General features: G+C 47.2%; 46 protein-coding genes (1 of these 46 only partly in view). 16 read left to right on the top strand and 30 right to left on the bottom strand.

The features are described from left to right. The 3 genes from ACFW2W_RS17215 to ACFW2W_RS17205 all read right to left on the bottom strand — a co-directional run. Positions 1-1,578, bottom strand: the 5' portion of a protein-coding gene (locus ACFW2W_RS17215; RefSeq protein WP_378180628.1) for a xanthine dehydrogenase family protein molybdopterin-binding subunit. It extends 648 nt beyond the left edge of the window; 1,578 of the gene's 2,226 nt are visible here — the first part of the coding sequence; its start codon is at positions 1,576-1,578; its stop codon lies beyond the left edge, outside the window. After that, the gene (locus ACFW2W_RS17210) at positions 1,575-2,561 is read right to left on the bottom strand and encodes an FAD binding domain-containing protein (RefSeq protein ID WP_378180625.1); all 987 of its coding nucleotides are present in this window, start codon (positions 2,559-2,561) and stop codon (positions 1,575-1,577) included. The genes ACFW2W_RS17215 and ACFW2W_RS17210 overlap by 4 nt, the downstream gene beginning before the upstream one ends. A gap of 67 nt (positions 2,562-2,628) precedes the next feature. After that, on the bottom strand, positions 2,629-3,276 hold the full coding sequence (locus ACFW2W_RS17205; protein ID WP_378180622.1) for a (2Fe-2S)-binding protein: 648 nt from the start codon (positions 3,274-3,276) through the stop codon (positions 2,629-2,631). A 641-nt stretch (positions 3,277-3,917) separates the two neighbouring features. On the opposite strand from ACFW2W_RS17205, the gene ACFW2W_RS17200 reads away from it, so the two are divergent. Beyond that, positions 3,918-4,427 (top strand): GNAT family N-acetyltransferase, encoded by a 510-nt coding sequence (locus ACFW2W_RS17200; RefSeq protein ID WP_378180619.1) that lies wholly within the window; start codon positions 3,918-3,920, stop codon positions 4,425-4,427. 60 nt (positions 4,428-4,487) lie between these two features. Then, positions 4,488-4,943 carry a low molecular weight protein arginine phosphatase gene (locus tag ACFW2W_RS17195; RefSeq protein ID WP_378180616.1) on the top strand — a complete coding sequence of 152 codons (456 nt, stop codon included), beginning with the start codon at positions 4,488-4,490 and terminating at the stop codon, positions 4,941-4,943. Between the two features lie 95 nt (positions 4,944-5,038). Here the strand turns inward: ACFW2W_RS17195 and ACFW2W_RS17190 are convergent, their stop codons facing one another. From ACFW2W_RS17190 to murF, 8 genes are all read right to left on the bottom strand, one after another. Next, positions 5,039-6,250, bottom strand: coding sequence for a DUF3747 domain-containing protein (locus ACFW2W_RS17190; RefSeq protein ID WP_378180613.1), 1,212 nt, complete (start codon positions 6,248-6,250; stop codon positions 5,039-5,041). Between the two features lie 108 nt (positions 6,251-6,358). Beyond that, a complete protein-coding gene (locus ACFW2W_RS17185) occupies positions 6,359-7,945 on the bottom strand; it encodes a mucoidy inhibitor MuiA family protein (RefSeq protein ID WP_378180610.1) in 1,587 nt (528 codons plus the stop codon). A 91-nt stretch (positions 7,946-8,036) separates the two neighbouring features. Further along, on the bottom strand, positions 8,037-10,286 hold the full coding sequence (locus ACFW2W_RS17180; RefSeq protein WP_378180606.1) for a DUF4139 domain-containing protein: 2,250 nt from the start codon (positions 10,284-10,286) through the stop codon (positions 8,037-8,039). A 122-nt stretch (positions 10,287-10,408) separates the two neighbouring features. Next, positions 10,409-12,670, bottom strand: a complete 2,262-nt coding sequence (locus tag ACFW2W_RS17175) for a PAS domain S-box protein (RefSeq protein WP_378180603.1) — start codon at positions 12,668-12,670, stop codon at positions 10,409-10,411. A 281-nt stretch (positions 12,671-12,951) separates the two neighbouring features. Beyond that, complete coding sequence (locus ACFW2W_RS17170; protein WP_378180600.1) at positions 12,952-16,539, bottom strand: PAS domain S-box protein; 3,588 nt, start codon at positions 16,537-16,539, stop codon at positions 12,952-12,954. A gap of 78 nt (positions 16,540-16,617) precedes the next feature. After that, positions 16,618-17,619, bottom strand: a complete 1,002-nt coding sequence (locus ACFW2W_RS17165; protein WP_378180598.1) for a BMP family protein — start codon at positions 17,617-17,619, stop codon at positions 16,618-16,620. Between the two features lie 334 nt (positions 17,620-17,953). Further along, complete coding sequence (locus ACFW2W_RS17160; protein WP_378180596.1) at positions 17,954-18,550, bottom strand: exonuclease domain-containing protein; 597 nt, start codon at positions 18,548-18,550, stop codon at positions 17,954-17,956. Between the two features lie 73 nt (positions 18,551-18,623). Further along, positions 18,624-19,976: a UDP-N-acetylmuramoyl-tripeptide--D-alanyl-D-alanine ligase gene (murF, locus tag ACFW2W_RS17155; RefSeq protein ID WP_378180593.1), complete on the bottom strand. Its 1,353-nt coding sequence runs from the start codon at positions 19,974-19,976 to the stop codon at positions 18,624-18,626. A gap of 427 nt (positions 19,977-20,403) precedes the next feature. Here murF and ACFW2W_RS17150 point away from each other — a divergent pair, with 427 nt between their 5' ends. Then, positions 20,404-21,684 (top strand): hypothetical protein, encoded by a 1,281-nt coding sequence (locus ACFW2W_RS17150; protein WP_378180590.1) that lies wholly within the window; start codon positions 20,404-20,406, stop codon positions 21,682-21,684. A 718-nt stretch (positions 21,685-22,402) separates the two neighbouring features. Next, positions 22,403-22,585, top strand: a complete 183-nt coding sequence (rpsU, locus tag ACFW2W_RS17145) for a 30S ribosomal protein S21 (protein WP_378180711.1) — start codon at positions 22,403-22,405, stop codon at positions 22,583-22,585. 41 nt (positions 22,586-22,626) lie between these two features. On the opposite strand, the gene pth is transcribed toward rpsU, so the two are convergent. From pth to rsmA, 7 genes are all read right to left on the bottom strand, one after another. Continuing rightward, the gene (gene pth / locus ACFW2W_RS17140) at positions 22,627-23,265 is read right to left on the bottom strand and encodes an aminoacyl-tRNA hydrolase (RefSeq protein WP_378180587.1); all 639 of its coding nucleotides are present in this window, start codon (positions 23,263-23,265) and stop codon (positions 22,627-22,629) included. Between the two features lie 83 nt (positions 23,266-23,348). Beyond that, a complete protein-coding gene (gene hemJ, locus ACFW2W_RS17135) occupies positions 23,349-23,936 on the bottom strand; it encodes a protoporphyrinogen oxidase HemJ (protein WP_378180585.1) in 588 nt (195 codons plus the stop codon). A 68-nt stretch (positions 23,937-24,004) separates the two neighbouring features. After that, positions 24,005-24,229 (bottom strand): DUF2811 domain-containing protein, encoded by a 225-nt coding sequence (locus tag ACFW2W_RS17130; protein WP_378180582.1) that lies wholly within the window; start codon positions 24,227-24,229, stop codon positions 24,005-24,007. A 522-nt stretch (positions 24,230-24,751) separates the two neighbouring features. Then, the gene (locus ACFW2W_RS17125) at positions 24,752-26,419 is read right to left on the bottom strand and encodes an HD domain-containing phosphohydrolase (protein ID WP_378180579.1); all 1,668 of its coding nucleotides are present in this window, start codon (positions 26,417-26,419) and stop codon (positions 24,752-24,754) included. 806 nt (positions 26,420-27,225) lie between these two features. After that, positions 27,226-27,561, bottom strand: coding sequence for a DUF3082 domain-containing protein (locus ACFW2W_RS17120; protein ID WP_378180576.1), 336 nt, complete (start codon positions 27,559-27,561; stop codon positions 27,226-27,228). A gap of 45 nt (positions 27,562-27,606) precedes the next feature. Continuing rightward, positions 27,607-28,554 carry a 4-(cytidine 5'-diphospho)-2-C-methyl-D-erythritol kinase gene (gene ispE / locus ACFW2W_RS17115; protein ID WP_378180573.1) on the bottom strand — a complete coding sequence of 316 codons (948 nt, stop codon included), beginning with the start codon at positions 28,552-28,554 and terminating at the stop codon, positions 27,607-27,609. A gap of 150 nt (positions 28,555-28,704) precedes the next feature. Beyond that, on the bottom strand, positions 28,705-29,556 hold the full coding sequence (gene rsmA, locus ACFW2W_RS17110; protein WP_378180708.1) for a 16S rRNA (adenine(1518)-N(6)/adenine(1519)-N(6))-dimethyltransferase RsmA: 852 nt from the start codon (positions 29,554-29,556) through the stop codon (positions 28,705-28,707). A gap of 212 nt (positions 29,557-29,768) precedes the next feature. Here rsmA and ACFW2W_RS17105 point away from each other — a divergent pair, with 212 nt between their 5' ends. From ACFW2W_RS17105 to ACFW2W_RS17085, 5 genes are all read left to right on the top strand, one after another. Continuing rightward, positions 29,769-30,434: a TIGR00266 family protein gene (locus ACFW2W_RS17105; RefSeq protein ID WP_378180570.1), complete on the top strand. Its 666-nt coding sequence runs from the start codon at positions 29,769-29,771 to the stop codon at positions 30,432-30,434. A 68-nt stretch (positions 30,435-30,502) separates the two neighbouring features. After that, a complete protein-coding gene (locus tag ACFW2W_RS17100) occupies positions 30,503-31,180 on the top strand; it encodes a TIGR00266 family protein (RefSeq protein ID WP_378180567.1) in 678 nt (225 codons plus the stop codon). Positions 31,181-31,273: 93 nt separating this feature from the next. Next, positions 31,274-31,969, top strand: coding sequence for a TIGR00266 family protein (locus tag ACFW2W_RS17095; RefSeq protein ID WP_190674864.1), 696 nt, complete (start codon positions 31,274-31,276; stop codon positions 31,967-31,969). 61 nt (positions 31,970-32,030) lie between these two features. Beyond that, positions 32,031-32,174, top strand: coding sequence for a hypothetical protein (locus tag ACFW2W_RS17090; RefSeq protein ID WP_378180563.1), 144 nt, complete (start codon positions 32,031-32,033; stop codon positions 32,172-32,174). Position 32,175: 1 nt separating this feature from the next. Continuing rightward, positions 32,176-32,997, top strand: a complete 822-nt coding sequence (locus tag ACFW2W_RS17085) for a M48 family metallopeptidase (protein ID WP_378180560.1) — start codon at positions 32,176-32,178, stop codon at positions 32,995-32,997. Between the two features lie 152 nt (positions 32,998-33,149). Here ACFW2W_RS17085 and ACFW2W_RS17080 read toward each other — a convergent pair whose 3' ends face one another. Then, entirely contained in the window at positions 33,150-33,662 is a 513-nt protein-coding gene (locus tag ACFW2W_RS17080; RefSeq protein ID WP_378180558.1) for a hypothetical protein, read from the bottom strand. A gap of 112 nt (positions 33,663-33,774) precedes the next feature. Between ACFW2W_RS17080 and ACFW2W_RS17075 the strand changes: the two genes are divergently transcribed. Beyond that, positions 33,775-34,200: a hypothetical protein gene (locus ACFW2W_RS17075; protein ID WP_378180555.1), complete on the top strand. Its 426-nt coding sequence runs from the start codon at positions 33,775-33,777 to the stop codon at positions 34,198-34,200. Here ACFW2W_RS17075 and thrB read toward each other — a convergent pair. The 3 genes from thrB to ACFW2W_RS17060 all read right to left on the bottom strand — a co-directional run bounded on the left by thrB (position 34,187) and on the right by ACFW2W_RS17060 (position 38,695). Then, a complete protein-coding gene (gene thrB, locus ACFW2W_RS17070) occupies positions 34,187-35,152 on the bottom strand; it encodes a homoserine kinase (protein WP_378180552.1) in 966 nt (321 codons plus the stop codon). The genes ACFW2W_RS17075 and thrB overlap by 14 nt on opposite strands. Positions 35,153-35,242: 90 nt before the next feature. After that, complete coding sequence (locus tag ACFW2W_RS17065; RefSeq protein WP_378180549.1) at positions 35,243-36,352, bottom strand: ATP-binding protein; 1,110 nt, start codon at positions 36,350-36,352, stop codon at positions 35,243-35,245. Positions 36,353-36,358: 6 nt separating this feature from the next. Next, a complete protein-coding gene (locus ACFW2W_RS17060) occupies positions 36,359-38,695 on the bottom strand; it encodes a CBS domain-containing protein (RefSeq protein WP_378180545.1) in 2,337 nt (778 codons plus the stop codon). A gap of 622 nt (positions 38,696-39,317) precedes the next feature. Here ACFW2W_RS17060 and ACFW2W_RS17055 point away from each other — a divergent pair. Next, positions 39,318-39,902: a Yip1 family protein gene (locus ACFW2W_RS17055; protein WP_378180542.1), complete on the top strand. Its 585-nt coding sequence runs from the start codon at positions 39,318-39,320 to the stop codon at positions 39,900-39,902. 219 nt (positions 39,903-40,121) lie between these two features. Here ACFW2W_RS17055 and thrS read toward each other — a convergent pair whose 3' ends face one another. Continuing rightward, complete coding sequence (gene thrS, locus ACFW2W_RS17050) at positions 40,122-41,948, bottom strand: threonine--tRNA ligase (protein ID WP_378180539.1); 1,827 nt, start codon at positions 41,946-41,948, stop codon at positions 40,122-40,124. A 171-nt stretch (positions 41,949-42,119) separates the two neighbouring features. On the opposite strand from thrS, the gene ACFW2W_RS17045 reads away from it, so the two are divergent. After that, positions 42,120-42,449, top strand: coding sequence for a DUF2605 domain-containing protein (locus ACFW2W_RS17045; RefSeq protein WP_378180536.1), 330 nt, complete (start codon positions 42,120-42,122; stop codon positions 42,447-42,449). Positions 42,450-42,568: 119 nt separating this feature from the next. Then, positions 42,569-42,886 (top strand): DUF2973 domain-containing protein, encoded by a 318-nt coding sequence (locus ACFW2W_RS17040; protein WP_378180533.1) that lies wholly within the window; start codon positions 42,569-42,571, stop codon positions 42,884-42,886. A gap of 509 nt (positions 42,887-43,395) precedes the next feature. On the opposite strand, the gene ACFW2W_RS17035 is transcribed toward ACFW2W_RS17040, so the two are convergent. Next, positions 43,396-45,693 (bottom strand): glycogen debranching N-terminal domain-containing protein, encoded by a 2,298-nt coding sequence (locus ACFW2W_RS17035; RefSeq protein WP_378180530.1) that lies wholly within the window; start codon positions 45,691-45,693, stop codon positions 43,396-43,398. Positions 45,694-46,117: 424 nt separating this feature from the next. Between ACFW2W_RS17035 and ACFW2W_RS17030 the strand changes: the two genes are divergently transcribed. Continuing rightward, positions 46,118-47,617 (top strand): glycoside hydrolase 100 family protein, encoded by a 1,500-nt coding sequence (locus ACFW2W_RS17030; RefSeq protein WP_378180525.1) that lies wholly within the window; start codon positions 46,118-46,120, stop codon positions 47,615-47,617. Between the two features lie 19 nt (positions 47,618-47,636). Here ACFW2W_RS17030 and ACFW2W_RS17025 read toward each other — a convergent pair whose 3' ends face one another. The 3 genes from ACFW2W_RS17025 to ACFW2W_RS17015 form a co-directional block, all read right to left on the bottom strand. Beyond that, complete coding sequence (locus ACFW2W_RS17025; protein WP_378180523.1) at positions 47,637-48,674, bottom strand: glycosyltransferase family 4 protein; 1,038 nt, start codon at positions 48,672-48,674, stop codon at positions 47,637-47,639. Positions 48,675-48,749: 75 nt separating this feature from the next. Then, complete coding sequence (locus ACFW2W_RS17020; protein ID WP_378180520.1) at positions 48,750-49,112, bottom strand: hypothetical protein; 363 nt, start codon at positions 49,110-49,112, stop codon at positions 48,750-48,752. A 312-nt stretch (positions 49,113-49,424) separates the two neighbouring features. Beyond that, positions 49,425-50,807: a cytochrome P450 gene (locus tag ACFW2W_RS17015; RefSeq protein ID WP_378180517.1), complete on the bottom strand. Its 1,383-nt coding sequence runs from the start codon at positions 50,805-50,807 to the stop codon at positions 49,425-49,427. Between the two features lie 265 nt (positions 50,808-51,072). Here ACFW2W_RS17015 and ACFW2W_RS17010 point away from each other — a divergent pair, with 265 nt between their 5' ends. Then, complete coding sequence (locus ACFW2W_RS17010) at positions 51,073-52,353, top strand: cation:proton antiporter (RefSeq protein ID WP_378180514.1); 1,281 nt, start codon at positions 51,073-51,075, stop codon at positions 52,351-52,353. Between the two features lie 351 nt (positions 52,354-52,704). Here the strand turns inward: ACFW2W_RS17010 and ACFW2W_RS17005 are convergent, their stop codons facing one another. Together ACFW2W_RS17005 and mutL are read right to left on the bottom strand one after the other, a co-directional pair. Next, on the bottom strand, positions 52,705-53,007 hold the full coding sequence (locus tag ACFW2W_RS17005; protein WP_378180511.1) for an antibiotic biosynthesis monooxygenase family protein: 303 nt from the start codon (positions 53,005-53,007) through the stop codon (positions 52,705-52,707). Positions 53,008-53,301: 294 nt separating this feature from the next. After that, positions 53,302-55,041 carry a DNA mismatch repair endonuclease MutL gene (gene mutL, locus ACFW2W_RS17000; RefSeq protein ID WP_378180508.1) on the bottom strand — a complete coding sequence of 580 codons (1,740 nt, stop codon included), beginning with the start codon at positions 55,039-55,041 and terminating at the stop codon, positions 53,302-53,304. A 197-nt stretch (positions 55,042-55,238) separates the two neighbouring features. On the opposite strand from mutL, the gene ACFW2W_RS16995 reads away from it, so the two are divergent. Then, a complete protein-coding gene (locus ACFW2W_RS16995) occupies positions 55,239-55,772 on the top strand; it encodes a rhodanese-like domain-containing protein (protein ID WP_378180505.1) in 534 nt (177 codons plus the stop codon). A 2-nt stretch (positions 55,773-55,774) separates the two neighbouring features. Here ACFW2W_RS16995 and ACFW2W_RS16990 read toward each other — a convergent pair whose 3' ends face one another. Next, positions 55,775-57,154, bottom strand: a complete 1,380-nt coding sequence (locus ACFW2W_RS16990; RefSeq protein ID WP_378180501.1) for a DNA cytosine methyltransferase — start codon at positions 57,152-57,154, stop codon at positions 55,775-55,777. Positions 57,155-57,671: the final 517 nt, after the last annotated feature.

Raw genomic sequence — 57,671 nt, 5'->3', positions numbered from 1 at the left:
TGCTTGTGCCGCTTCATGCACGGCAGTCCCCACGCTTCCCATCGTTGCCGAACCGCCCGATACCGGCGCACGGGGCAACTCGGTGTCCCCCAGTTCAAATCGTACTCGCTCAACCGGCAACCCAAGGGCGTCGGCGGCGACTTGCGCCATCACTGTCGCTGTACCCGTGCCCATCTCTTGGGAACCACTCTGCGCCAAGGCGGTGCCGTCTTGCAAAATGCGGACTCTAGCGCTAGCGGGAAAATGGTTCACGGGATACGTGGCGCTTGCCATGCCCATCCCAATCAAGTAACGACCATCCCGCATCGAACGCGGTTCGGGAGTGCGCCGCGACCAGCCAAATTTTTCTGCGCCGAGTTGGTAACATTCTTTGAGCGACTTGCTCGACCAAGGTAGGTTATTGCTGGGGTCTGTGTCTGCGTGATTGCGGAGGCGCAACTCAATCGGGTCGAGTTTCAAGGCATAAGCGAGTTCGTCCATCGCCGATTCCAGGGCAAACATCCCCGGAGTTTCGCCAGGGGCACGCATAAATGTCGGCGTCCCTTTGTTGAGACGGACGAGACTTTGCTTGGCTTGCAAGTTCGGAGTGGCGTACATCATGTGTGTCCCCACGGTGTACGGTTCGACGAATTCCTCGAAGGTTGAAGTATGGGAAATGCCCCGATGAGCGATCGCGGTCAATCGACCGTCGCGCGTTGCACCGAGTGCTACTTGTTGCTCAGTTTCCGCCCGGTGCCCGACGGTGGTAAACATCTGTTCGCGGGTTAAAACTAATTTCACAGGACGACGAACCTGACGGGCAGCGATCGCAGCTAGGGTTACGTGGGGCCAAACCGAACCTTTGCAGCCAAACGCACCACCGATGAATTGACACACGACGCGCACGTTTTCTTCGGGGATACCCAGCGTCGTCGCCATCGCCTGACGCACCCCGAAGTTGTACTGCGTCGCGTCGTAAACGGTGAGCCGATCTCCCTCCCACACGGCAGTTGTCGCGTGCGTTTCCATCGGGTTGTGGTGTTCGGTGGGAGTCCGGTAAGTTTCTTCAATCCGCACCTCCGCAGCGGCTAAGGCTTGCATCGGATTGCCGCGTATCGTCTCTGGCGGTCTGCCAAACACTGACTTCGGTGCGTATGCCTGCGCCTTTTCCATCTCCACCACCGGCGTTTCTGCTTCGTAATCGACGCGGACGAGGGATGCCGCGTAGGTGGCGTTTTCTAGGGTGTCGGCAATGACAACGCCGATGTGCTGACCGATGTGATGTACAACCGCTTCTTGCAGCACCAGGCGGTTTTCAGCGGCAGCGCCACCCCCTAACAAGGTGGCAACTGGGCGGAGTTTAGGCGCGTTGAGGTGCGTCAAGATGCCCAGTACACCCCCGCACTTTTCCGCCGCACTGGTGTCGATGCTTTTAATGCGTCCACAGGCGATCGCGCTGCCGATAGTGACGGCATAGGCGAGATTTTCTAGGGGGATTTCTGCCGAGTAGCGGGCACCGCCCGTCACCTTCAGGCGTCCATCCACCCGATCCATCGGCTTGCCCACAGCTTGGTTTGTTGCATTATCAGATTGACTCATACCGTGCCTCCTGCTGCCTTTGTGAGTGCCCGCGCGATCGCTCGTTTCGCCATTTCAACTTTGAATCGGTTGTATTTTTGGGGTTTGGCTTCGCGTATCGTTGCCTCTGCCGCTGCTGCAAAGGTTTGCTCGTTTGCTTTGGCACCAACTAGAATTTTCTGGGCCTCTACCGCCCGCCACGGCTTATGTGCCACGCCCCCCATCGCCACTCGCGCCGCTTTAATGATGCCATTATCAATATCGAGGGCGGCGGCAACAGAAACCAGGGCAAATGCATAACTCGCGCGATCGCGTACTTTTAAATAATGCGATCGCTCGGCAAAGGGTGAATTGGGCAAGTCAACCGCCACAATTAACTCGTCATGTTGAAGCACCGTATCGATTTGGGGCGTATCTTCCGGTAAGCGGTGAAAGTCACTTATCGGAATTTGTCGCTCTCCGTTCGATCCCTCAACGCGCACCACGGCATCCAGCGCTGCCAGCGCCACGCACATATCCGAAGGATGCGTTGCAATGCACTGTTCGCTGGCACCGAAAATCGCGTGAATGCGGTTATACCCTTCAATCGCCGAACAACCGGAACCGGGTTCGCGCTTGTTGCACGGCATCGCCGGATCGTTGAAGTAGTAGCAGCGCGTTCTTTGCATCAAGTTTCCGCCGACGGTTGCCATATTCCGCAGTTGCGGCGACGCGCCAGCGAGTAATGCTTGAGAAAGTAACGGATAGCGATCGCGCACCAGCCGATTATTTGCTACGTCGCTGTTACGTGCCATCGCCCCGATGCGTAAGCCATTCGGTATTGCCGTAACATCTGCCAATGGTAGCCTGGTAATATCTACAAGTTGGTCAGGCTGCGCCACCCCTCCTTTCATCAAGTCAATTAAATTAGTGCCACCGGCGATGAATTTCGCTGCCCGATCCCCGGCAACTGTCTGGATGGCTGTGCCTTTTTCAGTAGCACGCACATAACTAAAAGGTTTCATTAAAACTCCTGTGCAGTTTTCTCCTCTCACGGGTAATGGATGATTGGTATTTCTTCCCCATTACCGACTACCCATTGCTACTCTGCATCTGATGAACTTCGCGCACGGCGGCAACAATACCAGGATAAGCACCGCAGCGACAGAGATTACCGCTCATGCACTCCCGAACTCCCTCATCGGATGTCGGGCACCCTTCTGCCAATAGACCCACCGCAGACACGATCTGACCGGGTGTACAATATCCACACTGAAAGCCGTCATGCTTAATGAAAGCCGCCTGCATGGGATGAAGTTCATCGCCGCGAGCTAAACCTTCAATCGTTGTAATTTCTGCGCCTTCCTGCATCACCGCCAACGTCAGGCACGAGTTGATGCGCCGTCCATCCACCAACACAGTACACGCACCGCATTGTCCGCGATCGCAACCTTTCTTGGTGCCTGTCAGACCGATGCGTTCGCGCAGTGCGTCCAGTAGCGTCACGCGCGGTTCTATTTGCAAAGTGTGCGCTTTACCATTGATCCGCAGCGTCACGTCAATACTACCAGGCTCCAGCGTTTTCGCTACTGCGGTGGAAGTCTTAGGGCTTGTTTGCATAAAAATATTTTTTGTAAGGTTTGCATTTGCGAAGCGAGATGCGATCGCGTCCTTGGCAACGACTAAGGTACTTGCGATCGTTAGCTGACCGAACCGTCGCCGTGTTATCCTCAGCTTCATTTTTGCACCGTCAAAATTGGTCTAATAATAAAGATAGTGCGTTTTACAATACTTGGCATGAAAACGGAGTTTATTGAGAATTCAGCTAGATCTAAAATTCCTCACCGTCGCCAATAACGTATTGCACCTCATATCTTGCACCAAAGTCATCACCCGCCAGGAAATCAATTTCTTTGCTGATAGCTTGCATTCCGTTAAAACGGACTAAAATTCAGAAATATCAAGGCTTTTAGTCCATTTCAATGGAATGCAAACTATAAGCTGTGGAATTCAAATTCCGAGCGGGTTATCGGTTTGGTGCAAGATATTAGCCAGGGGTTCAAACCCAACAAAGCTCCGGTAGGAATCTGGATTGGGCTTGTTGCAATAACCAGCCCGCCAGCCCGGGGTTCAAACCCAACAAAGTTCCGGTAGGAATCTGGATTGGGCTTGTTGCAATAACCCGCCAGCCCGCCAGGGGTTCAAACCCCTGGCTAATAGCTCAAGTCCACTAAAGTGGACTGGGGAAGAACTTCAGTCCACTTTAGTGGACTTGAGCTATTAGCCCGGAACTTGAGTTCCGGGCGGGATTGGCGGCTTGTTAAGAATGGTGCAAGATATCAGTTACACCCGGCTTTGTAGAACAGCCACCCAAAAATCAGATGATTGTAGCTGAAACACCTCGCTTAATTCTCCGACATCTCACCTGGGATGATGTAGACGACTTGGCACCCATTTTTGCAGATCCAGTCGTGATGAAGTTCTTCCCCAACACGCGGACATCCGAAGAAACCAAGCGCCACATCGAGTGGATATTCAGCTGCTACGAGAAACACGGCTTCGGTTTGTGGGCGACAATTCACAAAGCTGACAACAAGTTTATTGGTCGGTGTGGATTAATACCGCAGCTAGTGGATGGGCAAAAAGAAGTCGAGATTGGTTATATGCTTGCTAAGGAATACTGGGGAAAGGGTTTGGCAACCGAAGCTGCTAGTGCAATTCGGGATTATGGTTTTAAGATTGGTTGTAACCGCCTCATTTCCTTAATTGCTCCGGGAAACATCGCGTCTGTGAAGGTCGCAATGAAAGTCGGCTTGACTTACGAAAAAGACACAATTATTCAGGAAAAGACTGTTCGCGTTTATGCAATAAACAGACCCGATCTTCCGTAGAATTAACTACAGCAGTTTGATCGGCTGAGCAACAGCGAGATAGAAAAGGGAGGGTTACAAATGCGGATTTTATTTGTGTGTACTGGCAATACCTGCCGTAGCCCAATAGCAGAAGCGCTATTCCGACAAAAAGCCAAAGGAATGGAAGTCGAGGTGCGGTCGGCAGGCGTCGTGGCGTTTGCGGGAGATTCTGCATCCCCACAGACCCAGCGCGTCCTGAAGGAGTATGGTATCCATCACTACCATGAAGCGAAGCGACTGGATCGCCAGCTGATCGATTGGGCGGATTTGGTGCTGACCATGACGGGCGGGCAAAAGAAAGCGATCGCTGATGCATTCTCTGCTGCTGCCGACAAAGTATATACCTTAAAAAAATACGTTGGCTATCACGAGCGAGCTGAAATCGCCGATCCCTATGGTGGAGACTTGACAACATATCGACAGTGTGCTGGAGAAATTGAGCAAAAACTGGATCTGTTGTTAGAGAAGCTAGCAGATTTTCGTAGGTTGGGTTGACGGAGGAAACCCAACACGTGCATGGGTTACGCGATCGCTAACCCATCTTACAAATAATTAATCCCGCCTACTTAGGGGCGAGAAAATAATCGGGATTACTCAGTTTTGACGCAGTTGAGCATCCGCAAAGTGGCGGCGGCAGCATAGTTGCGGCGAGTCGGAGAATTTGGCTCAAACTTGCTACCGACTTCATTGACTGGGGAGGCAACGTTGCAATAAGAAGACATTTGGCTAATCAGCGAGGCAGCCCAGTGTTTTTCGGTGTCTGAGAAGGTTTTTGCTGAGTTTTTGATCGCTAATTCTGGGGCAAGTCCACGCATCGTTTTACCAAATTCAGCAGCACGTCGCAGCACTGCCATCAATTCAGCTCTGGTGACGGGTTGAGTGGGTTTAAAGGTGCCGTCTTGGTAGCCACTGACAATTTTGTTATCCCGCGCCCATTGAATTTTAGCGGCACTCCAGCGCGAAGCATCGACATCGGGATAGGGTCGAGATGCAGCTTGAGTAGGGATTGTGACATTAGCTCCTGGTAGCTTCGTTAAAGATTCCAACACCATAGACACCAGTTGCTCTCTGGTTAAGGCAACTTGAGGGCGGAAGGTGTTGTCTTCTTTGAAGCCAGCGACGAACCCCAGCGCCACAGCTTGTTCAATTTCTTTAGCGTAGACATCTGAGGCGATATCTCCGAAGGCGGAGCTTCCGGGAGTCGTTGCGATATCGCCAGGGTCGATTCCCGGCGCGGCTTGGTCGCTGGCAAGATAGACGTGACCGAGGGTTTTACCGTTGTAGGTTCTTTTGGCGAACCGCCATGCCGGATCGAGATTGATTTTTATAAAGCCATCGCTGATGCCGTTGGTTCTGCCAATTTCAATGGTTGGGACAGTGCGATCGCTAAAGTTGGTGCCGACGAGGACGAGTTCGCCGTTGCGCTGAACCAGGTTGAAGCTGTACTTCAGTCCCAAATCCGTCCCCGCCATACGGATAGAATAGCCGTTGCTGTCGGTACTGCGTCCGCAAATGCCGCTGAAGTCAAAGTTGAGTAGCAGCGGATCGACTGCCACCGGGCGATCGCCACTTTCACTCCAACACGCCCGTTTATCTGATATCTGTTCCAGAATTAGCAGTTGATGACTATTCGTGCCGTAAGGGGCAGCTACGGCGATAAATTTACCTTGTTCAACTTCTTTTTGAGTAAAAATAGCTGCGGGGCTGGGGTTGACGGCATTGAGGGTGGAGAGGACGACGGTGGCTAGGGCGGCAATCGACCGTCCAAATAGACGCTTGGAGGAGCTTGAAGGCAAAGACATGGTGAGGAGGTTATGGAGCTGGGTAGATTTCTTTTCTTTAGTTATGTGATATTATGCTTTACCCAAAAGTTCCCCGCTCATGTCGCCCAAATCAATATGAGCAAGGCGCTAGATGCCTTGTACTTCCGGTGCGGCTGAAACTTGGTAGACGAGGGATGCCTGGAGTTGAGAATAAGGTTCTAGGGTAAAATTCCAGGTGCAAAAGCCGTTTTCATCGGGTTGCAGGCGATTTGTAGTTTTATCGGAGATTACCTCAACTTTCACTTGCTCTAGCTCAGAAATTGGCACCCGCTCGGTAGTTTTAATTGCTCTCGGTTCTGCGCCAATATTGGAAAGGAACAATGTTGTTGTAGTTGTGATAATGTTCCATTTAGTAAGATGATCCTGTTTTCTTTTTTGGGTTTGGGTGCGCTGCACGCGCATTGCATTATCCGATCCCCATCCCAAAGCAAATTTCTCTCCAGGCGCGATAAATAGAACTGCGGTGCGACCGACAAAGCCAGAAGTCCGCACTAAATCCACTGGTCCGGCTAGAATCGGGAATTTAGAAGTGTTTGTCTGTTCGCTCTTGAGGATGACTTGATAAGACAACTCTGGCATCAAGACATACTCTACAGAGGCGGGAGAGTCGAAGGAGAAGATGGAAACGCGGTAAGGGCGACCATCTGAGGGAATGGTTGCTTTGGTCTGGCTGCGTAGGTTGCGGACTTCGCCGCCGTCATCAACGCCGGGTAAATCGACGGTAGCGGGGGCGGTGTCGGTTCCCAAACCTGTTGTCTGAACTTGTTGATCTCTAGCTTGAATGATGATCTGCTGAGATTTTTCTTGAACATTTAAAGGGTCATCTGTCAATAGTGGTGGTTCAGTTCCCAAGGAGGCGCGGGCGGTGGAAAAGACTAAATCTACGTCTTTCCAATCTTCTCCAGTGCGTTGCCAGACGCAGCCATCGAAGCGGAAAGAGAGACTCGGTTTTTCGGCGAGGAGAAGGCGTGCTTGGTGCCAGGGTCGCCATATAGCACCGGGAACCACGTAGTCGAAAGCGATCGCATACTCTCCTGCTTGGGGAATCATTAAGTCGGCTTCGATGTTGGCAGTGTAGACCCTATCCGGGCGGGATAAGGCTTCTGCTTGGGTAATTAAGTCGTTAATTTGTTGGTGCAGTTGTTCTTGAGTGTGATAGCTGCTGAAGATTTCCGATCGGAAATCTCGCAATTGTTTAAATAAACTGGAAATTTGCTCTCGCCAGGATTTGGGGTCGATTTGTCCCCAAATTGCATCCACGGGGAGTTCCTGCAAACCTTTAGCAAGTATGGTGTTTACTCGCTCGAAGCACGATTCGAGGTGCTGGCGGTCTTCGCTGATATTGTTGAAGGAGTTGAGTAGCGATCGCAGTTCTGCTTGTAGAGATGCGAAATTTCCCGTCTCTACATTGGCTAGTCGATCTGTTTCCTTAACCAACATCTGGCGGCGAACGCGAACATCGTCAATTCTTGCCTCTGGATATTCTTCACAAAACTCTGCCCGGAGAGATTTATCGGAGAGGACTGGGGCAACTTTCTGGACTTGGATTCTCCACAGTCCTTGGGTTAAATTAATTTTGCCAATTCGTCGCACCTGGGCGCGGTCTTCTAAGAGTGTGACAATTGAAACGGGTGCATCTAGGGTTAGTTCATTGATGACCTGATTTGCTTGCATGAGATGAAAGTGATGAGGGTTTGAACCACAGAGGCAAGAGAGAACACAGAGGAAGAGAGGGAAAGAGGAGAATTTCTCAATTAGCAATTTATTACTCTTCGCGTCGATTTCCGCCGATTAGTTGGCTATCGACAAAAGTTTTAATGGTGTAATCAACTGATAGGGTAGTTTCCTCCTTGGCGGGTACTTCGACTTGCCAGAAATAACCGCCTTTGATGGGTAAGTTGCGTTCTTGTTGTTCGTATTTTTCCCAAGGTGGCGAGACGCGATCGCACTGGATATCTACTTTGGCTCCTTCTTGGGCAATGGGGAGTCTTTCCCGTACTTCAATCTTGGCAACTCTTGGTAGATAGTTGTTAATATCGATTTTAATTTTGTGGCGCAGTTCGTTGAAGGAGACGATGGTTTCGCCGGAACGAACTTCTTCATAAACTGTGTTTCGAGCAACTTTGATGGCTTGTTCTACTCCTAGCCCTAATTCCATCTGTGCTTTTGGTGGAACTGTGGCAATATTTGTAGATAAGATGTACTCGCCATCGACGTAGATATCCGCAGGACCAGCTAGTAGCGGTGCTTGTAGGGGGTTGCGGAGTTGGGCAATTCTGAAGACGTTGGTATCTTCGCGGGGAACGACAATGTAGCGCAAATCTACATCTGTACTGTTGCTAGTTAGGGCGACGGAGTGAAATTGAGCGTCTGAGGGGACATCAATTCGTCCATCGGCGCTGTAGGCATAGTCGAAGGAACCCGCAACGCTTCGCACGTTAATACCACCGGGAGGAAGTGCAACTGAGAGACAGTTTTGGGCGTTAGATACAGCCTGTTTCACTACCTGCATGACATTAAACGTAACCGTAACTTTCTGACGTTGAAGGATTTCTAAATATATTTCCTGCTGTTGTTCTATCGACAATTTACCGCGCTTTGCTCGGTCATCTGCTGTTCCCATTCGCATAAGACCGTATGCAAGTAAATCAGTTACAGCATTCTCATCTGTAGTATCCTCCAGTTTCTGCCTCCTTCGACGCTGGAGAAATTCCGGTGCTTCTGGTGGGGCAGATGCCGACCTTTTCAGTGCTTTGTGGGTCGCTAGTCGGTCTCCTAGGGAAAGGGATTCCACTTCCGGTGCCAGTGATTGCTCCACATCCTCATATTCTGCACAAGGCGCTGCTGCTGGCATAGCCATTGCCATACCATAACTAACGTGCATTTCGGAGTGATACACCATCAGATCGGGTAAGGGTGGGACTGGAGGAGAGTTGTATAAGAAATTCGCCGCCCTTTGTGGCGACGCCCTTTGTGGCGACACAGCAGCTAAAGCGGTCTGTTTCTGGCTATCGTAGTCCTCAAATAGTATCTCTGCACCAATTGGCGGTTTGCGCCAGCCTGATTTTCCGATCGTTGGTTGCACTCGTCCTAGCCGCAATGAGGGCAATTCTGGCAACTCACACCAACTTATCGGTTCAGCTGTAGAAAGTTCCAATCTTACCCCTGACCAATCTTCACCTGTACGCTGACAAATTAAGGCTCTGACGGCAATACTGGCACTAGATTCCGCACTATTTAGGCGGCAAACATAGGTGGGTGTCCAACGCGCACCAGGGACGAAATACTCGATAACTAAGCGTGAAAAACCTAACCTCCCTTCCCCCTTTCCTACAAGGGAAGGAGGGGAATTTTGACTCGACTCTCCTACAAGGAGAGGGGTAGGGGGAGTTAACTCTTCGTAACTCAAACGGACAATTACCGTCTTGCGAAGCTCATTTGGTCTAGCATTTCTGGCGGTGGAAGCAATAGCCTGCTTTTGTTGCAAATCGGCAAGATATTCTTGAGCTAGACGCAATTTTTCCAAGTTTTCCCGCTTTTCCTGCATTCGGGCGCGGATTTGTTCGTCGCTGAAGTTTGCCAAAGCAAGCCTAGCGTTCATTGGCGAAGGCGGCGGTGCTGTCCCTGGTTTAGTTTCGGGGCGATCGGGTACTTTTAGATTATTGAGGACGACGATCTCATTTTCGATGAGGGCGATCGCGTCCTCAATGCGTTGTACCTCAGCCGTCGCTGCACGCAATTCCTCATCAGGTGGTGGGTTCTGTGTCTCTTGCGGCGGGGGAACGGCTAAACCAATGCGAACATCTGAGGCAATGGGGGACGGGATTTGCGTCTGTAGAGATTCAACCCTCACCCGGACGCTACTATCGTCTAGCGCTAGAGGCAGTCCGGCTATCTCAACGTATTCTGGCATTTCCCCAGCGTTCAGCGGTAACTCAGCAATCCGAGTCACAGTGGCACCGGCAGCGTAAACTTTAACTGTGTCAATCCGAGAAGCCAGTTCTTGCATCGCCATGATGTTCGCGCTCTCGTTACTGCCTATAGATCCAGTAAGGCACAGGTGAAGAAGCGATCGCAAGTAACTCAATTAAAAATTTAAAAATAAAAATAGACTTTAAACTTTTTAATTTGGCATTTTTAATTCTCCGCTGTCGCCAAAGGGAATGTAAACCAGAAAGTAGAGCCGCGATTCGGGCGACTTGTCACTCCAATTTCTCCACCGTGAGCGGTAATAATTTGCCGACAGAGATACAACTTTAAGCCGATGTTGGTCGAGCAGCGAGCTTGAGGAGCGCGGACGAAGAGATTGAATAAGCGATCGCACTCAAGCTGACTCATTCCTATACCATTATCCTCGATAGTAAAGCGAATCATCTGCCGTTCAATTTTAGCTTTTAGGGTCAACTTCAATCCAGGCGGATTTTGTTTCAAGGCATAGGTAAATAGATTTTCAAAAACCCGCTGACTCTGATACGGATCGACCATAACTAACGGTAAATTTGCCGTTATCATATTTTTGATAGTTGCTTGATTTTCCATTAACATAGGTTGCAAGTCTCGGAGAATCGCCGGAACCAGTGTATTTAATTGAACCAACTCCCGCTGAAGGACAATTCCTCTATTTTCGGTGGTATTTGTTTCGATTAATGACTTAATCATGCTTAGTTGGCGTTCGTTGCCTTGAATCATTCGCTCTACAAGAGAACGAGAAATTGTCACTTTTTCTTCTGGCGAACCGAGCAGATTATTTAACACCATGATAGTGCCCAGAACCGAGGTGCGGAGATCGTGAGAAACTGTATGTAAAACAACGTCTTTAATCCGATTCAGCTCTTGCAGTTCCTGCATTTTCTGCTGTAGCTGAGCGGTACGTTCTTCTACTTGGCGTTCCAGATTGGCATTCAGCGTTTGTACTTGTTGGAAGAGAGAAGATTGCTGAATTGCGATCGCTACCTGTACTCCCAGTTGATCGAGCAAGTCAATTTCACACTGCTGCCACTCCCTTGGTGCAGAGCATTGATTGGCAATTAAGATGCCATAAAGTTTGTCTCCCAGCATAATCGGGACACCAATGCCAGCTTTGACTTGATATCGATTGTGGTACTCAGCGATAAATGCAGATTTCTCTACTTTCGTTGTATCATTGACAACTCGGATGCGATCGAGTTCAAATATCTGTTGAATTTCCTGGTAAGCAATATTCTCTGTAACCCAACCCAAAATTGACGAAAAATTAGGATCTACCGACTCTGCTACGGCTGTGCCTTGCCCTTTTTCATCAAAGTAACTAATAAAGACGCGATCTGCGTGCAAAAACCGCCTAACTTCTTCAACGGTGGTGTTAAGAATTTCATTCAGATCGAGCGATCGCCTAATTTTCAAGGCAATCTCGTAGAGCAAACGCTCTCGTTCTGCGGCGGCGCTAACCAAAGCTTCAGCAGCTTTGCGCTCAGTAATATCGCTACTTACAGAAAGTAGGCATGATTCGCCACTAATGTTGACAATTTCTGCTGAAAACAAATATATTCCCACTTCGCCAGACTTCTTGCGAAACTCAAATTCCTGGTTGCGAATCGCTCCCTGTTCCAGCAAAATCTGTTGCATCCTAATGCGTTCTTCTGGATTCACCCAAGCATTGATTTCAATTGAGTTACGACCAATAATTTCTTCTCGTTGATAATCGCTAAGGCGGAGAAAGCTATCATTGACATCAATATAACGCCCTTCATTGAGTGTTGTGATACTCATGGCATCAGGGCTATAACGAAACGCTATAGAAAATTTTTGTTCCGAAAGCAAGAGTGCCTCATCGTGAGTCTTGCGCTCGGTAATATCTATCAGCAAGCCATTCCAATAAATGTCGTCATTTCCTTGCAAAATAGGTCGAGCCGCAGTTTGCATCCACTTTAGTTTTCCCGATTTGGTAATCACACGACCTTCCCATATCCAAGGTTGGAGATTAGCTGCCGAAATAGCTAATGACTGTTCATAAGCTTCCCGATCGTCTGGATGGATCGGGTTCCATAATAGAGTCAGGTCAGTATAAGCTGAATAAGGCGCTAATTCTAAGAATTCTTGACAGTCGGAATGGGCAAATAGTAACCAGCGGGAATCATCATCGCGATTGAGGAGCTGAAAAATAATTCCTAGCTTGTTGGCTGCCACTTTTTCAAGTTTTGGATCGCTTTGTGGCAGTGGAATATCTGCGGGTAAAAGATTTTCCCAAGAATGGGTGACAGTTGGTAACTGAAAATCTGAATCAACTTGTGTTACCGGCTGGCTGACTATTTCTTCAATACTTTGTTCCTCCAAATTCAGGAGCTGCTTTAACTGTTCAAAAGCTGCTTCATCTCGACAGCAAGCCCGTAAAGCTTGTAAATAATTTAAATCAGAAACCATGTCCCTCCTAGATATGGGATTATGCTGAAAAACTGATTGATGAGCAGCAAGTGACTGAGTTCCCTGAGTTAAGAATTTCTTTTTCAGCATTGCACTCATCCTTCATTTTCAGTATTATTCAGTCTTATTCCAAGTTACAATAAGCACTGGCGATCGCCTTCGTGCAGGTGACTCACCCGATTGGGTGATTTTTAGTCATTAATAACCTGTAAGGGCGAAGCATTCACCTATAACAATTTACGACTTACCGATAATTTATCTGCGCGAATACTTCGCCCCTACTAATGACTTATTTCTACAGTAGGAGACATAAACAGAGGTAATGTGAACCAGAAAGTTGCTCCAGTTCCGGGGGCGCTAATGGCACCAATTTGTCCCCCATGAGCAGTTATGATTTGCCGACAAAGATATAACCCTAGACCGATGCCAGTTGAACGGGCGCGAGAGCCGCGCACATAACGATCGAAAAGGCGATCGCACGCTTCTGGATTCATCCCGATGCCGTTATCAGCAACGGTGCAATGAATCATCTCTTCTTCCACAGTGGCTTCCAAGGTGAGGCGAAGTCCGGGTGGATTATGGTTCAGGGCATTGGTGAGCAAATTTTCAAAAACTCGCCTCAGCTGCAATGGATCGGCTGTCACGCCCGGTAAATCGTAGGGAACTAGATTTGTCAGCGACGCTTGATGTTTTGTTAGCAGCGGTTCTAAGTCTTCTGCGATCGCTTGAATCAACGTACTCAATTCTACAAACTCATATTGGAGGACAACGCCGCGAACTTCGCTGGAATGCGCTTCCAGGAGGGAATTGATTAAGCTGAGTTGGCGATCGCTACTCTGAATCATCCGCTCTAAAATTGAGCGAGGAATGGGAATCGTGTCTCCTGGCTTATTCAACAAGTTATTCACTACCAAAGACATTCCCATAATTGGCGTGCGAAGATCGTGAGAAACTGCATGAAGAAACTCATCTTTGAGTTCATTCAGCTCTTTAAGTTCCTCCATTTTTTGAATGAGTTGGGCAGTGCGCGTCTCAACTTGACGTTCCAAACTAGCATTTAGCTCCTGTACTTGTTGATAGAGTTTTGCTTGCTGAATGGCGATCGTAACTTGAGTTGACAGTGATGAAAGCAAATCAATTTCCAATTGCTTCCAGTCACGCGGTGCCGTACATTGATCGACCATCAAGAGTCCCCACGGCTCGTCATTGAGCAGAATCGGTACAGCCAGATAAGCTTTGATATGATAATTGGAAAAATCTTCATAAATGAGTGAAGAAAGCTCTATTTGAGAAGTATCTTTGACAACGTGGATACTTTTATTCTCAAACATCGCTCTGATTTGTTGCAAATGTTCTTCATCTGTTGGACTCCATCCCAAAACAGGTCGCCAAGGGGGAGCGACCGATTCTGCAACTATCTCAAAATTGCTATAAATACGACTGATAAAAACCCGATCTGCTAACAAAAAATTCCGGACTTCTATCACGGTAGTATCTAGGATTTGCTGAAGATCGAGTGATTGTCGAATTCGGAGCGCCATCGCGCCCGACAAGCGATCGCGCTCCGCCGAGAGTAACAGCGCTTCTTCCGCACGCTTGCCCTCGGTAATATCAATTCCTAACCCAAAGAAGAAGTCAAGTTCCCCATTTTCTTTCGCAACTGACCTACCGTGCCATTCTACTAGCAGTTTTTCGCCTTGTTTGGTAAGAACGTAGTTGTTTCTTTGAGGCAGTTGCTGTAGTTTGATGACACCCTCAAAGACTTCAGAAACGATTGCGCGATCGCTTTGGGGAATAAAAGTCGAAAGATAATCAGTTCCTAAAACCTCCTCCAGGGTATAACCAAGAGCGTGAAGCATTGCGTCATTCATCATCCTGACTGTGCCATCCGGATTGATAGCCACAAAAAAAGCTGGAGAAGTTTGGACAATGGTGGTGTTAAAGTCTCTTTCTTGGCGTAGTTTCTCCTCTGCCTGCTTCCAATCGGTAATGTCTTGCGTCATTACCATCGCCGCAAAAATTTCTCCGCCTTCATTTTTGACAGGAAGTGCGTGCAAAAGATAGATCCGGGAAGCGGAGCGATCGCTATCAGGCGAATTGTTGTAGGGCACTTCAATAACAGTGGCTTTTCCTGCCAGCGCCGCACGATAAGTCGGCTCTAACAATTCACAAGTTTCAGAAGGTAATGCCTGCCAAATAGTCTTTCCTTCTAACAACTCTTTAGAAAGACCGATAGCAGCTAATCCTGCACCTTCAGCGATAGTGTAACGGAGGTCTTGATCGAACAAGAAAACAGCGCCGTTCGGAAAGTTCCTTGCAAGCGTGCGGTATAATTCCTCACTTCGCGTGAGTGCCTCTTCCACTCGCTTTCGTTCGGTGATATCTATCCCAATACTGATGATGTAATTAACTGAGCTATCAGCATCAACGAGAACCGTATTCGACCAAGCAATCGGTCGTCGGCTTCCATTTTTCGTTACCCAGTAGTTTTCATACGTGCTAGGAAACTCACCTGCTTGAAGAGCTTTAAAGACGGTTTTGACGGGTTCCACTTCTTCCGGAATTAAAAATAAATCCCAGAAATATTTGTCCTTGACTTCTTCAAATGAGTATTGAGTTGTTTTCTCGCAAGCTCGATTAAAACGTATGATTCGCCCTTGGCAATCGAGAACTACCACTAAAGCCCCAGCCGTATCAAGGATGGCAGAAACAAAATTTCGCTCCTTCCTCAAATCCTTAATTAGCCCCCGCAATTGAGCCGTCATTTCATTAAAAGTGGTCGCCAATACCCCCAATTCATTGCCTTGTCTAACTGTCACTTGCGTATCCAAATTTCCCCCACTAATTTGGGCTGCTGCTTTTGTTAAACGCTGCAAAGGTAATACAATTTGCCGGGAGAAAAACCAACCCAACTCAGTCGCCACTAGCATCGCCACGCTCAATGCTATACCCATTACCAAAAGCATTTTTCGCACCGGAGCGTAGGCTTCAACCGTGGGTAGTTCTACCACCACCTTCCAGCGCCCAGTACGGATGGTAGAAATGGCTCCCACTACCTCAACACCTCGCAAACCTTGATAAGTAGTAAGCCGTTTTGCACCATTTAATTTAGTTAATTTTTGGATGAATGGATAGTCCGAGAGGTCTTTCAGATTAAAATTTTCAGGAGATTTTCCTTTCTCAGCAATTAAATAATTGCGGTTATCGATCGCATAAGCATAACCCGTCTTACCTACCTTGGTTTGGGAGAGAACATTCCAGAGAAACTTTAAATTGATCCAAGCCATTAAAACGCCATTAATTTCATCCTGTTGGTTGCGAATGGGCACGGCTAAGATGACCGTCTGCAAGCGAGTTTTAGGGTCAATTCTAACGGAACTGACAAAATCTTCCTGTTGTCTAAAAGCTCGTAAAAATGATGTAGAAGCTTCTTCTCGATAGAAAGTTGCCTGACCATAAGGCGAAGAGGAAGAAACGATTTTATCCTTATTATTAAAAATTGCCACTGTTTCATAAGCGCTATTGTGGCGGGTTAAGGCTTCCAGAAATCTATCTTGAATCTCAGGCGAAAGGTCGGTCAATCCTTGCACTCTAGCTAAATAGCTTAGTTTACGCTGCAAGTCATCCAGGTAAGCATTGATTTCCCCAGCAACCGCATGACTACGCTCTTGTTGGGCAATTTCTACTTGTTGCAATTGAGCTTGAAAGCTTAGATAAATTAAAATTCCCGAAGTGAGCAATAGCGTTAAAACGACTAGCAAGACCAGACCGTATCTCAGCTGATTTGCAATTGAAAAAAGCCAAGATAGGGGTAAATTTATACCTGTATTAGCTTGATGCGAAGCACTGTTGCGATTTCTTTTGTTCATCGTGCCTCCTAGCGCAGAAAGTTGCACCCACTGATTCGCTATTGTTTTAAACCCTTAGAAAAGCGATGTAAATTGCCTCTAGGGCGAAACATTTATTTTGCCAGTGATGATATCTTGCTTGACAGAATCGACGAAAGCTTCTTGCTCTGGAGTTAACGCTCCATAAAAAGGAGCTAAATCTTGGACTTCCTCTAGCAGTCCAAACTTGTATTGCTTGCCTTCCCATCGCCCCTGTTGTACCAAGGTTGCTCCCTCTAGCATTAACATTGGCACCTGCTGGACAACGCTGGTAACAATTGTCTTTGGAGCCAGTTTGTGCCGATTTTCCATCCCATTAATGGCATGCGTCCAGCCAATAACATAAACACCCTTACTTTGGGCAGCTATAATAACACCTATATTGGCTCTATCGGCATCAACAACTAAAACATCAGTTCCCGCCGCAACTTGCTCTTGGGCAATTTTTCTAGCTTTATCTGCATCTGACCAACTGTTAACCCACTTGATAGAAACTGTACTGTCCAGTTTCGTTTCCAGGACACCCCGTTTAAATAAGATAGCCTCTTCTTCCATCACTGGGTATGCTTGACCGCCAATAAAGGCAACTTTTTTGGTTTTGGTTTTGAGTCCGGCAACGACCCCAGTTAGATAACCCACTTCCCCACTCCGAAACGCCAAAGCACCCACGTTTTTATTGTTACCGGCATAACTGCTCATTACTGCAAATTTAGCGCGGGGAAAATCTTTGGCGACCGTTTCGGCGGCGTCGCGGTATTCATCACCATGACTGATCAGAAAATCAAAACTTTTTTTGGCATATTGACGAAAAAGTTTCTCACCATCGGCTTCAGGAACGCTAGCACTATAAGCCACCTCAGCCCCAAGTTCTTTTTCAATTAATTTCAGCCCTTCGTAACCTGATTGATTCCAACCTTTGTCATCTACAGGGCCAGGAAAAAGCATCGCTACTTTAAAAGTCCCGGCTTTTCCAGTCTCAGGTGTAGGTGTAATCTTGCTTCCGGTTGCACCGCAGGCCACCAGAAACAAAGTTAAGACCAGGCAAATAATTTTCTGGGTCATGGATAGTGGGTAGTGGGTCATGGGTGGTAGGTAGTTGGTAAGAGTGACCGCCTATTACCGACTACCTCTTGACTAAGGACTCAGGACTACTAAGACACCAAAAGGATTTTGCTTCTAGATTCTATCTACTTTCACCCAATTGGGCTAGCTGAGTGCAGGAGGAAATTATCCTCTCCAGAAAGCGTTTCTCAGGTTCAGGAGCAATTTCTTAATTGATAAACATTAAATGAAGTATTTTATGAAATATAGGGTAAATTTCATTGCGGCTATTGATGCTATTTCCGTAAGGGCGATCGCTCCGATTTTCTTCTTAGCTAACTTATAATAATAACAATCAGGGCTTACGCAACATCACCACATCTGCCACCGCAGTTACATTGATTCTTTTTTGTAATATTAATTTCGATAAAATACTGGCTATATTCCAAGCATCATCTCCTCCTCTATGGTGAGTTCCTTCAAGGGGAAGATTCAGTAATTCTAATGCCATATCCATGCCAATTTCATTAGGCAAGGCATGAATAATGCCAAAAAGAGTTTTGACATTGATATGTCGGGTTCCGAAAGGATAGCTGATCTGGCGAGATTGGCACTGTTTTTCAAATTGTCGTCGGTCGTAGTCGCCGTAGCTTGCCCAAACTCTATCTTTAGATAAATATTTTTTCTTTAAAATTGAACAGGCAGATTCAAAAGAAATCCCTAGATTAACTTGTGCTTGAGTTAGTGTGGTTAGATTGGTGCAAAATTCACTAACTTGGGAACGTTCGGGTTTCACGAGGATACTTTCTTTTTCCAAGCGATCTCCCGTAGCGATATCAATTGGACAAATCCCAATTTCGATAATTTCGTTTTCTTGTCCAGCGGGTGGGTTTCCTTCCCAGCAAGTTGATTCAATATCAACCACAAGGATTTGGTCTAATTTCTTAGCCATTTTGGGGTGACTTCTTGTTTGATGTGGGCACCCATAAGAGGTGCCTCTACGGGGTGTTGGGAATTTTAAATAATTAGTCAGTCAATTCGGCGCGAAGTTGATTCACAACTCGATCTAGTGCTACTGAATGGGAGGCTTTGAAGAGGATGCGATCGCCTTCTTGCACCATTTCTTTCAAACGCTCTACCATAGCCTGATGCGTCGAAAAGCACTCAGCGGGTAAAGGGGCAGCACCCAGCGCGATCGCTTCGGCTTCTTTGTCATCTACCAGCACCAGCAAAGCGTCGAGATTCAACTGCCGCGCCGCTTCTCCAACTGCAAAGTGGAATTCGCGCGATCGCTCTCCCAATTCCTTCATCGTCCCCAGAACCGCAATATGCCTTTTTCCTGGCGTTTGTGCCAACAATTGCAGCGCCGCCAGCATCGACTCTAGCCCAGCATTGTAAGTCTCATCCAAAATGGCAACATCGTTGGGCAAATCGTAGCGCTGCGCCCTCCCAGATGGGAGATGCACCGACAAACCGGCGGTTAACGATTTCCAGTCAACCTGGAGAACTTTAGCCACCGCCAAGGCTGCCAGGAAGTTAGATGCATTGTGACGCCCCGGTAGCGGTAACGGCAGATGCACACCTTCGACGCACAATGTCTCGTTATCAATCAATTCCCCGCGCAAGTCTCCCCCTTCCAAGCCGTAGGTAATGGTTTGCCCTTGCCAAACTGTTGCCGCAGTTTCCATTAACAAGCGGTTGTCGTGATTCAGAACAGCGATGCTAGTGGAAGGCATTTCGGCAAGTAATTCGCATTTCGCTTGCGCGATCGCTTCCTCAGAACCCAGCCGCCCAATATGCGCCGTTCCCACATTCGTAATTACCGCTACAGAAGGATGTGCAATTTGTGTTAATAGCGCAATTTCACCCCTAGCACGCATTGCCATTTCAATCACGGCATAGTTATGCATTGGTGAAAGTTCTAATAGTGTTTTGGGAACACCGATTTCGTTGTTGTAATTAGCCTGAGTTTTAAGAATGTCTCCCTTTGTTGACAAAACAGCTGCAATTAACTCCTTGGTAGTGGTTTTACCTACGGAGCCGGTTACAGCGATTACAGGGATGTCGAACTGCAAGCGCCACCAATGGGCGAGCATCTGATATGCTTTCAAGGTGTCTTCTAAGTACAAATGCGGAATAGACACCGACAATGGATGGTCAGTAATGACTGCCCTAGCTCCTTTTTCTAGAGCAGTTTCCACAAACTCATGCCCGTCAAACTTGTCTCCGCGCAGTGCCACAAAAATTTCCCCCGGCTTCAGGCTACGGGTGTCGGTTGTAATTCCTGCAACATCTCTCGCCAATTCGGCGTCAGATAGATTTATTGGTGTCGCTGCTATGATTTGGACTATTTGAGAGAGGAGGACGTGACAAGGCATGAGGCTTATGTTCAAACTTCAAGAAGATTCATCCTTATCATGCACCACGCAACGCATCAGAACAAAAGATGCATTTTGAGCAGTGATTTCAATCACATAATCCGCTATCTTGTCCCACTACTTTAGAGGTAGATGGGCCAAGTAAAGAATTGATGCTTTGCGGAGTCCGTATCTCTACTTCATTGAAACTTCACAATTTTGCCGTAAATATGCGGAACCATTTGAAGAATAAACCAAGATATGCTCTATTTGGGGTAATATTTCTCCGGTTATAGGAGTATAGAATATGGCCCCCGTTATCAGGGTGATATCTAGGGTGCATCGAAAGTTCAAGCGTCTACTACACGACAGTTGCAATCGAAATAAACCGAATCCACCGAACTGATATAAACTCAGCCCTAGCGTGCATACGTAGGGGGGCATTGACGTGACAACCTGGACAGACTGTTATCACCGACACACTAGCACTGAAGAGCAGCAGCTTTACGATCATCTGCTTTACTGGGTTCAACATGAATCACCCAGTCGGATGATTGAGCGATTTCGTCAGCTATTCATGGATGGCGTGGGATACTCGGAGCCAAAAATCTGGATGGTGCTGGAGAGAATTACGACTTCCAAGCAGGCTGAGCAGGAATTTCGGTTTATTCTTAATCGGTGCTGCCACATTCTGATCAATCGCTGGCAGATGCACCCCAATCTCCAAGCGTCTATCCCGGATTTGGTAGACATATTCCTGACACCTCCAGTCATGGGAACGGTTCGCTCTCGCGGAGCCAGACGCTTGCGAGAACTGGTGAGGCTTTTCAACCAAACGGAGCAATATCTGACGCTGCGACGGCTAGCGCAGGTGATGAGTCAAGCCGCAGAGGCAACTGGCAATGGCTCTAAGCCTTTGGGAAGCTTAATTCGTCGGTATCCCTACCTATATGAACATTGCCTGCTGAGCGAAGACAGCTCTTACGAGCATCAGCAAACGGTTCGGCAAATTCAATCCCGAATTCAGCGGGGATTTGAAGTCGATTTGTCTCAGTACGTGACTTACCAAGTACGGCGTGCCCAGGTGTCGCGTCAGACTTGCCCAGATAAACCCGAAAGAATTATCCAGCCGGTGACAAATCCAACGTTATTGAGCGATCGCGAACTGGGTGTTGCTCTCAAACAATTTTACGGCAAAGTAGAAGGCTCCCACACCTACCGGGATTTATCCCAGCGCTTCCTCACCCACACCAGCCAAACGCCGTCCTACAGAGCTTTTAAATGGGATTTATATGAATATCTGACCTCTTCCATTGACCCAGAATTTGGTAAACGTCAGTTTAACGAGCGCTTGTATTCCCAGCTAAAAAACACTCTCCCGAATAGCGATTCCCAAAGACCCAGCGAATTCCTGATTGTACGAACTTGTAGTCAATTGTTGAACTTCTTAGTGGTAGAAAGTCCGCAGCGACCGAATCACTATGTCTTCGTTGACCTAATTACGAACCTGGGGGCGACGTTCACAACCGGGTTGCTTTTGAAAATAGTCCTGCTGTGCCGCAAGGTCAAGCCCTACTTAGAAAAGCGATTTTCAATTCTTTTTAACCACTACGAGTCTTATGCCAGAGATGGTGTGCCGTGGTTAATCAAATCTCTGGAAAATCTGAATATAGCTTTAAGCCTTCACTTTGGGGATGCTGATGTTTCCTGCTTGAGCCAAATCTTATAAGGAATTGCCTCCTGATTGCCCTAAGGAAGGCAAGAGGCATGATTTTTTAATTTTCTAGTTTTTCCGTTTTTACTGGATTGTTTCCACTCTTTAGGCTGCTGCAACGCCATAGACGGGTCAATTAGTCAGATGCTGTGCCTTTAACAAAGGCATATATCGATTGCTTGTAATTCTCCGCTTAATTTCGGTTAGGAACTAGCAGTGTTAGTTGGTCAAAATTTAGTAAAAATGCGCCCAGCATCCTACGACTACACCAGACCAGGTTAGTCGTAGGATGCTGGGTGGCGCATGGTACAATCAATGCTTAGGGTGGCTCAAGTGTGCTGCTCACCCGTCGTTTGGCTGGAGTCAATCCAGGTACTCAGAGCGACTGAATAAGGTAGGGCTGCTCCTGGAAGTCCGAGACTGAGTAAGTTGGTAGGCTAATCGCACTCGTCGGGAAAAAAATCAGCAAAAAGCTTTGTACAGAAGCGATATTGGGTCTGTACAACTCCAGTACGCAAATGGTCTGGAGGTAGGGCACTAGAGACTTGGCAGCCGAGTCTTTACCCGAAATTACACCGAGAACGGCAGTAGGGGCATGGGCATAACCCTTGCCCCTACTCCAATCGCAGGAGGAATGAACGAAAAGCTGCGATCGCTCAAGCGAAGCCATCGATCGTGGATTAAGTTCACACCATCTAGCAACTTAATCACCTATACGGAGGAATCATCAAGAATGACCCAAGTGGTTTTAGGCGAAAATGAGGGAATAGAATCAGCTTTGCGCCGCTTCAAACGGCAAGTTTCCAAGGCTGGCATCTTAGCAGATGTCAGATATCGGCGGCACTTTGAAACTCCCCAAGAGAAGCGCAAGCGCAAGGCAACTGCTGCTCGCCGCAAGAAAAGGAGTTTTCGGTAACAAAAGTGAGTTGCCCTGGCGTGCTACCACTACAACATCAGCTAGGGCGATTCTTTATTTTCAATAACACTACGGCTATTGTAAAGACTCATAGATTTCTCAAACCCTTGTTTGAGGCTCAACTCCACCGCCTCAACCACGAGTTGCAGTACATCAGACAAAGTTTGACTTTCATCAGGTGAAAACCGACCCAAGACGTGGGAAACCGCGTCCTGTTCTGCTTTGGATTTGCCGATGCCAATCCGCAAACGAGGGAAATTTTGAGTACCGAGATGAGCGATCGCAGACTTCATCCCATTATGTCCCCCAGCCGAACCAGAAAGACGCAAGCGAATCTTTCCCAGCGGCAAATCCATATCGTCATAAATTACTAGGACAGACTCTGGCGGCAGTTTATACCAATCCGTCACCGCGCGAATTGCCTGTCCGGAGAGATTCATATAAGTAAGGGGTTTGAGCAACCCCACCTTGTCTCCGTGTAATCCACGTCCCTCCCCAAACTCCCCCTGAAACTTGCGATTTTCACTCTGGGAAATTTGCCAGGAACGCGCTAGGGCATCAATCGCTTCAAACCCGATGTTGTGTCGCGTCTTCTCGTACTTAGGTTCTGGATTCCCCAGACCAACGATTAGCTGGGGAATCATTAAAGTAGATGTTGCCTTTTCGTTGTTAGTGGTCATTTGTTGATTGTCCATTATCAATTGTCTGTTATTAGTAACCACTAACCTGGGTCAAGCGAATTAAGAAGCGTCTGCTAACTTCGTCAGATTACTTGTTGAGCCTCTTCTTGAGTAACAGAAGCCATGAGTTTTTCTTGGTCTCGCTTACGTTTTTTCGCATAAAGCTGAATGGTGGCTGCCATCGTCACAATCAGCCCCACAACGAGCCAAGTGGTAATGTCTGTAGGCAGGCTATTCTTAAACACAGCCAGCAAAACAATCACCACTAAAAGTAACGTCGGCGCTTCATTCAAAGCGCGTAACTGCTGACTATTCCAGGTGCATCGGTCTTCGGCTAACTGTTTGATGAGACGACCACAGTAATGATGGTAGCCAATCAAAACAGTCACCAGACCGAGTTTGATATGCAACCAACTCTCTCGCAGCACTTCAGTCTCAGTACTTACCAGACCAATTGCCATCGCTACCGTCACAATCATGCCCGGTGTTGTGATGATGTTGTAAAGGCGTTTTTCCATAATCTGATACTGATTCTTCAGAATCGTTTGGGCAGGTTCTGGCTGCTCCGAAGCCTCTACGTGATAGATAAATAAACGTACCAGGTAGAACAAGCCTGCAAACCAAACCACAAAGCCGACAATGTGAAAAGCCTTAAACCAGGAATAAGCCATCAATCGTGTCCTCTACAGTCAAACTCTGTAAGATCAACAAGTTTTTGTAAGAGTAGCAGAGCTATTTCTCAAACTGAGTGCTGGAAGAGAGTTTCCAGATAGACCCGTGCTGCTTTGCGATAACTCCGCGAAGCTTCTGGGGTGTTGCCATTACCATTTTGCAGCAAGAACAGCGACAGCGCTGCGGCAAACACCCGGTCTTGATCCCAATCGGGATGAGTTTCCAGGTAGTTTTTGAGAGATTCGTGTAGGTCTTCGGGAATTTCTGCCAAGATACTGATATTTGCGTTCATAGAATTCCTTTGCGTTGTCTATGGGTAGGGGCGCAACAGCCCCATGCCCTTACAAGGGTCAGTCTTGCAGTTGCCAATCACACTGACCGTCGCATCATTGTCTGCTGAGAGGGGGTGGGGTTGTCAATGCTGCGAAATATTACAAGCGGGGGTATCTCTAAAAAATATTCACGACTTAATCAGCCTTGTAGATAAATTTTTGTTACTTATCTTTATAAAAACTCGGTTGCTCCCGGCTGAGCCACTGTCTTTTAGAAAAATCCCCAATAGAACAGCAAAACCCGATCAGAGTGTTCAACCCTGTGGAAAAGGTCAGAGAACCTGTGGAAAAAGTTGAACGTCTTTGTGGAAAGGCTGGGGAATGGGTGGGGAAAAGTTGGGTGAAAGATAAGAATTGCAAAGTGCTAATCGCTAACGGCTAATGGTCAGTCGAGGGTTTAAATGTTGACACGTTAAAACGTTGGTAGGTTAAGGTTTAACGTTTCAACCCGATCCAACCTTTCAACTGCCTATCCTACTGACTCAGGCGGCTGAATGAGCTGGAACCGAGAGGGAATGACCCAAAGCAGCGAAAACTTGGCGTTGCTCAAACAGGGTGACGAGGTCGCTGTTGATTTTGTTTTGGGCGGCTTCTGCTTTGAGGATTTTCAGGGCGGTTTCTACGGACAAGCGGCGCTTATAGGGGCGATCGCTTGCCGTCAGAGCATCATAAATATCCGCAATTGTCAATATCTGAGACTGAATTGGAATCGCTTCCTGTTTCAAGCCTTGAGGGTAGCCACTACCATCGAGTTTTTCGTGATGCCCTGCGGCGATCGCCGGAACATCTTTGAGATGTTTCGTCCACGGAATCCGGTTGAGAAATTCAAAGGTGTGCGTGACGTGCGCTTGGATGATTAAACGCTCTTCGGTTGTCAGGTTGCCTTTTGGCACCATCAGCTGAGCGATCTCTGTCGGTGAGAGGAGAGGCTTGATCTGTCCATCCACATCTTGATAAGTGTAACCAGACAGCTCTTGGAGCCGTTCTGGAAGCTCTTTGGCGAGAATCTGGGGTTCGTTCGCCTCTAGTAGGAGATGCCAATATTCATTGAGTTGAGCGATCGCATCTTCTAACTGACAATCTAATTGTTGTAGCTGTTGGCAGTGAGAACAGACGATTTGGGAATCTTTATGTTGGTGGCTGGGATGCTCCAGTAAATACTTAAATTTAGTCTGGGCGCATTCCATTTCCAGAGTTCGTTGCGCCACCGCAAAGCGGTTACGAATCACCTCCATCTGGGATGGGTAGAGTTTTTTCTGCTTCCCCAGAATGGCTTCGGGTGTACTGACTTTGCCAAAGTCATGTAACAGTGCAGCATAGCGAATTTCTTGGATTTGGCGCTCGTTAAAATAAATCGACCGCAGCGATCCCGTGGTAATTGTACTGGCTTCCTGCGACAGACGCACCACTAAGTCGGCAACTCGTTCGGAATGCCCGGATGTTGTGGGATCTCGCGTTTCAATAATCTGGACAGAAGCTCTAACAAAGCCTTCAAATAGATTTTCAATACTTTCTTGCAGCTGATTGCGTTCGATCGAGATCGCCGCTTGAGAAGCAAGCGATCGCACAACTCGCTCTTCCCAAGCAGAATAAGGCTGGGTAACATCTAGCACATTCTCAGGCGTGACAATCGCATCACGATTCACCTTACGATTAATTAGCTGAAGCACCCCGATAATTTCCCCTTCACCGTCTTGCATTGGTAGCACTAAGACGGAGCGAGTATGGTAAGGAATCGAGCTGTCAAAACTGCGATCCAACTGGTAAGGAACATCCGGCGGTAAATTATAAGCATCCGGCAAATTTAAGCTTTCACCTGTCAGCGCCACATACCCTGCCAGACTTTTCGGAGTCAACGGCATAGAAAACTCTTGAAAGGAAGCGCTGCATTGAGAATCATTTTGCGCTACCTTAAACAGTAACTTGGGAGTCTCACTACTTCGCTCTATTAAATAAACACTGCCCGCATCGCTACAAGTAATTTCCCGACTCTTCGATAAAATCAGATTCAGTAATTCTTTTAAATTATGACTGCTCGAAAGCGCTGTCCCGATTGCCAAAAGTTGCTCGATTAGTTCTGCTGGCTCTTTGATTTCCGGAAACCATACCTGGCTCTTAGCTGTGATTATCTGGCAAGGGGAGACAGTCATAAGTATGCACCGTTTTATTACACTTAAGCTTGATTGTGGCTGCTTTAATATAGGTTCCTAAAAAAGTAACTCATGCACCAGAGAGCATGAATACCGGGTTTATCTTTGCAGCCTGTAATTGCGTTCGCTCAACCAGGAGGATTTCAACGCTAGTTTTCGGAGCGAACCTCTCTATTACTATCATCTGCTATTTCCACTCAGCTAAAAATCTAAATTTTAAAGAAAAGATAAAGTAAGCAAGATTGACGACGAAATCTGAAGGATAGTATGTATTGAAAGTTACTGCTAAGGCTGTTGAAAAGGCTAAACACCGTCTTTTTAGGGTGTCTACTTTCCTGCATACTTCATCTATTCTTCATAATTCCTTTTTTAAAATTTACACTTTTTGCTGAATCCTAAATGCTAATTCCCAGCCAATTTGGCGTACCAGTCATCGGCATTTTTACGGATTTTTTTAAATGACTTTGGGGGAATGCGAGCTAAGTTAGCCAGAATCAAGCTCATCCTGCCTTGAAATAGGAGTTTGTGGCGGTGATGGGCGAGAAAGCCCCAGTAGAAAAAATTCCCAGGACAAGTCTTTTCGACAGTGCGATCGCTGTAACGAGCGTTACAATTTCCCTAGTAGTTGCTCCTCTGATTAGGTAGTTAGCTGACGGCGCGGAAAATTGGGAAGCTAGCACCCACCATCGGCAAGCTGCCCCCTATTCATTCCATTTGTCTTAATGGAAAAATGCCCACCCGACTCTTGGTATGTTAAAGCTCTCGACGGGTATCTTGCCCCGCCATGAAAGTAGATTGAAAGAGTTCTAATTTTGGGTAGGTGGAGGCGTCCGATTGGTTAAGCGTTGAAAGGCGATTTGGATCGCTAAGGCGACTAGACCAACAGCCACTAAGGCAAAGATGGAGGTTGCCAGCGTGCTGACGCCTACAACGAGGGTGCGAACAGCGATCGCAATATTGATGGTCGTTACATTATCCGAGTGGATAGGCTTGGCGGCAAAGCTTTGAGCAATTGAAGTGGTGAGGAAATAACAACCCGTTGCCATTGTTCCTGCGATCAACGCACCACTCAAACAGCGCAGAGGACTCGTGGGCGTTTTGACTGGGGCTGGTGGGTTTTGGGTGGTGTTCGGATTATTCATAGGTCAATTGAGCGATTAGGGATCGGTGATGAATATTTAGCTCGATCAATGGGCAATAACCCGAATCCCAGTGGTGGTAAACGGTGCTACCCACAAATCTAAATTGGGGTCGGGGATTGACTTTCTCACGTACTGCTGTACTTGTTGTGCCTTGGCTTCCGATTCCGAGAGAGCAAACACGGTTGGCCCCGATCCCGACATCATTGCCCCCAGTACACCCGCTTCATAGAACGCTTCCCGCAGTCGCAACACTTGGGGATACTCCGGCAATACGACTTTTTCTAAGTCATTGTGCAGTAATTGACCGATTCTCACCTCATTTTTCTTGAAGATGGCGTTAACCATCGAGCCAGAATGCACCCGTTGTCTGCGGGCCTCCAAACTATCAGCGTCAGAAACGTAGGTACTAATATACTTCTGCCGGTAAGTTTGATAAGCCCAGGGTGTGGATACTGCAAGGTTGCGGTATTTGCCCAACACCACCCAGGGATGCTCCAAATTAGGGAGGGGAGAGAGTTGTTCGCCTCGCCCAGTTGCCAGCGCTGTCCCTCCCGCGACGCAAAACGGGACATCTGAGCCAATTTTTGCTGCCATTTCTTGCAATTCCGACTGAGTGAGTCCTAGATGCCACAGCAAATCGATTCCCACTAAAACAGCAGCAGCATTGCTAGATCCCCCTGCTAACCCTGCCCCTACAGGGATTCGTTTGTTGATGGTAATCTCGACACCGCCGTACCGGGCAAAAGCTTGGGGAAATTCTACCGCCATCAATTCTGCCGCCCGGTAGGCAAGGTTGGTTTTGTCTGACGGCACTAGGGGATGATCGCAGTGAACGTGGACTGATTCAGTGCTAATCGAACGCAAATCAATTTGGTCGGTAAGACCAACGCTTTGCAGCACCATCGCCAGTTCGTGATAACCATCCGGGCGATCGCTGATAATTTCTAGATACAGATTAATTTTGGCTGGGGAAATCAGGGTATAGGAACGCATTGGGGTTTTGCAGATAGATGCCCACAGGCTCTCATACTGGGGCTACACAAACCAAGTCTGACGAGAGCAGGCTTAGTCAAACATTAGTCAAACAAGTGATATTTTCACTATCCAAGCACCATCCGGACGAGAGTTTGTGTAGCCACAACTTCAGTCGTCAGGCTTGAGCAAATTACTCAGGGCAACCCACTGGGTAAGACTCAGGTCTTCGGCGCGGACTTGAGGGTTTACTTCTAATTGTTCCAGTAATTGGGTGAGGCGATCGCGCTCAACGACACTTTTCAGATTATTTCGCAACATTTTGCGCTTCTCGGCAAAGCCGATCTTGACCAAATTCTCTAGGTGCTTGGGGTTATGGGCGGGCGGTTCTATCAATCGGGGACGCAGCCGCACCACCGCTGAATCTACTTTGGGCGGCGGATAAAATGCTCCCGCTGGCACAATACAGATTAACTCGCACTCTGCCAAATACTGCACCCGCACGGTTAATGCCCCAAAATGTTTCGTGCCTGGTTTGGCGTAAAGCCTTTGTGCGACTTCTTTTTGCACCAGCAGCACGATGGAATCAAACGGTTTGGCGGCTGGCTGGGCAATTGTACCTAACAACTTTTCCAGAATCGGGCCGGTGATGTTGTAAGGAATATTGGCAACAACTTTATTGGGATTTTGGAAGGCTGGAAAAGAAGCGAGTTGAGCGTCTAAGTCGAATGAAAGGAAATCGCCTTGCAAAAGTAAAAAATGATCGACTTTACCTAATTGTTTAGCCAGCAGTTGACATAAATCGCGGTCAATTTCAACCGCAACAATAGATTGAGCTAAAGGTAATAAGCGGCGAGTGAGGATGCCGGTGCCGGGGCCAATTTCTAAGACCCGTGAAGCTTCAGCTTCGCCCCCAGGCGAATCGCGGGTGGATAACTCAGCTGCGGCGACAATTTGATTGAGCGCCTTGTCACTCCGCAGCCAGTGTTGAGCAAATTGTTTTCGAGGTTGAGGCGATCGCATGGAGGAAAGGATGCTTTTACAGTCTTCCTTCCAACCTACCACGCGGTCAAGTTGCTGCTTCCCCAAAACTAAATAATCCCCTAAATCCAGAGTCAAGCCATCCCAGTCGCCCCAGATCGACTTATTGCTTTTTCTTAAATAAATTTGGATACCGGAAAAACTTCTGCCAGACTTGTATAGGTTTGCATCCTCCACAAGCAGGAGATTTGTCGGTGAAGTACGAAATTCGCTATAAACCAGCCTTTGCCTCTATTTTTGTCATCCTGAATCCGGGTGATAGCCTCACTGCTGAGGCGGGAGCTATGACCAGTATGGATGCCCAATTGTCTATAAAGACGGAATTTTCAGGGGGTTTAATCTCTGGATTGCTAAAGAAATTCTTTGGTGGGGAATCCCTATTTGTGAATGTCTTTACCAACAATACACAGCAACCTCTGAATTTAGTATTGACTCAATCTACCATTGGCGATATTGCTTGTATTGACTTGCGGGGTGGACGAGAAATTTGCTTTCAACCGGGTGCTTATATTGCCCATAGTCCAGGTGTGAATATGGGAGTTCAGTGGGCAGGTTTTAAGAGCTGGATATCAGGAGAAGGACTGTTTAAGCTAAAGTTAAGCGGTCAAGGTCAGGTGTTTTTTGGTGCTTATGGCGGCATCATTCAAAAACGGATAACCGGAGAATTTGTGGTTGATAGCGGGCACTTAGTTGCCTATGAACCTGGCATCAAAATGAGTGTGGGACTAGCTGGTGGATTGCTTGGTTCTGTCACGTCGGGGGAAGGATTAGTGAACCGACTGACAGGGCAAGGAGAAATTTATTTACAATCTCGCAGTGTTGGTGGTTTGGTCGGATATTTACGTCCTAAATTTCGTTAAGAAAAAGCTAATTAATAATAGTTTTTTCGCCTAATTGCTAAGTGCATAAATCAAGAGGATTTGAAGCGATGGATGTGCAAATTTTACATCAACCGGACAGCGCGATCGCTCGCGTTACTCTCAGAGCCGGTGAAGAATTAATCGCAGAAGCTGGCAGGATGATTGCCATGAGCGGTTATATCAATGCCAGTACGACTTTACGGCAAGGAAAAGGCGGCGGAATTTTGGGCGGACTGAAACGCATGGTTGCCGGTGAGTCGCTGTTTTTGAGCGTTTTTCGCTCTCCCACTGCTGGAGGTGAAGTATTTTTAGCTCCCAAATTGATGGGCGATATTTTGCTTTATCAAATGACTGGATCTGGATTGGTCGTGCAATCTGCTTCTTACCTCGCTAGCGAGTCAGATGTTGATATTGAGTTAGGATTTCAAGGCTTAAAATCTTTGTTTTCTGGCGAATCAATTTTTTGGTTAAATGTCAGCGGTCATGGTTCCGTTCTGCTTTCTTCCTTTGGGGCTATTTATGAAATTCCTGTGAATGGTGAATATATCGTTGACACCGGACATATTGTGGCATTTGAGAAAAGCCTGAAGTTTGAAATTAGAAAAGCAACTTCCAGTTTAATTGGTTCCTTTTTGGGCGGAGAAGGATTCGTTTGTCGGTTTCAAGGACAAGGTCGAGTGTTTTGCCAAACTCACAATCCGGGTGCCTTCGGTGTGCTAGTTGGTTCTCAGTTGCCGCCGCGATAAAGAGTGGTAATTAGTGATTAGTCATTGCTCATTGACAAATGGCTTTTGAACAATCCTTCAATCCAACAAGATAGTAATTAGCAAAGGATAATTATGAATGAGATTGCCTACGAAATCGAGCATTCCCCAGCCTATGCTTCCCTGCGCCTCGACTTACAAGCAAATCAAACTGTCTTAGTAGAATCGGGCGCAATGGCAGCAATGGATACTTGCATTAAAATGAAGTCTAAAGTCAAAGGTGGCTTAATGCAAGGTATCGGTCGGATGCTGGGCGGTGAATCTTTATTTTTGAGTGAATTTACCGCTGAAGGAAGGGCAGGACAACTCTATGTTTCGCCTGGAGTACCTGGAGACATTCAACATTACTACCTAAGTGGCAATGGATTGATGGTGCAATCTTCGGGTTTTGTTGCAGCTAATCCCAGCGTCGAAATTGATACTAAGTTTCAAGGTTTTAAAGGCTTCTTTAGTGGGGAGTCGTTGTTTTTGCTGAGAGCAACTGGTCAAGGAGATATCTGGTTTAGTTCTTATGGGGCAATTGTAGAAATTCCAGTTGCAGGGGATTATGTAGTAGATACTGGCTATATTGTGGCGTTTGAAGACTCGTTACAATACAATGTCGAAATGTTAGGGGGCTTGTCATTTAAAGGGCTGAGAACTGGAATTTTGGGCGGGGAAGGATTGGTTTGTCGCTTCCGGGGTCAAGGACGTTTATGGATTCAGTCGCGTGAGCTTTATGCACTGATAAATTTCTTGAATCCGTTCCGTCCAGTTAAGAGTAGCAACTAAGCTGAATCTTGCTGTAACCGCACCCAATAGAACTTTTAGGTAGCCGCATTATATCGCTGAAATGACGAGCGATCGCGTGCAGGTAACTCACGATGCAAGTTTACATATGAAGGTCGAAGCATTGTTTGGTCGGGTCGTCAAGAGTTGCCTGCATACCGGATGGGGCAATGCAGATTTAACAATAGCGTTTTTGGAGCAAGCCTGAAGTGTCTGGAACTGCAACATCGAGCGATCGCAACCCACCTCCCAATAACCGTCAGTTACTGATTCTCTTAGGGCTATTTATTGGATTTATCGTCGGCGTTATTTGGCTGCTGGGGTTGCTAATTAATAGCTTGGTTTGGGTAATTCCTCCCAAGGTGGAGCAACAGTTGGGTGCCCTCATTGTCCCGACTTATGAGCGCTTGGCTAAGCCTTCACCGGCTCAAGATACGCTAAATCAGCTGCTAGATAGGCTGGAGACAAAGTTGCCTTCCGAGCAGCGCCAAGAGCGAGATTATCGGGTGCTATATGTTCCCGATAATACGGTGAATGCGCTAGCGCTACCAGGCGATCGCATTATCATCTACGCCGGTTTGCTGAAACAGACGGAATCAGAAAATGAGCTGATGATGGTGTTGGGGCATGAGTTGGGGCATTTTGCCCACCGCGATCATTTACGGGCATTGGTGCGACAGCTGCTGTTACCCATTGCGATCGCTACTGTCTTTGGGGATGCCGGTGGGTTATCATCGGCAGCGGCGGGGGGTGTTCAAGCTGTCAGCAGTTCCCGATTCTCTCAGTCTCAGGAATCTGAGGCGGATGAGTTTGGCATAAGATTGTTGCAACAAACTTACGGTCATGTCGCGGGTGCAACCGACTTTTTTGCCCGAATGAGTCGCAAAAGTGGTGCAGATTTTGATTTCTTGACCTCCCATCCTGCCCCTGGTAGGCGCGTTAAAGAATTGCAGCGGTTAATTGAGCAGCGGAATTATCCTGTACAAGAGCGATCGCCTTTACCGGAAACGCTGGCGAACCTGGAAAAATAGCGGGTGCTAACCCCCAGCCCCTTCCCTACCTTTCTAAGGGGAGCCAGCCATCTTCAAAGCCCCTCTGGGCATCGGAGAGGGGTTTGGGGAGTCTGCCTGTGGTGTACACGGTAGCCAATTGGGCGGGGGGTATAGTCGCGTTTTCTCACGTTCTACACGACTTGATTCGTAATCATCCACACAGCGCCATCCGAGCGGACGAAGGGAACCGAAATTTTGCTGAATCCAGTAATAAAAGGTCTGTTGTACAACTGCCAATAACTGGGACTAATTTCATCAGCGATCGCCTTGAGCGCTTGCACTTCCTGCTCCAGTTCTTCCGCCAGTTCGTTAATTCGTTCGGCGCGATCCTGAGCGCGTTGTTTACCTTCCTCTACCTGCGCGGCGAGAGGATCTGGTGTCCCCCCCTGCAATAACTGTTGCAATCCTTGCGATCGCCCGATCTCCCTCAATTTAGCTTCCAAGGCAGCGATCGCATCATCGATTCCCTTGACTTCAGCAGAGATTTGTGATGTTTCTCTGGCATGACGACGATAAGCCTCAACGATCGCTTCTGGCGTGTTGTAGCTTGGCAATACTGGATCGACTTTCAGTATGGCGCGTTCTTCCTTGAGCGCCTCAATCTGAGTGCGAATCGCTTCAATTTCTACTTGAATTGGCTCCATAATTACTTTCCTAACTTAGGCGAATAGTTCCGTAAAACTTCTGGCATTTTGTGAATCAATTTCCAGGGTTGCGATCGCTCAACATTAATTCCTACATTTCTCGACCTAACTTATGTTGAACCGAATTAGTCCTAAACAGAAAGCAAATTCGTTTTTAGCCATTGCCACAATTTTAAGTATGAAAACCGGATTGCTTACTTTGTCAATGCCTGCTTTAGCCGATACAACGACGAGTGATTGGAGCGAATGGATTGAAATAAATGAAACCAGCAGTGTCAGCCGAGTGACTAACAGGAGAGATGATACCAGCCAGAACAACTGTCTGGATAATGCGCTGGAATTCCTGAAAAGCAGTAACGCCAAAGAGACAGGAGTTATCGCAGAAGCGGCTTACGGACGATTTGGGAATCTGTCAGCTTATTTGATTTGTGCGCCTTCTGGTGATAGAGTTCTTGTTTTTGTTTCAGGACCTACAAATCAATATCGACAAATTCAGCAGTTACGCAAAAGTCTGAGTTACGAATTTAGGAGATATTAAAGGTTTTCGCCCCGTGGGTGTCAATCGAGAGCGATCGCACTTGTGCCATAATTCCCTCATCCTTCCAAGCCGCCGCCATTGCCTCCACAACTGTCGGTGCCGACGCCGCCTCTGCTAAAGCTAATAAAGTTGGTCCCGCACCACTAATCACCATCCCGAAAGCACCAGAAGCCATTGCCGCCGAGCGTACAGCGTCATATCCTCGAATCAATGCTGTCCGATAAGGCTGATGGATTCGGTCTTGCATGGCAACTCGCAACCAGTCACCCCTGCCGGTTTCCAACCCTCGCAACAATAAACCCAGATGAGCCGTATTAAAAATTGCATCCGCACGACTGTACTGAGTTGGTAAAACCCGCCGCGCTTGTTCAGTCGAAAGTTCAAAATCCGGAATCGCCACCACGGGAAGAATCTCAGAATGCCAGGGAATCTCACAGATTTCCCATTCTTCTTTGCGTTCTCCGTGTCTGTGCGGTTCGTCAATCAAACCTGTCGCTGCCAGACGACAACCCCCCAACAGTGCTGGAACCACATTATCAGGATGTCCTTCCAGAGCGATCGCAATTCTTCTCACCTCATTTTCATCTAGAGGTGCCCCAGCCAGACAGTTCGCACCCACCAAACCTCCCACAATTGCCGTCGCCGAACTCCCCAATCCTCTTGCCAGCGGCACACCCAGCTCGATCTCAATCTGCACCGGCGGTGGCGTCTTCCCGATATGTTCGTACAATTTCACAAATGACTGGTAAACCAGATTATCAGCACCCGTGTTGACTCGTGCGGCTTCTGTACCCTGAATCGTAATGCTGAGTAGTGTTGCAGCATCCGCTTCCAGGCGAGTGAACTTGAACTGGTTGTACAGCCTTAAAGCTGCGCCTATGCAATCAAAACCCGGCCCCAAGTTAGCAGTTGTGGCTGGAACGGTAACGGTAACGGTAGAAACAGGATGCATCTCAACTTGGCGAAATAGACTATTGTAGACTCTACCGCGTCAAAATGGTCATTTTTAACAGTCTGCTGTCTTTGAAGGAACGTTTTTTCCCTACATTTGTACGCAGATGTTCAATGGTAGCGTGACTGTAAAGGTAGTCCCCACTCCAACTTCACTGTTCAAGGCAATCTCTCCACCCTGTAATTCTAAACATTTTTTGACAATCGTTAGCCCTAGCCCATGACCGGGAATACTACCCACATTTGTAGCTCGCTGAAATGATTGAAACAAAAGTTCTCGATCGGCTGGAGGAATGCCAATTCCGTTGTCTTTTACCTGAAAAATTGCCTCTCCATTCTCACACAAAAGTTCCAAGTAGATATTGCTGCCTTGGGGTGAATACTTGATAGCATTTCCCAATAAATTGCTAAAGATATGCCGTAGCAGTTTTTCATCCAAACAAGCATCAGTACAGTCACCTAGATTTGTGAAATTAATTCTATGTTTTGAACCAGAGCTGAATTGCATATGTTCTACCAAATCCCTGCAAAAATCCACTAAATCCAGCGGTTCTGGGTTGCATTCTAGTTTTCCTTCTTCTGCTTTTCCAAACTCTAAAACTTCATTTAACAAATTGTTCAGCGAATGAACCGAGGTTTGAATAAGATAGAAATATTCGCGTCTTTTAAGTTCTGTTAATTCGTGGCTATAAGATTCTAGTAATTCAGCAGAAGATAAAATTGCGGTCAGCGGGTTACGGAATTCGTGGGCAACCATGAACCAAAAGCGAGATTTGAGTTCGCTGAGTTGTTTTTCTTTTTCCAGAGCCACGCGAGTTGCTGCTTCGGCTAAATGTCTGCGAATTGCGATTTCAATCGTAGTATGTAAATCTCTTTCATCAAAGGGTTTAACTATATACCCGAAAGGCTCTGTAATCTTGGCTCTTTCCAGTGTCTTTTCATCAGCATAAGCAGTTAAATAAATTACCGGAATATCAAAAATTTTATGAATTTCTTCAGTGGTTTCTATTCCATCCATTTTTCCTTTTAACATAATATCCATTAACACTAAATCGGGCTGCGTTTCTGCTACTTTTTGAAGAGCTTCCTCTCCCGAAGCAACAGAAGCGACAACCTTATATCCTAAACGTTGCAAGCTTTTTACGATATCCTTGGCAACAATTCTTTCATCTTCAACGACTAAGATTTTTTCATTTGCCATTTTTTTTTATTTATGCCTTCCTATGTTGCCGATTTCTGAAAAGGTGATATTAAAGCTTGTCCCCTTACTGCTATCAAGTTCGATAGTCCCGTCTAATTGTTCTGTAAGGGTGCATACTAACTCCAAACCCAAAGATTCAGTATTCCGGAAGTCCAAGTCTTTCGGAAAGCCGATCCCGTTGTCACTGACGCTCAAAATAAATTGATTATTGCTGCTTGAGTAAATATTAATACAAATTTTATTATCTTTACTGGGAGTTGGAAAAGCGTGTTTTAGAGAATTGGACATTAATTCATTGATAATTAGACCACAAGGAATCGCTGTATCAATGTTTAGGGTAATGTCATTAACGGTTGTTTTCAGCGTAATTGCCTGGGAGCTTGCTTTGTAGGAACGAAGCAAATTGCCTGTCAGGTCGCGGATATACTCAGCAAAGTCTATCCTAGATAGGTCTTTGGACTGATACAATTTTTCGTGAATGAGAGCCATCGATCGGATGCGATTCTGACTGTCCTTGAACATTCCCAGAACCTGGTCATCTTTGGTATAGGCAGATTGCAGCTTTAGCAGACTAGAAATAATCTGTAAATTGTTTTTGACGCGGTGGTGAATTTCCTTAAGTAGCACCTCTTTTTCTTTGAGCGATGCTTTGAGTTGCTCCTCTGCTCGTTTGCGCTCGGCGAGTTCGGCTTGTACTTGCTGATAAAGTTCAGATTGCTGGATGGCGATCGCTATCTGCGTTGACAATTGTTTGAGCAAATCAATCTCAAACTCCCGCCAACGCCTGGGTCCCGAACAGTGATAGGCGCACAGCAGTCCCCACAAATGTTCTCCTTGCAGAATCGGCACCACCAGGCTACCTCGGATATCATACAAAGCCAGGATATCGATGTGACACTGGGTTAAACCGGCGGTATAAATATCTTCCGTGACTTGAATGCGCCCTTGTTGATATGATTGGGCATAATTTTTCCCAAAGCAATTGTCTTGAATTGTGCTGTTTAGAGCAGGTTGCCAGCCGTCAGCGACAGATTCGACAACGACAGTGCCACTCAAATCTGGATTGAAACGGTAGATAATCACGCGGTCAGTTTGGAGAAATTGTCGCACTTCGGCTACTGCCGTGTTCAAAATTTCATCCAAATCGAGTGATTGATGAATGCGGAGGGCAATTGTGGTTAACAGGCGATTGCGCTCAAGCTGTTCCAACAGTTCCGCTGGGCTTTCCTGTCCTTGAGGTTCCAGGGTGTCATTGTGCGGGGGGAGGGAGGCAACTTCGGCTTCAAACTGCTTGATCGATTGCTGCAATCGCTCTACTGCTGTAGATATTTGTGTGAGATCGAGGGTTTGCAGAAAGCTGGTTTGGGTAACAATACCCAACAATTCCCTGCGATTCTCCGACACCACGACTCGCTGCACCTGCTGCTGCTGCATTTCCCAAAGGGCAACTAGCACTGAATCTGAGGGACTTAAAGACAACACGGGTGCGCTCATTACCCTAAACGCCTGTATCTGCGATAAATCCAGCCTGAGAGCCTGAAGCTCGATGATGTCCCGTTCGGTGACAATCCCCACTGGCTTCAGGAGTTTTGTTAGCGTAGCGGTGCGTAGCAGGTTTTGAGTTTTGTTAGCGTAGCGGTGCGTAGCACGTTTTAAGTTTTGACCCTTCGCTTCGCTCAAGGGCATGGTTTTGAGTTTTGTTAGCGTAGCGGTGCGTAGCACGTTTTGAATAGAACTCGACTCTGGACTTGCTTGTGTAAGCACAACACAATTAACCTGGTGTTCTGCCATTAGCTGAGCTAAACTTAGCGCCGAAGCCGTCGCTGGTGCTTGAATAACCGGGGCAGTCATCGCCTCTGTCAAAGGCTGCAATTTGATTAGCTCGTCGAGTGGCAGTGCTTGACGAATACTTTCGAGGGTGACAATGCCCACGAGTTCACTTTGAGCGTCTATAACAGGTAGGTGGCGAATTTGGTGCTGGCGCAGGATTGACAATGCTGTGAAAATATTGTTTGTGTCAGATTCAGTCAAAGCGATGCTCGGCTGCGTCATCACCGAGGCAATATTGACTTCTGCTAAATTTATTCCTGAGGCGATTACCCGGATAGCATCTGTGTGAGTAAACACTCCGATTAACTGCAACCCTTCTACCACGAGGACACTGCTAGCTCGTGCCTCGCTCATTAGCACTGCTTCTGGGGGTATCTTCATACTAGGAAGTACGCAGCTGCTTTTCGCTTTGCCCATCATGGCGATCGCATCCATCAGTGGTGTGTCAGGCGATACAGTCAAAGGACGACGATCGATGGCAGACTCTAAGCTAAGCAATCCCTTTGTTGGCATGGGTTAACCTGTATATTATTGCGGTGGGCGATCGCATACTTGCATTTGTAATTCCTCTATTGCCGAATAGATTTTGCCAAAAGCAGTTACTCCCTCACTTAGGATTCCCGCCAAGGCTGCATTAAGTATCGCATTGCCGCCTCGCAACGGTATTTATTTGACACAAATTGCCGCGCCATTTTCGGTACGAAGTTCAAAATTCACCACTCGCCGCCACCAGCACAATATTAGCGTGCAGGGAACCTGGTAAATCTTCGATTCGTCTCTAGGTTTCGCGTGCTTTTGCCTTCATTGAGCAAATTTGTGGCAGCAAGAAAACATCCCCGCCACAGTGACATCCTACATGATTAGGATGTTTTTCCAGGGCGATCGCTATTTTTATCATCTCCACCTTAGCTAGAAGCTACCCAGCCAGATAGTTAAGAGAAAACCCTTTTTACGATACCTTTTGCTAATCTTTCTAGTCCTTTTGCCAAAGGAATATTCATCTGACCCAATATCTGCACTGACAGCATCTGACAAAAGGCTGAACTCCTAATAATTGGGAAGATATATAGTGTTTAGCTGGGTTGGGGCTTAAAATCAGTCCTGCTACATTAAATCGATAAAACAGAGCCAAAAAATGAACTTAATTAAGCGCATTCCCAACATCCTGTTGCACCCCAAAAGTGAGTGGCGAGCGATCGCCACAGAAACGACCTCTAGCGCTAGATTGTATAATACTTATATTGCTCCTCTGGCAGCGATCGCTCCCATCGCTGCTGCTGTTGGTTGGGCAGTTATCGGCATCAATACCTCCAGCCTTGCCACGTCTCGGTTGCCATTAGTGCCAGCTATTTTATATGCAGGTGTTAGCTTTTTACTAACGCTATTAAGCGTATTTTTATTATCGCTAATTATTAATGCCTTCGCCCCTCAATTTTCAGCCAAGAAAGATCGGCTACAAGCTCTTAAAGTGGCTGCCTATGCCAACACACCTGCCTGGTTAGCAGGTATCCTCCGAGTCATGCCAAGTTTCACGATTTTCGCGTTTCTCGCTGGGTTGTATAGCGTATATCTGCTATATTTGGGATTGCCGATTGTAATGAAATGTCCGAAAACAAAAGCAACCGCCTACACTGCGGTAACTCTGGCGGGTGCGGTTGTACTATATGTACTTGTTATAGCGATTAGTAATCTATTTGTGATCTTTCCCAAGGCGCTTTAAAAATTGTGGGAATAGGCACAATGACAGCATTGGCAAGCTGAAAAAAATAAATATTAAACCTATTTAGATTAGGTTTTTTTTCATACTGACAAGACTGGTGTCATCCAAAATCTGAAATGTATAACCTAGTTAAACTTACCCCTTGATTGCCATAGGAAAAGGCGTAATTTATGCAAAAGGGCACCCACAAGAGGTGCCCCTACAGGAACAGGCAACGTCTTAGAAATTGTCAAAGTTAGCGATCGCGTTTTTCATCTTCTCCAACACTTCTTCTACAGGAATTACGCCCACATCGCCAGCAGCGCGGGTGCGAATACTCAGGCTATTTGATTCCAGCTCTTTCGCCCCTACCACCGCCATGACGGGGATTTTGTCCTTTTCGGCATTGCGAATCATTTTGCCCATGCGATCACCACTGGTATCGACTTCAACGCGAATACAGAGCGATCGCATCTTCTGTGCCACTTCCTGAGCAAAAGGCAACTGGGCATCGCTCACCGTCAGCAATCGCGCTTGTACTGGCGCTAACCACAGCGGGAAATCTCCCGCATACTCTTCAATCAAGATCCCGATCAGCCGTTCCAAAGAGCCAAAAGGAGCGCGGTGAATCATCACCGGACGCTTCCGGGAACCATCCTCCGCCACATACTCCAAATCAAACCGTTCTGGCAGGTTGTAATCCACTTGCACAGTCCCCAACTGCCACTCGCGGTCTAGGGCATCGCTGAAGATAAAATCCAGTTTGGGACCATAAAATGCGGCTTCGCCAATGCCTTCAAAGTAGTTCATGCCCAAGGTTTCCACGGCGCGGCGAATCGCACCTTGAGACTTCTCCCAAGCTTCATCAGAGCCAATATACTTATCAGAATCCGGATCGCGGAAACTGAGTCGCGCCTTGAAGTTTTTCAGTTGCAGACTCTTGAACACCGATAGAATCAAATCCACAACTTTAAGGAATTCGCCATCCAGCTGTTCTGGCGTCACGAATAAATGGGAATCATCCACCGTGAAACCGCGCACCCGCGTTAAGCCTCCCAGTTCCCCAGATTGCTCGTAACGGTAGACGGTGCCAAATTCCGCCAGACGCATCGGTAGTTCCCGATAGGAACGCAACTCGCTCTTATAGATTTGGATGTGGAAGGGGCAATTCATCGGCTTCAGGACGAATCCCTGTTCTATCGCCGCCGCCTGCTCATCTTCCGCCATCAGCGGGAACATATCCTCTTTGTATTTCTGCCAGTGTCCGGAAGTTTTGAATAAATCGACTCTGGCAATGTGAGGCGTCACCACCTGCTGGTATCCACGTTTAAGCTGTTCCTGCTTCAAGAAGTCTTCCAGAACACTCCGCAACACCGTTCCCTTCGGCGTCCACAGAGGTAATCCCGGTCCCACCGGATCTGAGAAAATAAATAATCCCAGTTCTTTGCCAAGCTTGCGGTGATCTCGGCGCAGCGCTTCTTGCTTGCGGCGCTTATATTCAGCCAGCTGTTCTGGCGTCTCCCAAGCCGTGGCATAAATGCGCTGGAGTTGAGCTTTCGTTTCATCCCCGCGCCAATAAGCACCAGCAACGCTTTCTAGTTCGATTGCCTTCGGGTTCAACTCACTGGTATTTTCTACATGAGGACCTGCACACAAATCCCACCATTGATCCCCCAAGTGGTAGATGGTAATTGGTTCCTCAATGTCTTCTAATATTTCTAGCTTGTAAGGCTCATTAATTGCCTTGATCCGACCTTCAGCTTCCTCGCGGCTGACTTCTTCCCGAATCACCGGCAATTTCCGATTGATGATTTTGACCATCTCTTTCTGGATAGCCTTCAAATCTTTTTCGGTAAATGGCTCTGGATTATCAAAGTCATAGTAAAAGCCGTTTTCTATCCAAGGGCCGATAGTCACCTGCGCTTTAGGAAACAGTTTTTGCACCGCCATTGCCATAACGTGGGAAGCGGTGTGACGGATTTTCTTCAACGATTCAGATTCGCTGGTACGAGGCAAATACATTTTTTCTGGCTGTTCCTGAGACGCTGGAGATTCTGAGACGCTCATCGGCGGTTCCATAAGGACGAAGAAACGGGCAATTAATTGGGTGTTACTGCCTCTATCATACCGAGGTTGTTTTTTCCTGGCGATGCTGGCGCTGCTTAAGAGAATCTAAAACATTATTACGAATTGTAAACTACGTTAAGATTAAACTAGATAGTATTCGGTTTTTGATTCATGGCTCCTTCCAACTTGCCTGAGAATGAATTGCTGAAAACGGTATTACAACCGCTGTTAGAAGATTTTCAGTATTGGTTTGCGCGATCGCGCTCTCTATTAGAAACTGAAGAAATTACTTTTTTAAGTGTCCAACAGCAATCCGACTTGCTGGATCGAGTTAAGCTTGCTCAATCTGAAGTCAGCACCGCTCAGATGCTCTTCCAAGCCACTGATGCTCAAGTTGGCATTGAAACGTCGGTTTTGATGCCGTGGCACCAGTTGGTCACTGAAGGTTGGCAGGTGGCAATGCGCTTCCACTCTGAGCAATCCACTTCCACTAACAAGTAAATCTAAGGGCGAAACATTTTTACGGAAAATCTGGGGGCAAGCATTACAGTTTCGCCACGAATGCGAAAGCCCCTATTCACGAACAACCCATTAGACTGTGCGGCTTGGAGGAAAATCGTATGTTACACCTGCTTTATCTAATTGCCTTTACCATCCTGGCGTTTCTTGCCATTGGGAATATGCTCCGCAACTTGTTAACCATCAGTAGTATGGATGCTCAACGGCGCTACCCACCAGGGATGCAGTCCCAATTTAGAGCTTCCCGCTATCCCTATGGGTCGGTACCGCACCCGGAACTATTAGATGATGCCGGGAACCCCATTAATGAACCGCTTCTGGTGATGCGTTCCATGACCGTAGAAGACGCCCGCGAACAATTGGATGCCCTCTACAAATCTTCTCCCGGCAACAATGGGGAAACCTCTGAGGAAGCATGAATCAGAGGTATTTCAAAAGTGAAATCGGATAATTTACCCGTAAAATTGGCAAGGCTTTTTAGCTTGTTCGGCGGGAATCCCCACACCATACGCTTGGTTGGTGTGGGATGAAAGCCAGGTTTGTTGAGGAGAATCCCCTGACCAATGCTGAAAGCGGAGGAAGGGGATACCGACGAAACAAACACACTCTTAGAAACGAAGGGACAGTTCTGATATACTGGTTTGCAAAGCAACATAAATGTCGCAATGATTGCAAAAACCAAGCAATCAGGATCGTGAAAACCAAGCGGTCAAAGTGGCTAGTCATGGATGTTTAAAGAATTTGGGTCTTGGGAACCAGGACTCCTGCCCTTGGAGGGAATCTAAGACCAACGGAATTGCGGAATTCTAGAGGCGGTTCCCGATGAATTGGGAAGCCCACAACGTACCGCTAGAGCGGTCGGTGTGTGGTAGTTCACTGGCAATTATCTTGACAGAGCTAGGTGGGCAGTGCCCACCCAACTTCTAAATCAAGCTTCAATTACAACCCGCAAATTGCCGCGTTTTTTGGCAACGCGACAGGCAGTGGTATTGCCGGAACGCTCAAATTCCAAATCCAGCAGGGTTGGCCCGACTCTCAAGTTTTGCAGCGCTAGACGATTAATCGACTCAGGCAAAGCGGGGTCAATTATCCGCAAGCAGTTATTGGGAGCATCAGGCACCAGATTCACCATCATTTGCAGCAACTGGAAGATACTGCCAGTTGCCCAAGCTTGAGGAGAACAAGCGACGGGATATTTGACCGTAGTGTTATCTTCTGTGCGTTCGTAGCCGCAGAAGAGTTCTGGCGGTCGTTGATAGGGTTGCTGTAAAGTCATATCAATTAAGGCTTTGGCAAGTTCCAGCGCTTGATCGATTAGACCGAGCGATCGCACCCCCATCGCCACCATTGCATTGTCGTGAGGCCAAACAGAACCGACGTGATAGCCCATCGGATTATAAGCCGGTGACAAACTACTGAGCGTGCGAATCCCCCAGCCGTTGAACATATCCGGTGCCCGTAGCCGTTCTGCCACGCTATAAGCTTTTTCCGGTGTCAGGATGCCCAAATACAGACAGTGACCGGGGTTAGAAGTAATACTGTCAACCTGCTTGCCGTCGCCATCCAAAGCCAAGGCACAGAAGTCTTCCTCTGCCATCCAAAAATCCCGATTGAAGCGATTCTTCAAATCTCTCGCCTCATCTTGCCACCTGTCCGCTAAATCAAGGCGCTTCTTCATTCGGGCAATTTCTGCCAGACGGATTTTGGCAGCATAGACATAAGCTTGCACTTCACAAAGAGCGATCGCGCCCATCGCCATCTGCCCTTTGCGATTCACAATACAGTCGCCAGAGTCTTTCCACCCCTGATTCGCCAGACCCCGCTTAGATTGGCGTTGGTAGCTGAGGTAGCCAGTTTCCTTGCTGTTGCGGTCAATCCAATCCATAGCCCCCAAAGCATTAGGCCACAGTAGCTCCAGGGTTTCCCGATCCGCTGTCCAGGCAAAGTGTTCCGCATACAGCATTAACCACAGCGGTGTCGCATCTACGGTGCCGTAATAAGGCGTATGGGGAATTTCTTCACAACGAGCCATTTCACCCAAACGCAGCTCGTGCAAAATCTTCCCAGGCTGCTCATCGCGCCACTCATTCTCTGTCTTCCCTTGGTATTCAGCCAAGACAGTTAGGGTTTCGCGGGCAATTGTCGGGTCGAGCATCAGCGTTTGCGACGCCGCAATAATCGAGTCGCGCCCAAACAGCGTCGAAAACCAAGGCACCCCAGCGGAGAGTACCTTGCCTTTGCCAAAAGACTGGCGCAGTAAATAAGTATCCTGCTCGGCTCGCTCGATCGCTCGATTAAACGTGTTTTTGTCTGAGCGAATTCCGGTTACGTGTTGACGCCACTCTTGCTGCTCCGATAACTCTGCGGCTCTAGCCTGTACCAACGTTACTGGGACAGATACCCTAGAAGTGGGACGGTTATTGGTACGCATTTGCAGCCGATAGCCCAGTTTTTGGGTTTCGTGGGAATCCATCTCTAGCTGCCAAACCGCCGTATAACCGCTGAGAGTGTCTGGCTGGCGATGAACAAACTCAATGTGAGATTCCATTACAGAGCCATCCAGCCCTTGATAAGCGAGCGTCATTTCTTGCTTTTCTGGTTCTGCGGCTTGACATTTAGGCACGGCTCGTAAAAGCTGTCCCTTGTTTTTTCGACCATATCCCCGGACTACAAATAAGTCCACAAAATCCGCATCAAAGCTGAGACTAAGTTGAAAGCGAATGGAACTGGTGCTGTAGTTGGAAACTGTTAATTCTTCAAACAGCGCTCCATTTAGGACAATTTCCCGGTTAATTCCGATGGTGTCGGCTCTCAGGGGCGCAAAGTCAAAAATTGCCCCGCCGTCTATTTGCGCCTCTGGCTCTAATTTATCGCCTCCCTCTAATCGCTCTCCTCCATCCATGCTGGGATTGGTACACAGAACGGAAAGGGCAAATCCTTTGTCAGCTGTGCTACTGAGCAAGACGGGGGGGCGTCCGTTAATTTGCAGTTCCAGGCGACTGAGGAACCGCGTATCGGCACAGAACAGCCCCATGCTGGCATTCATGTCATCGCCTAAACACCCAGCAATGTTGCCTAGGGTGTCGGTGACTAAAAACAGGTCATTATCTTTAATCGTGAGAGTCGGTTGGGGGCGATCGCCAAGAACGCAAGCCCACTCAGGAATGGGCAGCTCTTGTGCGGGAACAAAGGTTTTTCCGTCCAGTTCAAGAATATCCGGTGCCATGAATCAGGTTTCTGCTCAAGAATACAGGGTCTTTGTGAGGCTTTGATGGGGGTCACACAATCTAATTTAAAACCTTACCTATCGCTACTGATATTCAGTAGGGGATCGAGGTTCCGACAAATGTGACCTTATTTATACTTCTACAAATCTAATCACCGATCCGCTCTATTGTTCGGAGAGAACAAAATTTCCGATTTTTTTCCAGCTCTCCGGCTGCGGACGGATTTTTCCTTCGCTCAACCTGGTCAATCGTGCCCTTTGCCGGGATGACGGCGTTAAAAGGAAATTCAACAATACACCCTGCATTATATAGTACGCTCTATTTAAAGGATTATGTTGCACAATTTCCTGGCTTAAAAGTTTCTGCGATCGAGCAGCATCTCGTATAATAGGTTGCTCTAAAAATTAAGGAGGTTCGCATCTGATGGGAGTAGAGGCGCTGGAAATAGAAGCATTACAAATACTGGTAGAGTCGCTGATCTCCTATAAAGGACGGCTGGTTGGAACTCCAGCAGCTCATACTTACAAAAGAGATAAAAATGAAATTAATATCCAGAAAAAAGTTAGTAAAGATACGCTTAATTATGACCAAGTTTTTATCCGAGATTTTGTTCCTGTAGCACTTTTATTTTTGGTTAAAGGTGAATTTTCTATTCAACTTGATGACAAAAAAGAAGTAACAATCAACGGCAAGGAAATAGTCAAAAACTTTCTAGAAGTAACCTTAGAACTACACCAGCAAGAAAGAACTGAAACTTTTTTGAATACGGGTCGAGTTTTAATGCCAGCCAGCTTCAAAATTCTTAAGAATAAGAAGGGAAAAGAACACCTAGAACCCGATTTTGGTCAGCACGCGATCGCTAGAGTCACGCCAGTTGATTCCAGTCTCTGGTGGATTATCCTGTTGCGGGCTTATTGGAAAGCAACGGGAAACACCTCTTTAGTCCATCAAGTCGACTTCCAAGAAGCAATCCGGTTAATTCTGGAACTCTGCTTTAGCGATCGCTTCGATCGAGAACCCACTCTCTTAGTTCCCGATGGAGCTTGTATGATTGACCGTCGGATGGGCATCTATGGATACCCTCTAGAAATCCAAGTTCTATTCTACGCTGCCTTGCGTGCTGCTGATGAGCTACTCGATCGCAAAAATCACAACAATAAAGATATTCTCTCAGCGGTACAGAAACGATTGGGTTCTCTGGCTAACCATATTCGGACTGAGTATTGGATGGATATGGATCGTTTAAATCAAACCTATCAGTACAATGTTGAAGAATATGGGGCAACTGCTATCAACAAATACAATATCTATGCCGCATCCATTCCTTATGCTAATTTAGACGATTGGCTGCCAGAAGACGGGGGTTATTTAGTCGGGAATATTGGCCCATCGCAGATGGATTTCCGATTCTTTTCGGTGGGTAACTTGATGGCAATTGTTTGTTCCTTAGTTACCAAGCCTCAGTCCGAAAAAATTATGAATCTTATCGAAAAACGAGATAAAGAGCTAATTGGACAAATGCCTTTTAAAATCTCTTACGCAGCCATAGAAGACGAAGACTGGAGAATTTTGACAGGTTGCGATCCTAAAAATAGTCCTTGGTCATATCACAATGGGGGCAGTTGGCCCGTTTTGATGTGGATGTGGGCAGCCGCTGCTCGAAAAGTGGGTCAAGAAGCAAAAGAAGAGGAATATATACAGTTCGCCAAAGCAGCAATTGAAAAAGCTGGAAAACGTTTGCAAAAAGAAGAGTGGCCTGAATATTATGATGGGAAAAGCGGTCACTTGATTGGCAGGGAAGCGAGAAGGCATCAAACCTGGACTTGTGCCGGGTATTTATTAGCAAAAGAATTGATGACGCCCTCTGGTTTAGATCCCCTAGAATTAATCAAATTTAAGGAAAAAACTTATCCCAAAAATTAGCAATTTCCTAGTTTTTTCCTCATTCCGGATTCCCCAGCAGTGCCATTTGGTAAGCTCGTTCATACTCATCCACCATCGTCTTGACGCTAAAGCGACTCAAAACGTAGTCTCGGCACGTCTGGCGGTTTAAGGTCATTGCCTCTGGAACTGCGTCAATCATTTCTTGCAGAGAGTGGCAAACAAATCCACTCTTGCCATGCGCGATGACTTCTGGCACCGAACCCATCGCCATTCCAACCACCGGCGTCCCCGTTGCCATCGATTCAATCATTACCAAGCCAAATGGTTCGCGCCAGGTAATCGGGAACAGCGTCACTGTGGCACCTCCTAGTAACTGCACCTTTTCTTCGTGAGAAACTTCACCCAGATACTGGATTTGTTCGCCATCAATCAATGGTTTTATCTGTTCCTGGAAATAAACCTTGTCCACTGAGTCAACCTTACCAGCCATTTTCAAAGGATAGCCGCTGGCACGAGCAATTTTTATCGCTCCTTCCGGACCTTTTTCTGGGGAGATGCGCCCCACAAAGGCTAGATATGGCGGTTCAACTGCTTTTTCCTGGAAGGAATATACCACTGGGTCAATGCCGTTGTAGACCGTATGGATGTAATTTAAACCGAGTCGGGGTTCCCTCTGAGCTTCACTGATACTGATATAAGGCTCCCATGCAAATTGCCGGAATAGTTTCTCATTATCCGGTGTAAAAATGCCGTGTGTAGTGTGTACGGTTGGCGTCTTCACAAAAGTAGTATAGGGCAGAGCTGCACAGCCGATGTGGGAGTGAATAATATCAAAGTGATGCGCCTGTTGATAGACCTGAGAGAGCATCATTAACTCATAAAGTCCATGCTCTTTAATCTTTGGATCTAGGCGCAGCGCTTGGTTATGCACTGACTTGAGCTGAGCTTTTGTAATCGAGTCGCCAGAGGCGAATAATGTTACCTGATGACCGCGCCGAACTAATTCATCAGTTAATAAACTGACAATTAGTTCAATTCCGCCGTAGCGCAAAGGTGGCACTTGTTCCCACAGTGGCGCAATTTGGGCAATTCTCATAGGATAAACTGGAAGATGACAATCTTAAAAATTTTAGCTTAGTTTGCTCCGTTTAGAAACTAGATGCTTCTCCCGTTAGCGATATTTGTTGCGAATCGCATTGCGGATACTCCAGTACAAGTTACTCCACTCTTCTACGAAAGTTTTAAGCATTAGAAAGGCGAAGGCTATAATTCCTACTGTAATAGCAGCTGTTTTCAAAATGCTTATCTGGGCACCCGCTACTTTAAATATTCCCGCACAGACTAGAGCAATTATTACTCCAATTATTAGTGACTTTGCCGTTTTCAAAAGAATGGCTAGAATCACCATTAATATAGATTCTAATCCTGAAATCAAGACACTCATTGCTCTAACTAACTCTTTTCCATAATTTAAAAGTAACCAACTACTAATACCTAAAGCTGCACAAATTAGAATAACATTAAGTATCACCATTACCTTGCCATGATTACTTCTTAACTAAACATACTATGCTTGACTAAGGCTGAGAATGAAGAAAATACCTAAAAATTCCGAACTTCGACTAGCATTTAGCTAAAAACACATAGAAACTGAGGATTTACCTCACTATAGCAATCCTATTTTAGTTGTGAGATGCCAGCCCTTCAGATCCCCGACTTCTCTTACGAAGTCGGGGATCTCGCCTTCACGAATCATTTAGGACTGCTATATATCTATAAAATTGTCGTGGTTTTTCAGTTTTAAACGAGAGGCGATCGCTACCTTGGCAGCTGAGCTAGCAGTCATTTATGCAGAAGTAGAAAGGGGCTGATGTGTTTGAGCATTCTGGGGACGCTGACTGGTTACAACCATCCGCATCGTTGCTGGGGGTGCTAAGGTAACGCCACGACGGACAGGTTTAACGGGACGTTTATCAGTTAGAGCCAGTTGATAACGAGAGAGGATCGTAGCCAGTACCAATTTCATTTCAAACAAGGCAAATGCCATGCCGATACAGCGACGGTTGCTGCCACCAAAGGGCAAATATTCATAAGGAGAAAATTGCCGTTCCAGAAAGCGTTCTGGCTTGAAACAATTTGCTTGGGGGTAGATATCCTCGCGGTGATGGAGCAGATAAATACAGGCAGTAAGCACTGTACCGGCATCAAATTGATAGTCCATCAGCTGCACTGGCGATCGCGCAATTCGACCGAAAGTAAATATCGCCACTGGGTAAATTCGCAACGTTTCCGAGCAAACAGCGTTGAGGTAGGGAAGTTTAGAAATGGCGCTGACATCTGAAACATCCCCAACACTATCCAGCTCCTGAAGAAGCTTGTCATGTACCTCTGGTTGACGGTGTATCCAATACAACGCCCAAGCGATCGCTGAAGCTGTGGTTTCGTGACCCGCAAACAGGAGGGTCATTAACTCATCGCGCAATTCCTCATCGGTCATCGGTTGCCCGTCAGCATCCCGCGCCGACATCAGCAGCGTCAGGATATCTGCCCGATCCGGCTCGAATTGCTCCCGGCGTTGCTGAATCTCAGCGTAAATGAGTTGATCAATTTGCTGTCGTTGGCGAAGAAAATTTCCCCAAGGACTCCAAGAACCCAAATCTCGTTGGAGTGATGGAAAAAACAGGACGGCGGACGAGAGGGGAGAACTCACCGCATCCAGCATCGAAGTGAGGAGTTCCTTGAGTTGCTGGAAACGCTGACCCTCATTGATGCCAAAGACAGCGGCTAAGATGGTTTGCAGAGAAATCTCTTGCGTGGTAGCCCGAATTGGGAAGGGTTTGCCAATCGTCAGCCGACTCATGACTTCCTCGGTAATGTCACAAATCAACTTGCCGTAAGCTCGCATTCGTTCCCCGTGAAAGGGGGGTGTCAATAGCTGTCGCTGGCGCTGGTGGCGATCGCCATCCAGTAATACCAGAGATTGGTCGCCCAGAAAAGGTTGTAAAATCTTATTCCCACTACCGCTGTTAAACTGTCTGGGATCTGCCGTTAACAGCTCCTCAATTCCTTGCGGGTGAGTTATGAGTACATACGGGGGAAAGCGACCCCAGCGGGCTGTGAAGCAGTCACCATAAGCTTTAACAGATGTTTCTAGGTACTGCACAGGCTGGGAAATCCATTGGAGTAGTTGCAGGAATTTTGGCGTCTGCGGCCCATCAGGCAGTGTCATGGCGTTTTTCCTTTTATCGATCGCAAAACTAAGCTAGCAGAGGCAGGGGTGCGATCGCTGCAATCTGAGGCGAAAACTTTCCACTACAAGATAATTTGGCGTCAGCGTTTAGAGGACAGTTTCAAAGAGTGAGATCCTCAGCCTTCAGTCGTAAAAGTAGATAAATCGCATCCTGTCTAAAATCTAGCCGGGTGATGATTTGGCGTTTTCAGCAAGTCAGTAAAGTACTGAGGGTACTCTTTTCAAATATGCGATCGCTAAGTCTATGCTCCAAGTCCTATTCCCTCCTGTATCTATTTATATTCTTAACCTGCTGGTTATTGGTCTACTCCTGCTGATGGTTACTTTGGGATCGAGCTGGATTAAACGATTACCCCTCTCCTATGCCATCATTTACCTGCTCGTGGGTATCTTCTTAGGGCAATACGGGCTTAAGTTAATTCACATACGACCTGATGCCGAGTTTCTGGAACGACTGACGGAATTTGTGGTGATTGTCTCCGTCTTTGGCTGCGGTCTGAAGATGAATCGCCCACTCAGATTAAGGGCTTGGAATACAACGGTGCGGTTGATTGGATTTCTGATGCCGATTTCAATTTTTGCGATCGCTGCTGTTGGTCATTGGTTTTTAAAAATGGATTGGGGGCCAGCTATTTTACTCGGTGCAATTCTCGCGCCAACCGATCCCGTCTTGGCTTCAGAAGTTCAGATGGGGGATATAAAAGATAAAGATGAGCTGCGCTTTGGTTTGACTTCGGAAGGCGGTTTAAACGATGCGCTAGCTTTTCCGTTTGTTTATTTCGGGATTCACGCCTTAAAAGATAACAACTGGGATAACTGGTTTAAACAATGGGTGGCGGTTGATTTACTTTGGGCGATCGCAGCTGGCATCGTCATGGGAATTATCGCCGCAAAAATCGTTGTTTGGATCGACCAGCAACTGCAACGTTTCCGACCTGTCGATGAATTGATGGAGGATTTTGTTGCTCTGAGTACGATTTTGATCGCCTATTCCTTGACAGAAATTGTCAACGGCTATGGCTTTTTGGCGGTTTTTGTGGCTGGAGTATTCGTTCAGCGGAGTTACCAAGATCCAGAAAAGAAAATTTCTCAATTTGAATTCACCGAACAACTTGAGAAACTACTGGAAGTCGCGACAATTTTGCTCTTAGGAACGCTATTGCGATATGAGCCGATTCGCCAGTTTGGTGGTCAAGGCATCTTGGTGGCAGTCTTGTTGATTTTTTTGATTCGACCTTTGGGAGTTTGGATTAGCCTGCTCGGTCGTCGCTATCCCCCTGAAACCCGCTGGTTGTTTGGCTGGTTTGGCATTCGTGGTGTTGGTTCTTTATATTATCTTTCCTATGCCTTTGGCGAAGGTTTAAAAGATAGTTTGGGCGAACAGATTGCCTGGATTACTTACATCGTCATCGTGATTTCTGTATTTTTGCATGGGGTTAGTGCCACTCCTTTGATGAATTGGTACGAACACAATATCAAGAAAATAGGTAGGAAACAGAAACAAAAGGTTACTGCTGATTCTTGATAAGCCGTCAGACTGAATGCTGCTATAGCAATCCTAAATGATTTGCACTCTCCCTGTAGAGACGCGATGAATCGCGTCTCTACACTAAGGCGAATACTCGCGACTCGCGCACAACTTAAATAGGATTGCTATATACAAACAATTAGCCCACGCAGGCTAATTGTTTGTATTTGAGTAAGCGTAGGGAATGGTTGACTCACCTCTTGCATCAGTTGGATAGACTACCTAAAAAGGGTGTATTCATAAGTAGTTGCTTGAGGCTGAAAGGTGACACAATGGAGTGATTTCTGCCTGTGCAGTTCATTCGGCTGCAAAACCAAATTCAAGTTTTCCACAGCACCTTATTACTTATCAGACCTCGTTGCTTACAATCCTTTTGTAATGTTCCACCGTCGGAAATGGCTCGTAAAAATGGTGTAATAGCTGACACCATTTCTGATACTCCGGTGATTGTCGGAAACCAAGCGTGTGGTCTTCCAGTTTCGCCCAACGCACTAGCAAAATGTATTGGTTTTCAACTTCCAAACACCGATGTAGCTCATGGCTAATGTAGCCAGACATTGAGGAAATGATTGATGATGCTGTCGCGAAGGCTGCTTCAAATTCAGCAGCTATTCCAGGTTTAACCTTGAGAATTGCAACTTCCAGAATCATGCTTTAATTTCCAGCATTCTACTTTTTTATACCATACTTGACAACTGGTCAACATATAGCAATCCTATTTCAGATGTGAGATGCCAGCCCTTCAGATACCCGACTTCGTAAGAGTTGCCCTAGGAGTTCGCTTTTACGGATCATTTTGGAAACAATTTATTACCGATTACCAAATCCAAGGGTTTACAATTTAATTCGGCTTGTTGTTTAAGAATTGGTTGGGTTTTGCTTTAGCTTAACTACAATTATCGGAAAAATAATTGCTAATAGTAAAACCACAATTACTAAATATTCCTAAATCCCATGACTTTTGCCAATTACCCAATGACGGCGGAAGAAACGCGAAAGCGATGATTCTTCTAGGGACAAATAAATTGGACGACCGTGGGGACAGGTGCGAGGATGACGAGTTCGCTGCCATTGCTCTAAGAGAGTTTGCATCTGGAGCAAGCCGAGAGGAGTCCCGTTGCGGATGGCGGTGCGGCAGGCGATCGCTACTTGAGCGGCTTGCAAATCTCCACCCAAGCTGAGTTCCACGAGGGCATCTGCACAATCTTCTCGCTCTCGCAAGGGTGCGGGTGCCGTGCGAATCGCCCACAGTTGCTCGCCAAAAGGTTCAATATCTAAGTTGATATGTTCGAGTTGCTGAATCTGAGCGGCAGAGAGATGATTCAAGATGACGGGGGGTTCTAGGGGGACGAGTTGCCAAGCGTGGCACAACTGCTCGTACAAAACCCGTTCGTGGGCAATGTGCTGCTCCACCAACCACACCCCAGCCGGATGCTCTGCCACAATGTAGGTGTTGTGAACCTGGGCAACAGCTCGGAGTTCCATCAATCCGATCTCATCCGGTTTCTTTGCCTGAGTATCCGTTGGTTGCGATTGAAGGGAACGATTGACGCTGTAGGCACTTTTCGCTTCCGCTGCTTTGATGAGGCGGCTGACTCGCTCTGGGGTTTTTTCCAGAATCGTCCCCACATTTAGACGCAAGGCTTGCTCAATGGCTGATGTCACCTGCTCTTGCCAGTAATTGAGCTGGTTTAAGTAAATTTCTGTCTTGGCGGGATGGCGGTTCCAGTCTATTTGACTGGCACAGATGAAAAGATGGAGAAAACAGATCGGGTAGCGATCGCGCGGCAGAGTTCGCATTAAAGCGCCCAGGATCGTTTGCTCCAGTTCCGGCGACTTTACGTGCCGTCCATTCATTGCTACCCGCACCCAATCGGGACGGCGGCGATGGCATCTGTCTGGCAAGCCGAGTACCACCGTCAGGGTTGAGTTTTGAGTGGAGTTGCATTCTCCCCCACTTCCCGGCGCGTCGGCTCCTGTTTTTTCTGGAAGCGTTGGCACTTCCACCGTCAGATGCTGCAAATCACTCGGTCGGATTTCCCGGAGAATTTGAGGCAAAATCTGTTGCGCTGTCTTCCCAGGACTAATGGTGAACCATTGGCGGTCATTTTGCTGAACCTGCCAGGTGACATGAGGATGACAAAGCGCGATTTGCTGAATAGTCGCTTGCACTGCTCTGAGTTGTTGGGCGACGGAAGGCATTCCCTGACGCCGCGCCAACCAGTTGCCAAACAGATTAGAGACGGTGACAACGGTGCCGGGAGCGATCGCCACTGTCTCCACTTGCATGGATTCCCCGACTGAGTTATAAGCCACTCGCCAACCCTCACAACTTCCAGCAGAACGGCTAAAAATCTCCAATTCTGCTAAAGCTGCCAAACTGTGCAACGCCTCTCCCCGAAATCCCAGACTGCTAATTTTCCACAAGTCTTCCAAGGCGCGAATTTTGCTGGTGCTGTGGGCAGTTGCAGCTTGTTTCAGGTCTACCAAACCCATGCCGCAGCCATTGTCTGCTACTCGCACCCGCCACTGTTCCGGCGATAGGGAGACGCTGATGCGCGTTGCACCAGCGTCTAGGGCATTTTCCGCTAATTCCCGCACCACAGCAACCAGAGAGTCAATGACCTCTCCAGCGGCGATCAGATTGACTACCTCTGTCGGTAGAGTTTGAATACTAGATACCATGAGATCCAGTTTAGTTTAGGCAAGAGTCACTGTTTATTTGCAGCAATTTTGCCGGAAATATTTGTCGATAGGGATAGGAATTTTAACACTTTACTCTGCCTAAAGAAGGATTAATTAAATGTTCTTTCTAGAGAAAGAGAAGTTAAATATCAATTTTTGATTAAATTTCCTATGAACAGATCAATTAGAGTTTTTTTATGAGTGACATTCAAAACAACATTGAAGGCGCTAAAGACAAAGTGACAAACAGCGTTGAAGGCGCTATCGATAAGGTTTCAGAGAGCGTTTCCAAGGTAAAACAAGCCATTCCAGACATTACTCCCACCCCACCGGAAATGAAAACGCAGTCCAGCGTTAATGACCTCAAATCCCGTCTGGAATGGGGCGAACCAGCTTTAACAATTCTTGATGTGCGCGATCGCGGCGCATTCAACGACGGACACATCATGGGAGCCATGCCCATGCCGATGGATGAATTAGTAGAGCGCGCTAAAGCTAGCCTTCAGCCCGCCCGCGATATCTACGTCTATGGCGACAGTGACACCGAAACCTCTAGCGCGGCTTCCGAACTCCGCTCGGCTGGGTTCCATTCCGTGGCTGAACTCAAAGGCGGTCTTCCCGCATGGAAAGCCATCGGCGGTCCTACAGAAGGGGCTTCAGAATCCCAAAATCCCCCAGGAGCAGCGGGATACAATCCCGTCTCCGCAACAAAAAATCAGCTACAAAAGTAGATTTAGCGAGTTGTCAGACGGCTGAGTGTTGTCCAATAGTGAGCCGCTTCCCACGGGTTAAACCTCAAAGCCTCGATGTCACCCAATTTTATCGGCTGTTGTGGCATGGGTGGTCTGATCCCTAGCGCGGCAATAACTTGGTACCCTACAGCTCTTGCCAGCATTGGCGGCACGGCGTTTCCAATTTGTCGAAACCCGTGCCATTTTGTTGTATGGAAGCGGAACCAGTCAGGAAAAGAGTGCAGTCGCGCCGCCTCGCGTACCGAAATCACTCTAGGATAAGTTGGATGAATCGGACGGGGAGAGGTGTAGCGACCGCATCCAGAACCCGTACCGGCTCGTAAGGTATGGGACAGATGATCCCAATTCAACCGTCGAAAGCGACTCACCGATTCTAGTTGTCCGGGCAGTGTTTTATCGAACCGTTCAATCGAAGTTGCCGTGTGTTGGGTTCGCAGAGAGCTAGTTAATAGATGAGGATTGACAAGCCTGGGATAGGCGAAATTATTCGGTTCGGGTGCGATACTGATTAAGTGCAGTGCATAGATGCTGGCTAATGTCTGCATCTGCTCTAGTTGTGCAGGCTGTAGCAGGACTTCATCGGTTGTCAGGAGTTCGGGAAAATCATCTAGATTGGGGAGATCGGCGATCGCATCCTTCACTGTCACTCTAAAAGATAAAGCGTGCAGGATAAAAGGATTTTTCTTCTTGCCTCTTTTCTTTGGCAAGGAAGTATCGGGGGTTATCTCAACGTGCTTACCTGCGACTAAAGGATAGGACAAAGGCACTTCCCCCGCACGAGTTCCCAATAAAAACAGCCTTTTCCGATTCTGCGGCACCCCAAAATCTGCCGCGTTCAACACCTGCACGGGTTCGGTGATGTGGTATTGAACTGATTTAAACTCACTCTTGAGTCGCTCCAGATAAATCGCGTGTTCTTTCTGAGCAATGCCGGGTACGTTCTCCATGAGAAAGTAACGGGGTTGCAGTTCAATGACTAAGCGGCAAAAATGCAACACTAGGTCGTTGCGCTCATCGTCGAGACGCCGCTTGCCCATTAAAGAGAACCCTTGACAAGGTGGTCCCCCAATTGCTAAATCAATTTCACCATTCCAGGCAGGTGCGGGTGGGGAAACCCCAACCCAACCCTTGTGCAATGCCCATCTCTGTACCGCCTTTCTAATCGCCTCACCGGATAGCGTCCTCGCATCTGCACACAAAACCTCGGTATGGGGAAAGTTAAAGGCGTGAACGGCTGCGTGAACGGGGTCAACCTCAACTGCCACCGCTACATCAAACCCAGCCTGCTCAATCCCCAGAGAAAATCCACCCGCACCCGCAAATAAATCGACCGCAACCGGACGGCGATAGAAATGAACCATCCCCATACAGGTGTTCTGACTTGGTAGGGAATTTGTATTCTATCGTCAGTCTCTTTCATCGAAAAAATTTTTCCAGTCTCTTGACGGCTTTGTATTATATTTGTAGTATATAAGAGTATCTAATTTTGAAGCCATCTGCTAGTAGCTCTGGAAGCGCAACCTACGCTTTTAGGCGACCTGATTTTATATCAAAAAGCAGACTGCGCTTATATTTTTCCGCTCCGCGCCCGGATGAGTGAAGCATACACACATAAGGGTTCTGGTTGTCGTGGGTTCAAATCCCATTATCTCCATTTGGAGATATAGCTCAGTGGTAGAGCATCAGAAAAAGTGAAACGGCAAAGCCCGACTTGCGCGGAGCTTATAATTTCCAATTCTTCAAGCGTTCACCTCGTATCCAAACCGAGAAAGCATCTTCGCTTCTGTCCGCCAGAGACTGAAGTCTCACAGCTTAAACTCAAGTCCGTTGAAACGGACTCAAGAAAATGATTATTAGTCGGTTTTAACCGACTTTAGC

The organism is Coleofasciculus sp. H7-2 (genome assembly GCF_042747725.1).
Classification (GTDB): Bacteria; Cyanobacteriota; Cyanobacteriia; order Cyanobacteriales; family FACHB-T130; genus FACHB-T130.
This window is presented reverse-complemented; position numbering and strand designations above follow the sequence as displayed.

Coding starts and splice junctions, on each gene's coding strand:
- ACFW2W_RS17060 (WP_378180545.1), bottom strand. CDS start 38,695: ATGCCAACAAAGGGATTGCTTAGCTTAGAGTCTGCCATCGATCGTCGT.
- ACFW2W_RS17185 (WP_378180610.1), bottom strand. CDS start 7,945: ATGCAAGCAAATCAGGTCATCAATGAACTAACCCTAGATGCACCCGTT.
- ACFW2W_RS17095 (WP_190674864.1), top strand. CDS start 31,274: ATGAATGAGATTGCCTACGAAATCGAGCATTCCCCAGCCTATGCTTCC.
- murF (WP_378180593.1), bottom strand. CDS start 19,976: ATGCCTTGTCACGTCCTCCTCTCTCAAATAGTCCAAATCATAGCAGCG.
- ACFW2W_RS17100 (WP_378180567.1), top strand. CDS start 30,503: ATGGATGTGCAAATTTTACATCAACCGGACAGCGCGATCGCTCGCGTT.
- ispE (WP_378180573.1), bottom strand. CDS start 28,554: ATGCGTTCCTATACCCTGATTTCCCCAGCCAAAATTAATCTGTATCTA.
- ACFW2W_RS17035 (WP_378180530.1), bottom strand. CDS start 45,693: ATGGCACCGGATATTCTTGAACTGGACGGAAAAACCTTTGTTCCCGCA.
- ACFW2W_RS16990 (WP_378180501.1), bottom strand. CDS start 57,154: ATGGTTCATTTCTATCGCCGTCCGGTTGCGGTCGATTTATTTGCGGGT.
- ACFW2W_RS17175 (WP_378180603.1), bottom strand. CDS start 12,670: ATGGTTTCTGATTTAAATTATTTACAAGCTTTACGGGCTTGCTGTCGA.
- ACFW2W_RS17205 (WP_378180622.1), bottom strand. CDS start 3,276: ATGAAGCTGAGGATAACACGGCGACGGTTCGGTCAGCTAACGATCGCA.
- rpsU (WP_378180711.1), top strand. CDS start 22,403: ATGACCCAAGTGGTTTTAGGCGAAAATGAGGGAATAGAATCAGCTTTG.
- thrS (WP_378180539.1), bottom strand. CDS start 41,948: ATGAGCGTCTCAGAATCTCCAGCGTCTCAGGAACAGCCAGAAAAAATG.
- mutL (WP_378180508.1), bottom strand. CDS start 55,041: ATGGTATCTAGTATTCAAACTCTACCGACAGAGGTAGTCAATCTGATC.
- thrB (WP_378180552.1), bottom strand. CDS start 35,152: ATGCATCCTGTTTCTACCGTTACCGTTACCGTTCCAGCCACAACTGCT.
- ACFW2W_RS17195 (WP_378180616.1), top strand. CDS start 4,488: ATGCGGATTTTATTTGTGTGTACTGGCAATACCTGCCGTAGCCCAATA.
- ACFW2W_RS16995 (WP_378180505.1), top strand. CDS start 55,239: ATGAGTGACATTCAAAACAACATTGAAGGCGCTAAAGACAAAGTGACA.
- ACFW2W_RS17160 (WP_378180596.1), bottom strand. CDS start 18,550: ATGGCTAAGAAATTAGACCAAATCCTTGTGGTTGATATTGAATCAACT.
- ACFW2W_RS17120 (WP_378180576.1), bottom strand. CDS start 27,561: ATGAATAATCCGAACACCACCCAAAACCCACCAGCCCCAGTCAAAACG.
- ACFW2W_RS17080 (WP_378180558.1), bottom strand. CDS start 33,662: ATGGAGCCAATTCAAGTAGAAATTGAAGCGATTCGCACTCAGATTGAG.
- ACFW2W_RS17025 (WP_378180523.1), bottom strand. CDS start 48,674: ATGAGAATTGCCCAAATTGCGCCACTGTGGGAACAAGTGCCACCTTTG.
- ACFW2W_RS17090 (WP_378180563.1), top strand. CDS start 32,031: ATGACGAGCGATCGCGTGCAGGTAACTCACGATGCAAGTTTACATATG.
- ACFW2W_RS17045 (WP_378180536.1), top strand. CDS start 42,120: ATGGCTCCTTCCAACTTGCCTGAGAATGAATTGCTGAAAACGGTATTA.
- pth (WP_378180587.1), bottom strand. CDS start 23,265: ATGACCACTAACAACGAAAAGGCAACATCTACTTTAATGATTCCCCAG.
- ACFW2W_RS17015 (WP_378180517.1), bottom strand. CDS start 50,807: ATGACACTGCCTGATGGGCCGCAGACGCCAAAATTCCTGCAACTACTC.
- ACFW2W_RS17065 (WP_378180549.1), bottom strand. CDS start 36,352: ATGGCAAATGAAAAAATCTTAGTCGTTGAAGATGAAAGAATTGTTGCC.
- ACFW2W_RS17200 (WP_378180619.1), top strand. CDS start 3,918: ATGATTGTAGCTGAAACACCTCGCTTAATTCTCCGACATCTCACCTGG.
- ACFW2W_RS17030 (WP_378180525.1), top strand. CDS start 46,118: ATGGGAGTAGAGGCGCTGGAAATAGAAGCATTACAAATACTGGTAGAG.
- ACFW2W_RS17075 (WP_378180555.1), top strand. CDS start 33,775: ATGTTGAACCGAATTAGTCCTAAACAGAAAGCAAATTCGTTTTTAGCC.
- hemJ (WP_378180585.1), bottom strand. CDS start 23,936: ATGGCTTATTCCTGGTTTAAGGCTTTTCACATTGTCGGCTTTGTGGTT.
- ACFW2W_RS17180 (WP_378180606.1), bottom strand. CDS start 10,286: ATGGCGATGCAAGAACTGGCTTCTCGGATTGACACAGTTAAAGTTTAC.
- ACFW2W_RS17210 (WP_378180625.1), bottom strand. CDS start 2,561: ATGAAACCTTTTAGTTATGTGCGTGCTACTGAAAAAGGCACAGCCATC.
- ACFW2W_RS17165 (WP_378180598.1), bottom strand. CDS start 17,619: ATGACCCAGAAAATTATTTGCCTGGTCTTAACTTTGTTTCTGGTGGCC.
- ACFW2W_RS17190 (WP_378180613.1), bottom strand. CDS start 6,250: ATGTCTTTGCCTTCAAGCTCCTCCAAGCGTCTATTTGGACGGTCGATT.
- ACFW2W_RS17010 (WP_378180514.1), top strand. CDS start 51,073: ATGCTCCAAGTCCTATTCCCTCCTGTATCTATTTATATTCTTAACCTG.
- ACFW2W_RS17055 (WP_378180542.1), top strand. CDS start 39,318: ATGAACTTAATTAAGCGCATTCCCAACATCCTGTTGCACCCCAAAAGT.
- ACFW2W_RS17040 (WP_378180533.1), top strand. CDS start 42,569: ATGTTACACCTGCTTTATCTAATTGCCTTTACCATCCTGGCGTTTCTT.
- ACFW2W_RS17005 (WP_378180511.1), bottom strand. CDS start 53,007: ATGATTCTGGAAGTTGCAATTCTCAAGGTTAAACCTGGAATAGCTGCT.
- rsmA (WP_378180708.1), bottom strand. CDS start 29,556: ATGCGATCGCCTCAACCTCGAAAACAATTTGCTCAACACTGGCTGCGG.
- ACFW2W_RS17020 (WP_378180520.1), bottom strand. CDS start 49,112: ATGGTGATACTTAATGTTATTCTAATTTGTGCAGCTTTAGGTATTAGT.
- ACFW2W_RS17125 (WP_378180579.1), bottom strand. CDS start 26,419: ATGACTGTCTCCCCTTGCCAGATAATCACAGCTAAGAGCCAGGTATGG.
- ACFW2W_RS17130 (WP_378180582.1), bottom strand. CDS start 24,229: ATGAACGCAAATATCAGTATCTTGGCAGAAATTCCCGAAGACCTACAC.
- ACFW2W_RS17170 (WP_378180600.1), bottom strand. CDS start 16,539: ATGAACAAAAGAAATCGCAACAGTGCTTCGCATCAAGCTAATACAGGT.